We start from the raw sequence: 56,074 nt of genomic DNA, 5'->3' as shown, positions 1-56,074 counted from the left end.
ATTGCCTGGTTCACAATATTGAGAAACTGGCGAATTACGGACAGTTAGCGGCATGATAGCTGGGCTATGGTACGGCTAGAATTAGTCCTGAGACAGCCGGATGGGCAGCATTGGGGGCTGATTATTACTATTTCTTGGGTGTTACTGGCGAATGAGCGAACTTGTGCCAGCTAACCGCAGGTGATGAAAAAACAACAAAGCGGCTGTGGATCAGGCTCTGTTAAGGGTTTTTCTACAGGCTCGTTATACGGTATTTATACAATGAGATTAGTTCCAGTAGATAAATTCGATGATGAAGCTTGTGAAAATATGATGGCTGCATCAAACGAAGATCTCGTGCCATATATAGATGATTTGCTTGAATGCTTGCAGGATTTAAATTGGCCTATAGCCGGACCTGTTTCTGAACGTTTGTCTACGCTGGGTGTGGAGCTAGTTAAGCCAGTATTAGATGTCCTAAATAGTGATGACGATGTATGGAAATACTGGATAGTTTCGCACTTCCTGTATCAGGTGGAAAAAGAAGTTTTTCAGTTGTGTCGCTTTAAGCTAAATAGTATAAAGCTACACCCGACAAAAGGGGAAGTCGAGGAAGAAGTACATGATGTTGTGTGTGAGCTGCTCCTTGCAAGAAAAACAGCATAACAAAAAGCTGCACCTGACATTTTTTTCTACGCTCAATTGTGTATGTCGCGTAGCTCCATTTCACACAATTGCTCTCCGCAAAAACTGCAGGTGAGCTTGGCGTTATGAAATTGGGTAGTTCATGATTCGAGGTATTAAGTTTTATTTTCCTTTTTTGGCTCCGGCGCTGGTGGCAATGGCGTTCGCCGCATATGTGTCCTTCTTGGATAACACGGAGTGTGCATTTTTGCTTGGTATTGATGCGTCGCTTCTTGGTCTGCTTATATTCTGTTTCGTGCTGCCAGGTACTTTCGCCATCGGCTCACTGTACTTTCTCTATTTTAGTATCAAGAGCAGAGGGCGCGATTTTTATCCACCCTCTGACATTCCATGGTCCGGCATATTTAGGAAATGCAGCGGAAGGCGGGCGAAAATACCGAAGCTAATGGGCTACCTTCTCCCAATAGCCGGTGCTTGGATGATCTGGCTTGGCATATCATCTTTTATCGAAATCGCTGATGGACGTACACTTTCCGAAATGAGCGCTGCTATTGGTTCAGCATGTGAGCATTCATAACCATGCCAGTCACGGCGACGGCTTTTCCATTGCGGCTTCGCCTCCTCTCCAAAGCCGCGCGTGCTGAGCGGCGTTAAGAGGATATATGGATCCACGAATTCCCGTTGCAACTGACAACATCTATAAGTTTCTAGCAACTTTCGGGTTGGTGGTAATGGTCGTTAGTCTCACGCTCATGTGCATAAATAGCCGAACTGCAAACCAGGTTATTTTCGACAGTGCGCAAGCATATTTCGACCTTAAAGGTAGCGAGGACCCGCTAGCTAAGGAGCGAGAAGAGCTGCTGGATAAACAAGTCCAGATAGCTGTGAACAATCGAGAGCATGCCAAGTGGATACTAGCAGCAATTTTTGCGATTGGTTTTTACTCATCTTGCTTCGGATTCTATCGCTGGTACCGAAATGTGCAGCCGGTACATGATGAAATCCTCGAGTTACAGAAACGGAAGCTAGAGTTGGAGATTCGTTCTCTTAACAAGTCACAGCAGCGGACGGCTTTCAGCCGCCGCAGTGTTTAGCGTTAAATCAGTAGTGATACCGGAGCTGGGCGATAAGCACAGCGTCATCCGTGATTTTGTAAACTATTCGGTGTTCTTCGTTTATCCGGCGAGACCAGTACCCGGCAAGGCTGTGTTTGAGGGGCTCTGGTTTGCCAACACCTTCGAACGGCTCTCGCGTGGTTTCTTTGATCAGCTTGTTGATTCGGTTAAGAATCTTTTTGTCGGTTTTCTGCCAGTACAGATAGTCTTCCCAAGCGTTCTCGGAGAAGATGAGTTTCATCCAAGAAGTTCCTTCTCTTGACCACCGCCTTGCTCCAGCTCGTCAACGGATTCCAGCAAGCGCCGTGCGTTTTTTGGTGCGCGCAGAAGATACGCAGTTTCTTGCAGCGCCTCGTAGTCATCTAGGGAGATCATTACCACGGACTGCGACTTGCTCCGGGTGATGATCACGGGGGAATGGTCTTCACAGACCTGATCCATGGTTTTTGCTAAATTGGATCTAGCGGCTGTGTAGCTAATGGCATCCATAAGGTTGTTTCCTGTACAGGATATTAAACATGGTCAGGATACCGTACATCAAAGGATTTAACAATCGGCTGCACAGCGACCGATTTTTTGCCGCTTCGCGGCTCCAAACCGGCGCGTGAGCCGGGCGTTAGATTTTTCACGGGTATGCTGAATGAAGCATTGGACAGAGCCCAACGGGATATTCCTGATTCAAATTCCAACAGAGTGTCAATACCTCAACCCTGTTGTGGAAGGCGAAGAGGAAAAGTCCCCATACAGCTTTCAGCCCTATGAAAACGCTAACGGGTGTTTTCAGATTAGCTGTTATCCACTAGAGGAAATAGCACCTAAACTTGCAGGTGAGTATCCGAATGGTGTGCCCGAGTTTAGATGGCGACCTTCCAGGATGGATGATTCAGAGTTCTGTGTTCACATGTTTTATGGGGCTTCAGCAGATCAGGCTTTGATCGGTAAATATATCCATGATGCAAGTCTTGATAACGATGAACAGATAAATGAAGAACTCCGCTTAGTTCATAAAATTTTAAAATCTGTGGTTATTGTCCCTCCCGGAGACCGAAAGCTAGCCTCTGATATGGAAAAGTTTGATCGATTCCAAGGAGCGTTGGCTGCATCGTACGACCTTCTGGATAACGCGATAGAATCAGATTCCTTTGTCGAAGTGATTGCCGTTTCCGCCAATCAGATTGATGCATTTCTAAGGTTGAGCATAGTCATCGCCATTCAACTGAAGAATCAGACGGACGAGGTCCCAACAAAATATCTTTTTCAAGCAGAAGATGAACGAGGCTTGATGGAGCGAAAAATATATGATGATGCTCTTGAATATAATGTCATTAAAGACAATGATCACAAAGATCTGAATTTGTTGTATAAATTAAGAGATCGCGTGATACACAGGTATATCATATCTAACATAAAGACCCGCGACTTACCTGGGATTGCGCTCAGATATGTTGAGGCATGTGAGAAAGTGCGTTTAATACTACGAGATCTTGAGAATAAGCAAAAGGATTGTCAGTATGGCGTTTACGGAAAAAAATTCATGAAATTTTCCGGGCCTGATGATGAGGCAATAAAACGGTTATTTGCTGATGTTAACGATAAGCACCTTGTTCGTAAATTCGCGAGGAAGGTCACGAATGATTGAATCTAACAAATGCAGGCAAGGGACGCTCCTGGCGTTATACGTACAGAGAATCGGTCACTTTCGAAATATTGATCAAAAAGGTATCCCCTCGGGGCCAGTACACCGTTTGGTGAAATAAAGGAAATAAAATAAAATCAAAGGAAGGAATCATCATGCCAAAATCTATGAGTACCTTGGTATCGTCTTGTTCTTCTATAGCAATGAACACGAGCCCATTCATATCCATGGTAAGTTCAATGGACGAGAATCCAAGGCCGAGATCCATTTCTTTTCTGGGTGAATTCATAAGGTAACGCTTAAGGATAAGGGACCAGGTTTAGAGCCCAAAAAATGAAAGGAATTCGAAGAATTTGTTAAAGCAAACGCTTCTGAGATCGTAGATAAGTGGGTGGATTATTTTGTAAAGAAAAAGCACATTGCTCCCAAGACGATCACTCAAAAGGTACGAAATGTCAGAACTATTGGTTGAATCCGCCAAGCATAAAATTGGTCACATACTGGAAATAGAATTTAATGATGGCCATGTTGTTTGTGTCGATTTTGCTCCATTTATATTCTCAAATGGGCATCCTGATTATGAACCGTATAAATCGGTAGAAAATTTTCTTGATTTTGAGATAGTAGATGGGAATTTAAATTGGGATGATTACACGATGATTTTTCCAGTAGAAGACCTTTATAATAATCGGCTTATTAAACGTTGATTAAAACTAAGATCGCTGGAAAGTATAACCAGTAGCGTCAGTCGGACCGGTTTGTCGTGCTGCGCCCGCCAAACCGGCCGCTGCACATGGCGTTGAGGCTGTAGAAAAACCCCAAACTGACCCGGTTTTGATAGGATTGAGAAAATAAGACAAGGAGCTGTCGGCATGCCCCGCTTCAAACACTACAACTACGACCAAGATTCGATGGTCGTCATCAACTACCAGGAACAGCTTCAGCCCGGCACCTTCGAACACGCCGTTCATTACCTGATTGAACACAAGCTGGATCTGTCGGTGTTTCACCCGAAGTATCGCAACGACGACACAGGCCGCACGGCTTACGATCCGGCCATTCTCCTGAAGATCATTCTGTTTGCTTACTCCAAGGGCATCACCTCCAGCCGCGAGATGCAGTGGTGCTGCGAGACCAACATCCTCTTCAAAGCCCTCTCCTGCGACACGGTTCCGCACTTTACCACGCTGGCAAAGTTCGTCAGCAGTCACTCGGATGAGATTGAAGCACTGTTCGAGCAAGTACTGCTGGTGTGTCACGAGGAGGGTTTGCTGGGTAATGAACTCTTCGCGATCGATGGCTGCAAAATGTCCTCAAACGCGGCCAAGGAATGGTCCGGCACGTTTAAGGAACTCGGCGAGAGGCGAGAGAAGTTGCGACGACTGATTCGCCACCACCTCAAGGCCCATTACGAGCGGGACGAGGCGGAAACGGAAGCCGAGCTGGACCGTGACATCCGGCGAGCGAAAACCATACTCTCCCTGGATCAGGCCGCAAAGAAAGTAGACCGATTCCTAAAGACGAGCAGCCCAAGGATGGGCCAAGGGAAACGGCGCAAGGAAGTGAAGAGCAACATCACCGATAACGAAAGTGCCAAGATGACCACCAGCAAGGGCACGACCCAGGGCTATAACGGCGTGGCTGCAGTGGACAAGAAACACCAGATCATCATCGACGCCCAGGCCTTTGGCGAAGGTCAGGAGCACCATACCCTGCAGCCGGTGCTGGAGAGCGTAGAAGCCCGCTTCAAGAAACTGGGTATTGCAGACAACATCTACCAGCAAGGCACCATCGTTACCGCCGATACCGGCTTCGCCAACGAAGCCAGCATGAAGTACCTGCACGAACGGCAGATCAATGGCTACGTGCCGGACAACCGATTCCGAAGCCGGGACCCGAAGTTCCAGAACCAGAAAGCCAAGTACGGCAAGCGCCGCCAAGTGTCGTTCACAATCGAGCACAAGCGCCAGCCCAACTACACCGACTGGATGAAACACCGGGTGGACAGCCCGAAGGGCAAAGAGATCTACAGCCACCGCATGTCAGTGGTAGAACCAGTGTTCGGCAACATCGGCACGAATAAGGGGCTCAATCGCTTCAGTTTGCGGAGCAAGAAGAAGGTACAGAGTCAGTGGCAGCTGTACTGCCTGGTACATAATATTGAGAAGCTGGCGAATTACGGACGGATGGCTGCGTGAACGGGTGTCGGCAATGCGTCCTGAAATGCCCCCTGGGCACAAGGCTAAGAGCACCTGAACACTGAAATAGCGGGATTGAGGTCTATAAAGGACAATCAATCCGGAAACTGGAAGTTGCTGGGCAAACTGACCGGCTGAAAAAAACGAGATCGTAGGCGGTGGAATGCTCGCTCATTTGTGAGTTTTTCTACAGCCTCGTTATATGTCTTTAGACAGAGAAGTCCAATGAGCAAATCTATTCGCGATAAGGCAAACGAAGCTGCACGTAAAGCTCGTGCAAAAGCTTCAGAATGGATCGAAGATGCGAAACCTTTAATCGATGAGGCCGCACCTATTCTTGAAAAAGGGATGGATTTCGCCAAATCCGCATCACAAAAGGTAACCACATCAACAAAAGTGGGTGGAACAGTTGGTGGTGCTCTGGGGCTGATTGTGGCTGGCACCGGGGGCATGGGAATAGCTGCCATGGGTGGCGCGATCGGTGTCCCTGTAGCGCTTGTAACTGCTCTTGTTGGTGCGGGAGTAGGCAGTCGCGTAGGTTCGGAACGCGAAAAGGCAGAGCTAATCCGGAAGCTCGAGATAATAGCTGATGAAAGAAGCGCAGATGGCCTGGCTATAGATGAGCATGAAGATTTTGTAGAAAGAATAGTTGGTAAAGATGCACATTTTTCAGCGCTTCATGGAGCCATCGATAGCGCCAACAATACTCTATGTATACGCTCGGGGTGGATTTCGAGCTCGGTAATAAACGACAGCCTATGCATGCGATTTAAAGAGGCAATGGAGCGCGGAGTAACAATTTATATCGAATCCGGGTGGAGAAAATCTGGCGAATCAAAAGCCATCGAAACGTCATTTACAGTTGAGGCTAAAAATAAGTTGAGTGAACTCATCATTTTTTCGCATAACGCGCATGAAAAAGACCCCAAATCAGTTGTAGGCAGGTTCATGGTGGGTGACGTACCTACACATATTAAGGAAGTTGTTGTTGACAGCGACTACTATATTTCGGGTAGCAACAATTGGCTGTCTAATGGGCTGCATTCAAACAAAGAAGCGAGCCACATTATTCGTTTACCTCAAATCGCTCGCGAAATTAGAGACGAAACTATTCTTTCTGTTAGGACGCATTTAAGCGAGATTCATTCATCCGACATATAACCAATGTGGGCAATGCGCTCTGGACATCCCTAAAAAGAGGCTGATTTTCTCTTAGGTCAAGTTTTGGTCTATCCGCCGGAATGTTCGCTTTGCGACCAAACCGAAAACTTATGAACAAAAAGACAGAGAGCGTTACTTTTAACTTACTCCAGATTATTGGCAGTCGCAGTGATCCGAGTGTGTAGAGGCCACCGAAGGTAAACTCGTGACGGACAGAAAAACAAAGACCTAGTGGCCCAGTGTGACCCTAACGCGCCCATGCTAGGGGCGCTGCCTATGCCGGTTGGCCTGGAAAATGTCGTTGTGAGTGATCAGGTGGGTATTCGGGAGGCAGTAATCGTTTTCGCGAAAAACTGTCAGATAGGGTCGATGCGGTTCAACTGATCCTGTTTGGTGGCCGAGCCTATGGCGATGTTCATGATGAAAGCGATGCGGATGCAGCGGTTGTTTTGGCCGGGCTGCCGATGAATTTTGCGTAAACAAAACTGGCGATGGCGGGGTTGGAGTTTGATGGACCCACTGAAACCGGTGGTTTGATTTAGGCCCTATCAATCTGGGGCAGTGAATGGGCGAACCCGAATGACTATTCCAGCCCCGCTTTACTTCAGAGCGTTGTCCGAGATGGCCGTGTACCTTGGCGTTCCTGATGGTTGCGCCGAAAACCTCTCGTCTATATATCGACCCAATAAATCAACTAAATTAGGAAGGTTTGAAGATAACAACACGCTCGCAAAGAAGCTATTGTCTAGACAATGCCTTCTTGAGTTCGGTGCCCAGAAACTTTTATACCTTGTGCAGGGCAGGGGTCACAATTTCAGTAATGATGGAAAGCGGTTTAAAACCTTGGGCACATCCGAGGCACCATTTGGGCACAACCAAATAAAAAGGCCCTACGCTTTCACGTAAGGCCTTGAAAAATATGGCGCGCCCGACAGGATTCGAACCTGTGACCCCTGCCTTCGGAGGGCAGTACTCTATCCAGCTGAGCTACGGGCGCATTCGAGTGTGACGGCGAAGCGTCAATTTCGAGTGCGCAATCTTACGTGTGCTGGCTTATTCTGTCCAGTCCAAGCTTGCTGATGGCGACTGCCTCTGTCACGGAAAGAGAGGTGCAGGCGTTATGTTCACCAGCCCGCCTTCATTACTGAAGGATACCTCGCCATCCTGGATGCTTATCTGGAAGTTCATGTTGCGCTCTACCAGCCCGGCGAGGGCCTCCGTGGACTCCGTAGGCAGTTCGATAATTGTGAGGTTGTTGAAGCGGCTCAGCTTGTTCTGGTGCTTCTCCATCCATATCGGTACGGCACGGGAGCCATAGGCGTAAAGGATGACCTGGCGCGCGCGGTTGCAGGCTTTGCGCAGGCGACTTTCGTCGGGCAGGCCCAGTTCAATCCACAGCTCAATCTCGTCACTCAGGCTTTTTTTCCATAGCTCGGGTTCGTCATCAGTGCTCAGGCCTTTGGTGAACTCAAGCCCCTCGCAAGCGTTCAATGCAAAGGCCAGCATGCGGATCATCATGCGCTCGTCATTTTCCGACGGGTGTTGGGCTATCGTTAGCTGGTGATCTGCATAATAATGCCTGTCCATGTCGGCAATATTGAGCGTGGCTTTAAAAATCGTTGCTTTGAGCGCCATGGAAATCCTGCATTGGTATCAATATGTTGGTTTGCGCTAGTGTAATGCAATTCTCTGAAAGGTGAGCATGACAGTATGTCGATGTTGCGCGGTTTTCTGATACTTGTTCTGTTTTTTCTGCTTGGTGAGGCTCTGCGGCTGGTATTCCTGGTGCCCGTCAGCGGTGGTGTGCTCGGCATGATCCTGATGACGTTTACGCTGATGCTGCGGGGCAGGGTAAGTGACGCTTTGGCTTCGTCGAGCCAGGCGCTGATCTCCATACTGGTGCTGCTGATTATGCCGGGAGTGGTCGGGGTGTTTTTTATGGCTTCGCAGTTCTCCGGGCAGTGGCTCGCGGTTGCGGCCGCTTTGTTGCTGGGTACCTTTTTGAGTGTTTTGAGTACGCTTTTGTTAATGAAAGGCGTGATGCGCCTTTCTGCCCGGGAGCAGGGACATGACTGAGCTTATGGAGCGCTTTGTTGCTGTGCCGGACGCTTTGTCTGCCAGCCCGCTATTTGCAGTAGGCCTCACCTTGAGTGCTTTTTTCGCCGGTAGCTGGCTGTTTGCCCGCATAGGCAAGCCCTTGTGGATGCCGCCAGTGGTGTTGTCGGCAGTCATCCTGGCAGCAGTGATTGCAGTTTTATCAGTCGATTACCCTAGTTACCAGGACGGCTCCAAGTGGATAACCCTGTTGCTCGGGCCCGCAACAGTCGCTCTGGGTATACCCCTGTATCAGCAGATTCACCATATACGGGCCTTGTGGATTCCGATTGTTGTCACACTGCCTATAGCGGCGACGCTGGCGGCGGTTTACGCCGTGGTGATCGCCTGGGCAATGGGTGCCACGCCGGAGGTACTGGCTTCGTTGGCACCGAAATCTGTAACCGCTCCGATCGCTATTGGTATTACAGAGCAGTTGGGTGGATCTGTGCCTTTGCTGATGGGCGGGCTTTTGATAACCGGTGTTGTTGCGACATTGTTTGTTGATCTGCTGGCCAGGTGGCTGCCGGTTGAAGATGAGCGCATTCTCGGATTTGCGCTTGGCCTGAACGGGCATGCGATTGGTACGGCCAGAGCATTTGAAATCAGCCATACAGCTGGCGCTTTTGCCTCTCTGGGTATGGGGCTGACCGGGGTTTTCACCGCACTTATGCTGCCCCTGGTATTTCGTCTTTAACCGCTCCGGTGCCTCTCTGTGAAAGTCATCATTCAGTTCATGAATAGCGGCAAGTTGTAATTTCGATTGCTGTAAGTAGTTTCCGCGACTAGTTTCTAGGGTAGACGTCCGGGGCGCCCGAGCCTTGGTGTGCCGTAAAAACTCATAAAATAGTGACGGAAAACGCAATGAAAAAACTACTTGCAGCTTTAGTCGGTACCATGGCGCTGGCCACGGCTCCTGTTGCTCTTTCTGCCGAGGCGACGAAAGAGTTGAAGATGGCGTACGATGCCGATCCGGTCACCCTCGATATTCATGAACAACTCTCCGGTGGCATTCTGCAGTTGTCCCACATGACGTTTGATCCTCTGGTGCGCTGGACAAAAGATCTTGGCTTTGAGGCCCGTCTGGCAGAAAGCTGGGAGCGTGTTGATGACAAAACCATGCGTTTCAAGCTCCGTGAAGGCGTGAAGTTTCATTCCGGCAACGAGCTTACGACCAAAGATGTTAAGTTTACCTATGACCGCCTGAAAGAAAGCCAGGATTTCAAAGCTATCTTCAAGCCGTTCAGTGGCATCAATATTATTGATGATTACACCTTCGAGCTGGTGACCAGCGAACCCTTCCCGTTGCTTCTCAATACCGCGACCTACATCTTCCCGATGGACAGCAAGTTCTATTCTGGCGAAACAGCCGATGGGAAAAAGAAAGATGCCATTCTCAAACATGGCAACTCATTCGCTTCCGACAACCTGTCTGGCACTGGCCCTTACGTGGTCACCTCACGCCAGCAGGGCGTGCGTATGGAGTTTGAGCGCTTCGCGGATTACTGGGATGAAGAGTCCCCGGGTAACGTGAAGAAAATCGTGATGACTCCGATCAAGGAGAACAACACCCGGGTATCGGCGCTGCTGTCTGGTGGTGTGGACTTTATCGCCCCGGTACCACCGACAGACCTCGATCGCATCAAGCGCGACAAGGATTCGGACCTGGTTACCATGAGTGGTACGCGGATTATTCTGTTCCACATGAACCAGGAGCGGGTTGAAGCCTTCAAAAATCCGAAGGTTCGCCAGGCCGTTGCCTATGCTATCAACCAGGAAGGCATCGCTTCCAAAATCATGAAGGGCTTTGCAACGCCGGCTGCCCAGCTATCACCAGCTGGCTACCAGGGCCATAACGAATCCCTGAAACCACGTTATGACGTGGAGAAAGCCAGGCAACTGATGAAAGAGGCTGGTTATGAGGATGGCTTCACCATCACTATGATGGCGCCCAATAACCGCTATGTGAATGATGACAAGATTGCCCAGGCAGCGGCTGCCATGCTTGCCCGTATCAATATCAAGGTGGACCTGAAAACCCTGCCGAAAGCCCAGTACTGGCCGGAGTATGATGACCGCTCTGCCGATATGATGCTGATCGGCTGGCACGCGGATACAGAAGATTCTGCCAACTTCTATGAGTTCCTGACCTTCTGCACCGACGCAGACAGTGGCGCTGGCCAGTACAACGCAGGCAATTACTGCAATCCGGAAATCGATGCGCTGGTTGAGACGGCCAATGTTGAGACTGATCTGGATAAGCGCGCGGCCATGCTGCAGGACGTTGAGAAGCGTCTGTATGACGATGCGGCTTTTGTTCCCCTGCACTGGCAGGATCTGGCATGGGCCAGCAAGAAGAATGTGAAGATTGAGCCGATTCTGAACGTGATGAACTTTCCGTACCTGGGTGACCTGGTTGTAGAGTAACAGGCTCCGTCGGCAGGCCGGCTTCGGGGGTTCCGTCGCCGGCCTTTTGTTTGCAGCTTTATCCGGACATTTTGCATGTTAGCGTTTTTGGTTCAGCGAATATCCCAGGCACTGCTGGTTATGTTCGTGATCAGTGTGATCGCGTTTGCCATCCAGGATGGTCTTGGAGATCCACTTCAGGAAATGGTGGGTATGTCCGTTTCCCAGGAGGAGCGGGAAGCCTTGCGTGAGGAGCTGGGGCTGAATGATTCCATAGTGGTGCAGTATCTGCGTTTTGCAGGTAAAGCCATTCAGGGAGACCTGGGTAACTCCTATTTTTACGGCAAGCCCACTCTTGAAGTGATTTCCGAGCATTTGCCGGCGACCCTGGAACTGGTGATCGGTGCCAGCCTGATCATAATGCTGTTGTCGGTGCCCATTGGTGTCTATGCCGCCATTCGGCCTCAGGCTTTGCTCGCAAAATTCTTTATGGGCGTGAGTACCGTCGGGATATCCATTCCGGTCTTCCTCACGGCCATTGTTCTTATCCAGATATATTCCATTGGCATAACCGTTGAGTGGTTTCCTGCGGATACCGGCTGGGGGCAGTGGCTGAACGGAGCCTTGAGCACTGAGGGCGGCCTGCCATCCTATGGCCGGGGCGATGATCTGACGCATCTTTTCGGCACCTGGTACTCCGGCTTTTTCTCCGAGAGTGGTCTGCTGCATCTGATACTGCCCTGTGTGTCCCTGGCGTCCATCATGCTGCCGCTGTTCATTCGGCTGATCCGTGCGGAAATGATGGAAGTGTTGCAGAGCGACTATATTCGCTATGCCCGTGCTAAAGGCCTCAGTGCAATGCGCATCAACTTTCTGCATGCCCTCAAGAACACCATGCTGCCGGTTATCACCGTAGGTGGTGTGCAGATTGGCGTTATGGTGGCTTATACGATTCTCACAGAAACCGTTTTCCAGTGGCCCGGCGTCGGCCTGATGTTTCTGGAAGCTATCACCCGCAGTGATATTCCCCTGATCGTTGCCTACCTGATGGTTGTAGGTCTGATCTTTGTGGTTACGAACACACTGGTGGATCTGGTTTACGGGCTGGTGAACCCTACGGTCAAACTGACAGGTAAGAAAGCATGACAACGGCGACTCTTTCACGCTGGAATCGCTTTCGCGAGTCCTTCCTCTGGTACAGCTTCAAGCGCGACGAGGTAGCGATTGTCAGCTTTCTCGTGCTGATTCTCATGGTGTTGGCTGCAGTTTTCGCGCCTCTGTTTGCCCCAACAGATCCTTACGATCTGGCGCAGATCGATATCATGAACTCGGAACTGCCTCCGGTGGGCATGCAAGGTGCAGATTCTGCCTTTCCTCTGGGCACAGACGCCCAGGGCAGGGACATGCTGTCCACTATTCTTTACGGCACCCGGGTATCCCTGCTGATTGGTTTTGGTGCTGTGGTACTGCAGGCGGCGCTGGGTATTCTGTTCGGGTTGCTGGCGGGGTATCTGGGTGGTCGGGTAGATTCCATATTGATGCGTATCGCCGATGTTCAGCTCTCTTTCTCGACCCTGATGGTCGCCATTATTGTTGGCGCGGTTTTCAAAGCCAGTTTTGGCAACCTGATGTTTGGTGAGATCGCTATTTACATGCTGATTTTCATCATCGGTATCGCGGAATGGCCACAGATTGCCCGCACGGTGCGAGCGTCTGTGCTGGCGGAGAAAAAGAAGGAGTATGTTGATGCGGCCAAGGTGATGGGTTTTCGTACTAACCGCATCATGTTCCGGCATATTCTGCCCAACACCCTCTCTCCGATTTTTGTTATTGCCACTGTGCAGATCGCCAACGCAATTATTTCCGAGGCCGCCCTGTCATTTCTGGGGCTTGGGATGCCGGAGACTCAGCCGTCTCTGGGCTCTTTGATCAAATCCGGCTTTGATTACATTCAGAGCGGTTCCTGGTGGATTACCCTGATTCCCGGCTTGGTGCTGGTCGTGCTCGTACTGGTCATCAATTTGTTGGGTGACTGGCTGCGTGATGTCATGAACCCACGGCTGTACAAGGGCTAACGAACCATGAATAGCAACACACCACTGCTGGAAGTAAAAGACCTGGATGTTCGGTTTGCAGTTCGCGGCGGCGATCTCACGGCTTTGCGCGGTATCAGCTTCAGCCTTGATAAGGGGGAGCGGCTGGGCCTGGTTGGGGAGTCTGGTGCGGGTAAATCTGTAGCGGCCTTCTCTATCCTCAACCTGATTGCCCGCCCGGGTTATATCGCCGGCGGGCAGATACTGTTCGACGGCAGGGATCTGGCGGCAATGAGTGAACGGGAGCTGCGCAAGATCCGCGGTAATCGTATTGCCATGATTTTCCAGGATCCCATGATGACCCTCAATCCGGTGCTGAGCATTGGCACCCAGATGGTGGAGGCCATCAAGGCCCACCGTCGGATCAGTACAAAAGCGGCACGGGAAATTGCTCTGAGCAAACTGCGCAAGGTACAGATCCCTTCGCCGGAAAAACGGCTCGATCAGTATCCCCATGAATTGTCTGGCGGAATGCGCCAGCGTGTAATCATAGCCATTGCCCTGTTGCTGGATCCGGAAATCATCGTTGCCGATGAGCCCACCACAGCATTGGATGTGACCATACAGGCGGAAATCATGGCGTTGCTGCTGGATCTGTGCGAGCAGGAAAATGTAGCGCTGATGCTGATAACCCACGATCTGGGTGTGGTTTCCCAGGTAACCCAGCGCATGCTGGTGATGTATTCCGGCCGCATAATCGAGCAGGGGCCAACCCGGGAGGTTATTAATGATGCCCAGCACCCATACACTCAGGGGCTGATCAATGCGTTGCCCCAGATGGGCGAGCCAGGTGCACGGCTGTTTCAGATTCCCGGTTCCATGCCGTCCCTCAAGAATGTACCGACGGGCTGCCCGTTTCACCCACGCTGTAATTTCGCAACCGATCAGTGTCGGCAAACCATGCCTGAGTATGTGCGCTCCGGGAACGTGGATGTAGCGTGTTACGAGGTGAGCAATCTGATTGAACAGGAGAAAAAAATGCAGGAGGCCGGATCATGACCTCCCCACTGGTGGAAATTCGTGGCCTGGAAAAGCGGTTTGACCTGACTGGCGGCCTGCTGGAGCAGATCACCTTTCAAAACGGCCGATTCCGGCGCAGGCAGGAGGCCGTTCATGCCATCAATGGTGTTGATCTCCAGGTGCACAAAGGAGAGGCCTTGTGCGTGGTTGGCGAATCCGGCTGTGGCAAATCCACGGTCGCCCGCACGGTTATGGGTTTGTTATCGCCCAGCGCGGGAGAGGTACATTACGACGGCAGGCGCATTGATAATCTCAAAGGCCGGGATGTGCTGCCGTATCGTCGGAAAATGCAGATGATATTCCAGAATCCTTATGCGTCTCTTAATCCGCGCATGACGATTCAGCAGACTCTGGAAGAGCCGATCCATTTTCATCACCCGGAGCTTGCGCGCGATGAAGTGCGCAGCAAAGTGCAGGAGGTGATGCAGTCTGTGGGAATAGATCCGGACTGGGGCAGCCGGTTTGGTCATGAATTCTCTGGCGGCCAGCGCCAGCGTATTGCCATAGCCCGTGCGCTGGCAGTGGATCCTGAATTTATTGTAGCGGACGAACCCATTTCTGCATTGGATGTCTCCATCCAGGCTCAGGTTCTGAATCTGCTGATGGACGCCCAGGAAACCCGCAACCTGACCTATCTGTTTATTACCCATGATCTGGCGGTGGTTGAACATTTCGGCACCCGGGTCGCCGTGATGTATCTCGGACGGGTATGTGAGTTGTCAGATACCAAAACACTGTTTGCCGAGCCACGCCACCCCTATACCCAGGCCCTGCTGTCGGCGATCCCCAGGCTTGAAGACGACAGGCCCAGCCACATTCGTCTGCAGGGTGAAGTACCAACACCGGTCAATCTGCCATCTGGCTGCGTATTCCATGGTCGTTGCCCTTATGCCAACGAACGCTGTCGTCAGGAAATACCCCGGCTGATTGCCACTGATGGTGGTGCCCAGGTGGCCTGCCATGCGGTGGAGGAAGCGCGGTTGTAGGAGGGCGGTGCCCATGCGCTATGATGCGCCCGGTGGGTAGTCTTTGATCAACTGTCACTCTTTATCTGTCATTCGCTGGGGAGCCCATGGAAATACGCTGGCTGGAAGATTTTATGGCTTTGGCGCGTACGCGCCATTTTTCGCGGGCTGCCGAACTGCAGCACGTAAGCCAGCCTACATTCAGTCGTCGCATCAAGCTGCTCGAAGAAGCCATGGGCGCAACTCTGATCAACCGGCAGACTCTGCCTCTATCGCTGACGCCTGCCGGTGAGTGTTTTTTTGAATTGTGCCAGCGGGTAACCCGGGATGTCCGGGATGTGCGCAGCCAGATTGCCGATATGGAAGCAGAGGTGTCTGCGCGCATCAGTGTGGGCTCAACCCAGGGGCTTTTCTCTCATTTTTATCAACGCTGGGCCAGCGAGGCGGGTGTCGAAGATCGTCTGCAGCTTAACCTCAAAGCCACCAGCTGGGTTGGGGAGCAGTTTCTGGATGCTCTGGATAGTGGCGAATGTGATCTGGTGTTGTGCTATTGGCACCAGGACCTGCCCTGGCGTGACCGGCTGGTCCGGGGAGACTACGAATCCATTGTTCTTGCCCGGGAGTCGCTGGTGCCTGTGAGTGTGGTGGGGAGTAATGGTAAGCCCCGGTTTCCTCTGCCGGGCATGGCCGGGCAGACAGTGCCGCTGATTGCTTATCACTCACGGGGTTTTTTACAGTCTGCTATTGAGGCGCATCTGGGGCGCAGCAGGGATTCAGTGAACCTCCTGCCCCTGAACGAAAACACTCAGTCGGCAAGCATCAAAGCGCTGGTAAAACAGGGCTTTGGCATGGGTTGGCTGCCCAGTCGTATGACGGAAAAGAGCGAGCACTTCGGCAGTCTTACCCGGGCCGGCGACGAGCGCTGGGATGTTCCGCTGGAAATTCGTCTGATCCGCCGGCATGAGCCACGCTCAGATGACCTTTTGACCCTTTGGAAAAAACTGGAAAATCAACATGCCTGATACCGATCTGCTAACTCTTCAGATTGATCACGTGAATATTCTGCAGGTCCGCTATGAGCAGGTTCTGGCAGATCACGGATATGACAGCCTGCTTATCAGCTCAGGTGCAGCCCCCATGCGCTACGGTGATGATCAGTCCTGGCATTTTCATGGCTATGGGCCGTTTCTGCACTGGACAGGACTCACCGGCTTTGAGCACGCATGGCTGCTGATCCGGAAGGGCCGGAAGCCGCTTCTGTCACTGCATCAGCCTGTTGATTTCTGGCATGCAAGTCTTGAACTGGGTCAGGAGCCCTGGCTGTCAGAGTTTGAACTTCGCTTCAGTGAGCACCGCTGTGCACCGGAACTGGACAAGGTGGGGCGTCTGGCAGTGACAGGTGACCCTTCGCTGCTTGCGGAGGTGCCCGGAGAGCATAATTCCGGCGCGCTTTGTGCTGCGCTTGATGAAACACGGATACACAAGACCGCCTATGAAATTGCTTGCCTTGCTGAAGCAAACAAGCTGGCAATGGCAGGCCACCGCGCTGCACGCGATGCCTTTCTGGCCGGCGCCAGTGAATTTGAAATCAACCTGGCGTACCAGCTCGCAACGCAGCAGCGTGAGGCTGACGCGCCTTATCACAGCATTATCGGTGTGAATGAACATGCAGGTACATTGCACTACCAGTATTACGATGTGGTTGCGCCTGCCCAGTCCCGCAGCATGCTGATTGATGCCGGCGTGTGTTACCGGGGCTACTGCTCCGACGTCACCCGCACCACTGCGGGTCTGGGAGAAGGGCGCTTTGGTGCACTGGTGCAGGGGCTTGAGCAGTTACAGTTCCGGCTCTGCGGCATGGTGGCCCCGGGTGTTGATTACGTCGATATCCACCGTAAAACCCATCAGGGTATTGCCGCTTTACTGAGTGTCGCTGGCCTGGTCAATGACCTGAGTGAAGAGGACATGGTATCTGAAGGCGTTACACGGGCATTTTTCCCCCACGGCATCGGTCATTTTCTTGGCGTTCAGGTTCACGATGTTGCCGGTAAGCCGGTACCGCCTCCTGCAGACGCTCCCTTTCTTCGCCTGACCCGGACGCTTGAGCCGGGCATGGTGGTGACCATTGAGCCGGGGTTGTATTTTATACCCTCGTTGCTGGAACCTTTGCTGTCCGGCCCTCTCGGAGATCATCTGAACCGCCCGTTGATCGGGGAGCTTCAGGGGTGCGGCGGGATACGTATAGAGGACAACGTGGTTGTTACCGACTCGGGATATAGAAACCTGACCCGGGAGGCAGAGGCCTGAAGCTGTCCGTTGCACAGAATTAACACAGGGGGCTTGCAATTCTTGATGCTAATGACAATAATTATCACTACATTAATTGTCGTTGGTGAGATCGCATTATGTATGTATGCCTTTGCCATGGAGTCACAGACCGGGATATCCGCGAAGCTGCCGATAACGGAGTTTCTTCTATGCGCCAGCTTGGTAAAGAGCTGGGTGTAGGCACCCAGTGCGGACGCTGTGCATGTACTGCGCGCGCTATACTGCGTGAAAACCGCTCACCGGATTACCTGTCTCTGGCAAATATGCTGGCAAGCCCCGCCTGACACCCGTCGGGTTTTATTTCCTTTCCGCAATTTTGTAATGCGCCTTAAAGCGCTATCCTTACAGGGTGATGAGAGAGCTCAGAGAGCTTACTGAACCCGAACCAGCCTGTCGGTGTGCCGTTCTCCGGAAAGGGTATCAGCCGGCCAGGAATGAGGAGTGCTGCAATGAAAGGCGATAAGAAAGTCATCCAGTTTCTGAACAAAGTTCTTGCCAATGAACTGACGGCCATTAACCAGTATTTCCTGCATTCACGCATGTATAAAGACTGGGGTATCACCAAGCTCGCTGCCAAGGAATATGAAGAATCCATAGATGAGATGAAACATGCCGATCAACTGATCGAGCGTATTCTGTTTCTCGAAGGGCTGCCCAATCTGCAAGACCTGAACAAGCTGATGATCGGCGAGCACGTTGAGGAGATGATTGCCTGCGATCTGAAGATCGAGCACATTGCCCATGTCGATCTGAAAGAAGCGATTGTCTACTGTGAGTCAGTCAGCGATTACACCAGCCGTGAACTGTTCCGCAGCATTCTGGATAGTGAAGAAGAACACATTGACTGGCTGGAGACCCAGCTGGAGATGATCAATCAGATGGGTATTCAGAACTATATTCAGCTGCAATCTTCTGCTGCGGAGTAAAAACCGACAATGGACCTCTCCTGTTTTAAAGCCTACGACCTGCGAGGCAGCGTGCCTGAGCAGTTGAATCCGGTTCTTGCCGAACGTATCGGGCGTGCCTATGTGGAAATTACCGGTGCGAAAAAGGTTATTGTCGGGTACGACATTCGCCTTTCAAGCCCCGAAATCGCCGAAGCCCTGAACTCCGGCCTCATGGCTGCAGGTGCCGACGTGTTCGATATAGGGTTGTGTGGCACCGAGTACGTTTACTTTGCTACCAGCCATTACGGGATGGATGGTGGCATCATGGTTACCGCCAGCCACAACCCCAAAAATCACAATGGCATGAAAATGGTGGGGCCGGAGTCCCGCCCGATCAGCTCCGATAACGGACTGAATGATATCCGTGACCGGGTGCTTGAGCCCTTTACCGATGCGCCGGTCCGGGGGAAATATGAAACACTGGAAGTTACCAGTGCTTATATAGATCACTTGCTGGGATACATTGACGCAGCAGCTCTGAGCCCTATGAAAATTGTCGTCAACGCCGGAAATGGTGGCGCCGGGCTGGTGATTGACGAACTCGAAAAACACCTGCCTTTCGAGTTCATCAAAGTGCACCATCAGCCAGATGGTAACTTCCCCAACGGTGTGCCCAATCCGATTCTCGAAGAAAACCGGGCAGCTACCGCTGATGCTGTGATCAAACACGGTGCGGCCATGGGCATTGCCTGGGACGGCGATTACGACCGCTGTTTCTTCTTTGATGAAAATGGCCGGTTTATTGAAGGCTATTATATTGTCGGCCTGCTGGCAGATCAGTTCCTGCGTAAAACCGGCCCCGGCAAAGTTATCCACGATCCGAGACTGATCTGGAACACGCAGGATCTGGTGCAAGCGGCCGGTGGTGAAGCCATCGAAAGTAAAACCGGACACGCCTTCATCAAACAGCGTATGCGCGATGAAGATGCCGTATACGGCGGCGAAATGAGCGCGCATCACTACTTCCGGGATTTTGCCTACTGTGACAGTGGCATGATTCCCTGGTTGCTGATCGCGGAACGTCTGTGCCAGTCCGGAAAGCCCTTTTCCTCGCTTATCGACGCTCGCATCGAAGCCTACCCGGCCAGCGGCGAAATCAACCGCACCATCAATGAGCCGGCCAGGGTGATTGCGGCCATTGAGGAAAAATACGCTGCCGGTGCAAAAAGCGTCAGCTACGTAGACGGCCTCAGTGTGGAATTCGACAACTGGCGCTTCAACCTGCGCATGTCCAATACGGAGCCCGTTGTTCGCCTGAACGTGGAATCCCGCGGTGACATACCCTTGATGAAGGCGAAAACTGAAGAGTTGCTCGCAGAAATGGAGCGGTTGAATAGCCTGAAAGGATAATCTGTGCTTTTTGTATCAGGCTATTCAGTAGTAGCGGTTGGCGTAGCCGTGCGAGTTGCGAAAACTGTGCGGAGCCATGGATGGCGGAGCTCAAGCGTCACATGGATGTGCCGTAAGGAGCGTGTTTTCGCAACTCGCACGGCTACGCCAACTTACACTGGAACCTGATAAAACTCAGAGCCAGTCGTTCAGCATAATCCCAAGCCCGAACCGCTCAATCCGGTGATTGTAATCAATCAGACTCTCCCCGTGCCCATTGTAATACTGGAAGAACCCCTTGATCGTATCGCCAATAGGGAAGCTGTAACCAAATTCAACTGACGTACGGTTGTCCGAGCGCAGATTGTTCATCAGTTTCAATGAAAGCGTCCGGTCTTCAGCGAGTTTGTAAATAGCATGGTAGTTGGCATACCCCAGATAGCTCTCGATATCCGCATTATCATCCTTGCTGGTTTCCGGAATCCGGTACCAGGGCTCCACAACAAAAAGCCAGCGATCACGGGTAAAGCCGGCGCTGGCCATAATCCGGTTCCAGCTCCGGGAACGGGGCTCTGACTGGCCGTTGGACTGGTGGTTGAAGCCAATCGTCATACCGCTCAGGGTAACGGCACCCAGATTCCAGTTTGTCTGATGGCGCAGGAAAACCTCGGGTTCATAGTTGGTTTCCCTGAAGGGTGCGGATTCGTCCTGGTTATAAACCTGCCAGAATGAACGTTGCGTATAACCAAACCACAAGGTTGTGCGATCTTCCAGTAAGCCCGTCAGCAGAGGAACCTTGAAGCTGATCTGGTACTTGGCTTCCTCATTCTCCAGGCCGTAATCGTAGCCGGTGGCCCCCAGTCTTGGATTGGTTGGCGTGCTGTTCGGATCCTCTACCCAGGTAATAGGCAGGATATAAGTAGGGCGGTGGCTTATAAAACTGCCTGAAAACGAAAACAAGGCTTTCTCTGCAGTTATGTAGTTATCAACTATGTTGTTCATGATGTTGCTGTCGGGGGCTTCTTCGCCCGAGCCATCTGCAACCTGCTCCTGGGCATCGTTGTCAGGGGCCAGAGTGACGACCGCCTGCTCAACTTCGTTCACTTCCTGCTCGGTGGCCTGGTCACGGGCCGTTTTCGGGTCTTTGAGGTGGTCGTAGCAGGCCAGACGCTGCACGCCATCCTGAATCAGCGCGCAGTCTTCAGCGGATGTAATCCGGCGCTCGTCTGCTGATGTGGTTTCCTGTGCAGTCGTCAGTGCGGGCCACAGCAGAGCAAGGGTGGCGGCTGCAGAGACACTGGCGTTGAGATGATTGTGCATGGTCCTGATCTCTCTATGCTGCATTGAGGCTGAGCCACGTATTGGCAATGCCGTAAACCCAGACACCAATCAGGGTAATGGCCAGTAGTGAAAAAACGACTTTGTGCCGGCGCTGATTTGCAGCATTCGCTGCTACTATCCACCGCAGATACATCAGGCCAATGAAACTCAGGAAAACCGCAAGGCTTGCGAACGCGGGTATCAGGAGCCACGCGGGGTTGATACTATGGCCCGTATCCGTCTGGTTCGAAAACCAGCCCATGGATGCCAGCAGTACTGCCAAGGCGCTGAATTCTGTAATCAGGAGTGTTTTGCGCACAGGGTGAGGGACGGGTTTCTCCGGGTTGTTCATGAATCGGATCCTGGAAGTTCTGGAGTAGTCTGCGACATGGTAACCGGATGTCGCGAAAGAGTCTCCACGCATACGTAATGGCAATAAAAATGGTGGAAATCAATTTATGATTTTGCTATTCGGTTTTTTTGCCGGGGTTCAGTCGCTATAATGCGGCAATCAAATATTATAACGCTCAAATGCGAGGTGCATTGTGAAGATGAAGAGAGTCCTGGCTGTCGTATTGCTTGGTTTTGGCATTACTGCCGGCGCCGCTATGGCAAGTGTTGAAGATGAAATCCGTGCGCGTATTCAGCCTGTCGGCGAAGTCTGTCTGCAGGGTGACGAGTGTGGTGAAGCTGCCGCTGCAACCGAAACAGCCAGCTCAGGCCCCCGCTCAGGCAGCGAAGTTTATGGCGCTGTGTGCATGGCGTGTCATACCACTGGCGCAGCAGGTGCACCGGTTATTGGCAACTCTGAAGCCTGGGCACCTCGTATCGATAAGGGTATGGAAACATTGCTCAATCATGCACTCAACGGCTTTAACGCTATGCCAGCCAAGGGTGGCTGTGCCAGCTGCGCGGATGAGGAAATCCAGGCGGCTGTGGAACACATGGTGGCAGAGAGCCAGTAGGATCCAGGCGCTTGCTGTCAAAAACCCCGCTGAATGCGGGGTTTTTGCTTTCAGAGCCCCAGATCACCGAGAAGGGCGCTTAATGTAGCCTTGCCTTTTTTCTGGTTGGCTTCCGCATCCAGATCTCCGGTGCCCTCCCAGCGCACATCGTCTTGGGGAAGTTCGTCCAGGAACCTGCTGGGAATGGTTTCTATCTTTTCGCCATACTGTCTGCGCTGTGCAGCGTAGGTCAGGGTCAGAGTTTCTTTTGCGCGGGTAATTCCCACGTACATCAGGCGCCGCTCCTCCTCGATATTACCTTCTTCAATGCTGGAGCGGTGCGGCAGAATTTCTTCCTCCAGGCCAAGAATGAATACGTGAGGAAACTCCAGGCCCTTGGATGCGTGCAGGGTCAGCAGTTGTACCTTGTCGCTGTCGTCCTCTTCTTCCCGCTGTTCCATCATGTCGCGCAGAATCAGCTTGGTGATGGCATCTTCGATGCCCAGTTCGTCCGCAGTGCCCTTTCCGTCGTCCAGCATCCGCTGGATCGAGTCCACCAGATACCAGATGTTTTCCATGCGCTTTTCGGCCTGCTTTGGCGTTCCGGAGTTCTGGAGTAACCACTCTTCATACTCTATATCTGTGAACAGCTGTTTGATTACAGGTATCGGGTTCTCACTGTGCAGTCGTTCGCAGGTAGTATCCACCCAGTGGGCAAAGCGTCGCAGCCGGTCCAGGCCTTTTTCGGTTACATGGGTTTCTGCGCCCATATCACTCAGTGCCCGGAAGAGGCTGACATTGCGGGAGCGGGCATAGTGACTCAGCTGCTCAAGGGTGCGCGGGCCAATTTCGCGCCTCGGCACGTTAACAACCCGCAAGAAGGCGGCATCATCGTCCGGGTTGATGAGCAGACGCAGATACGACATGGCGTCCTTGATCTCGTTTTTTGAGAAAAACGACTGGCCGCCGGAGATGCGATAGGGAATCTGGTAAGCCTGCAGCTTCATCTCCAGCAGACGAGCCTGGTGATTGCCCCGGTAAAGTACGGCAAAGTCCCGGAACTCAAGCCCCTTTTTCAGCTTCTGGTCCAGGATTTCAGTGGCTACCCGCTCGGTTTCGGCGTCTTCGTTGCGGCACCGGACGATGCGGATTTCATCACCAATAGTGTGGTCACTCCACAGAGCTTTTTCGAATACGTGGGGGTTATTGGCAATGACTGTATTGGCACTGCGCAGAATGCGTGAAGTGGAGCGGTAGTTCTGTTCCAGCTTTACAATTTTGAGGCTTGGGAAGTCTTCTTTAAGCTGGGCCAGATTTTCCGGCCGTGCGCCTCTCCAGGCATAAATCGACTGGTCATCGTCACCAACAACGGTAAATGCAGAGCGCTCAGCGACCAGCATTCTTACCAGTTCATACTGGCACAGGTTGGTATCCTGGTATTCGTCCACCAGCATGTAGCGGATTTTCCTGCGCCATTTTGCAAGCACATCCGGATTACTGCGGAACAGCTGCACCGGGAGAAGAATCAGATCGTCGAAATCGACGGCGTTGTATGCCTTCAGGTACTCATTATAATGTTTGTAGACTATAGCAATGCGTTGTTCCCGCTCGTCCGCTGCTTTGCTGTATGCTTCGGGGGGGCTGCGCAAGGCATTCTTCCAGGAAGAGATAGTCATCTGGACATCGTTGAGTTCATCGCCGGCATCGGCACTCGCTTCCCGGAGCATCAGGTCCCGTAACAGGGCTTTGGCATCTTCAGCGTCAAAAATTGAGAAGCCCGGGTGGTACCCCAGATGAGTGTGTTCCTCCCGGATCATGTTCAGCCCGAGATTGTGAAAAGTGGATACAATAAGCCCGCGGGCCAGTTTTCTGTCGACAATCCGGCTTACCCGCTCTTTCATTTCGCGGGCCGCCTTATTGGTGAATGTAACGGCGGCGATATGGCGCCCCGGGATGCCAAGGTGTTCGATCAGATAGGCGATTTTCCGGGTAATTACGCTGGTCTTACCGCTGCCGGCACCGGCCAGCACCAGAAGCGGGCCATCGGTGTAGCGAACAGCCTCGTTTTGTCGCGGATTAAGTTTGTTCACAAATTCACTGCCAGAATGGATTGAAACGGAGGGGGCTCTTGGTATGACAATAGTCTACACCAGCCTGACTGTACCTTGTCGATCTATCGGCTATCCTTTTAATTTGCTCACGCACCCATGGACCCATGCTTAATGACCTTGCCATTGGAAACTGTCGGACATGACCAGCTTCGCGTCCTGGTTCTGACGCCTTGTTATCCCGACTTTCTCTGGCTGAGGGCACTGCTGACAGGCGATCCTGAAATTTACCCGGATTTGACCTGGTGTCCGGATCTGGCGGATTGTGATGACCTGATCCGCAATGCGAAATTCGACATTATTGTCTGGAATTGCGTGCTTTATGGAGAGTCAGAAACTGTTTTTTTGCAGTATCTGGCGGTTGCCAGTGGAGGCAGGCCGGTTCTGGCGTTGAGCGCTGAAACTCCGCGCGAGCGTGCGGCGGAGTTACTTTCCAGTGGTGCGGCAGACTATCTGAGTCGTCAGGAGCTTGATTGCTGGAGCTTTCGCAGGGCGGTGAAGTGCACCTGGTATCGTGAGCAGCTGGCCAATTCCACCCATAGCCAATTGAGCAGAGGCGTTGCAAGCGGCTTCATTAACCGCGACCTGTTCTTTGACAGGTTGCAGCAGGCGTTGCTCAGAGCCCAGCGGGGAAGCCAGAGGCTGGCATTGTTGCACCTGAATATCGATGATTTCCGCAGTATTAATGAGTCCTTTGGTTACCAGAAAAGTGATCAGCTGATGATTATAATCGCAGCCCAGGTCCGGCAAGGGTTGCGTCGCGTGGATTCCCTGATGCGTATTGGTGGTGACGAACTGGCGATTATTATTGAGAAAATTGAAGACTCGCTGGATATCACTCAAATCATACGGAAAATCGTCAATACCCTTGATGAGCCGGTAATGATTGACGGCCAAAGTGTCGTGGTCAGCGCCAGTCTGGGTGTGGCTACCTATCCGGAAGCCGGGGACAGCCCCGAGAATCTCATGCGCAGGGCTAACCGGGCGATGTTCGAAGCCAAGCGGGATCCGGGCACAAGCTACCGTTTTTACGATCGCCAGCTGCATATTTCAGCTGGCTACCAGCTTCGGCTGGAGGCGGACCTTCGCAATGCGCTCAGGGCTGATGAACTGGAGCTGTATTATCAGCCAAGAATTGACCTGGCCAGCAATGAAGTGCGCGGCGTTGAGTGTCTGTTGCGCTGGAACCACCCTGAGCGGGGCCTGATCGGGCCGGATGAGTTCATACCGGTCGCCGAACGCAGTGGTCTTATTGTGCCCATCGGTTACTGGGTGATCGAGCAGGCCTGTAAGCGCCTGCATGAATCTTCTGAACTCGGGTTTCCCGGGTTGGTATTTGCCGTTAACCTGTCGTTCAGGCAGTTCCATGACCGCAAAATGACGGAAACCATATTCCGCATTATCTTCAATGCCAATGTTGATACCAGCCTGCTTGAGCTGGAGCTGACAGAAAGTGCCATGATGCATGATCCTGAATACGCTCAGCGCTGCCTGCGGGAGCTCAATCAGCTGGGGATCAGTTTTGCGCTTGACGACTTCGGGACAGGTTTTTCCTCTCTGAGTAACCTCCAGCACCTGCCAATCTCGCTGGTTAAAATCGACAAGTCCTTTGTGCAGGCTCTGGGCGAGTCTGCCGATGCCGAGCACATTATCCGGGCTATTATCAGCCTGGCACACAGTCTCCAGATGAGCGTTGTAGCTGAAGGCGTTGAGACTGAGGGGCAGCTGGAGTTTCTGCGCCAGCAGCATTGCGATGAAATCCAGGGTTACTATTATGCCCGCCCCCTGCCTTGGGCTGATCTTGTTCGATTTCTGACCGAGTGGGGTCAGTCCGCTTGCCTGCAACTCTAAGCCGCTGTACCTTTGCTGCTTTATCAGAAACGCATCAGGCAGAGATTGCATGAACAGTATTTCCAGACGCATCGCTGACGAACTCGGTGTAAGAGAGCAGCAGGTCAACGCCACAGTCGCCCTGTTGGACGAAGGCTCCACCGTTCCGTTTATTGCCCGTTATCGTAAAGAGGTGACTGGCTCCCTGGATGATAGCCAGCTGCGTACCCTTGAAGAACGCCTGCGTTACCTCAGGGAGTTGGAGGACCGGCGAGGCACTATTCTCAAGAGCATTGAGGAGCAGGGCAAGCTGACCGATGAGCTGCGGGCCAGTATTCAGGATGCGGATACCAAGAACCGTCTGGAAGATCTTTACCTTCCCTATAAACCCAAACGCCGCACGAAAGCGCAGATTGCCCGGGAAGCAGGCCTCGAACCTCTGGCTGACGCCTTGTATGGCGATCCGACGCTGGAGCCGGAAACCACGGCTAAAGGTTACATCAACAAGGATGCAGGTGTTGATGACACCAAAGCTGCCCTCGACGGTGCCCGCTATATTCTGATGGAGCGTTTTGCCGAGGATGCGGAACTCTTGGGTGAGCTGCGGGACCTGATCTGGCAGCAGGGACAACTGAAGGTTACCGTAATCGAGGGCAAAGAGAACGAAGGCGCCAAGTTCCGGGATTACTTCGATCATGTGGAACCCTTGAAGAAGGTGCCCTCACATCGTGCTCTGGCAATTCTGCGTGGCCGCAACGAAGGCATTCTCGCCTATACATTGGTTGTGGGTGATGCAGATGATGATCGCCGTCAGCCGCACCCGGCTGAGCAACGTATCGCTGCTCGCTGGAACATCCGTGACAAGGGGCGTGCTGCGGATAAATGGCTTTCAGAGGTGGTGCGCTGGACCTGGCGGGTAAAGCTGTCTACGCAGATCGAGACAGATCTGGTGTCCCAGGTGCGGGAAGCGGCCGAGACTGAGGCCATCAACGTGTTTGCGGCCAACCTCAAGGATCTGTTGTTGCTGGCCCCGGCCGGACCACGCCCGACCCTGGGGCTGGACCCCGGTCTGCGTACTGGCGTGAAGGTGGCTGTTATTGACGGTACCGGCCAGGTTGCCGGGCATGGCGCCATCTTCCCTCACGCGCCGAAGAATCAGTGGGACGGCTCCATTGAAAAGCTTGCAGCCTGGTGTCGTGAGTATCGTATTGAGCTGGTTGCCATCGGCAACGGAACAGCGTCCCGGGAAACTGAGAAGCTGGTCGGCGATCTCTGCAAGCGTTATCCGGAACTCAAGCTTGCCCGGATTGTAGTGAGTGAGTCTGGCGCATCGATTTATTCGGCTTCGGAATTCGCCTCAAAAGAATTGCCCGATCTGGATGTCACCATCCGTGGAGCTGTGTCGATTGCGCGCCGCCTGCAGGACCCGCTGGCCGAACTGGTGAAGATTGAGCCCAAGTCCATTGGCGTTGGCCAGTACCAGCATGACGTATCCCAGGTGCAGCTTTCCCGCAGTCTGGACGCAGTTGTTGAGGACTGTGTTAACGGTGTTGGCGTGGACCTGAATACGGCCTCTGCGCCTCTGCTGTCAAGAGTGTCCGGCCTGAATCAGACCATAGCCCAGAACATCATTGAATTCCGCAATCAGAACGGCATGTTCCGTAACCGCAAACAGCTGTTGAAAGTGTCCCGCCTGGGTGACAGAACCTTCGAGCAGGCGGCAGGCTTTCTGCGCATTGCCAGTGGAGAGAATCCCCTGGACCGGTCATCGGTTCACCCTGAAGCCTATGGTGTGGTTGAGGCGATTGCGGCAAAGAATAACCGTAAAGTTGACAACATTATTGGCGATGCAGCGTTTCTGCGTGGCCTGAACCCCCAGGATTACGTAACCGATAAGTTTGGTGTGCCAACCATACGGGATATCCTGTCTGAGCTTGAGAAACCGGGCCGGGATCCGCGTCCTGAGTTCCGGTTTGCGAGCTTTGAGGAAGGGGTAGAAACCCTTGGCGATCTTGAGCCCGGAATGATTCTGGAAGGCTCTGTCACCAATGTCACCAATTTCGGCGCATTTGTTGATATAGGCGTTCACCAGGATGGGTTGGTACATATTTCCGCACTTTCCCATACCTTTGTGAAAGATCCCCGCGAAGTGGTCAAGGCCGGAGATATAGTGAAGGTTAAAGTCATGGAGGTGGATATCCCGCGTAAGCGAATTGCGCTGTCTATGCGTATGGATGACCAGCCGGGTGAAAAAGCAGACTCAAAGCGGTCAGGTGCCACGCGCGCAGACGGTCGCCAGAACGCTGGTAGCCGCAATGGGCAGGCAGCGGGCAAGTCTGCACCCAGAGTTCAGAACAAGGGCGCTGACTCCGGTGCTATGGCCGGAGCCCTGGCTCAGGCGTTTGCATCGGCGCGCAAGGATAAGCGTTAAGCGGTTTCAACTATTTCCACCAACCGGCGCCTGCCACAGGGCGCCGGTTGCAGCAGGAGTCAATCATGGCCGAGTCTCGCCATTCTGTGTTCCGCCAGTTCGCAGCCAGCGACTGGAACGGGTTTCTGAAAGGGGTAGAGAAAGAAGGTTTGCGTGTTGACCGTAATGGGTTCATTGCACAGACTCCTCACCCCGAGGTCCTGGGCTCGGCGCTTACGCATCCGTCCATTACAACGGACTATTCTGAGTCCCTTCTGGAACTGATAACGCCAGTGTGCAGCAGTACTCCGGCGATGCTGGAATCCCTGCGGAATACTCATCGCTTTGTTCAGCAGAACCTGGGCGATGAGGTTTTCTGGCCAGCCAGTATGCCTTGTGAGCTGGATGGTGATGCCAGTATTCCCATTGCCGATTACGGAACCTCGAATGTCGGCCGTCTCAAACACGTATACCGGCAAGGTCTGGCAGTACGTTACGGGCGAATGATGCAGAGCATTGCAGGTGCACACTATAACCTCTCGCTGCCGGACAGCTTCTGGGAAAAGTGGCAGGGTGCGCTCGGCGACCAGCAGAGCATGAAGGACTTTAAGTCCGACCAGTATTTCTGGCTGATTCGCAATTTTCGCCGCAGAAGCTGGTTGCTGATGTTGCTGTTTGGCGCTTCGCCTGCGCTGGATGCAAGTTTTGTTGCGGGCGTGCGTCACGACCTCAGCCGTTTTGATGATCGCAGCTGGTTTGGTAAACAGGCGACGTCTTTGCGCATGGGGGATCTGGGCTACCACAACAATGCCCAGTCTTCGCTTAATATCTGCTTCAACAAGCTTGGCACCTATACACAGACTCTGGATCGGGCCATTCATACCAAGTGGCCAGCCTACGAAGCGATAGGCACCCGGCGTGACGGGGAATTTATCCAGATCAACACCAGCATTCTGCAAATAGAAAACGAGTATTACAGTGCTGTGCGCCCTAAACGCACCGCCCGGAGTGGAGAAAAACCGATCCAGGCGCTCGACGCCCGGGGCGTGGAATATGTTGAGGTGCGCTGTCTGGATCTGGATCCCTTCTCTCCGGTAGGTGTTAATGAAGCCCAGGTCGATTTCCTTGATCTGTTCCTGCTTGATTGTCTGCTATCAGAATCACCGCAAATTGATGATGCCGAGTGCCGGGTACTGGACGACAGCTTCAAAGACGTTGTCGCGAAAGGCCGTGATCAGGAGCTTACTCTGTGCCGGGATGGCGAGCCTACGCTCATTGGTGAGGCTGCCCAGGCTGTGCTGCGTCAGCTTGAGCCTCTGGCTGAAATGCTGGATAGCTGGAACGGTGGGGATGTTTATCGCAAGGCTTTGCTGGCCCAGCGCGGCATATTGTCGGGGGATAATCAGGTGCCTTCAGCGCGGGTTATTGATTCGATGCGGGCTTCCGGGTTGGGGCATCGAGACTGGGCAATGGAGATGGCGCTTGGGCATCAGAACACGCTCCGGCAGGAAGGCATGGAAGCTGGCGTGCAGGCTGCATTCATGGCTGCCAGTAAAGATTCACTGGCAGAGCAGAAGCAGATAGAAGCATCAGATACCCTGGAGTTCGGTGACTTTCTTGAGCAGTATCTGCGCTCATGAAGGGTTTGCGTCACAGAAGCTGAACAATAATTTGTCACTTTCTGACCCTGGTGGTAATTTGCACAGTATCAGTTACAGGGAGAAGTGGCATGGCAAGGGACATCAAACTCGGCTGGGATGTCGAGGCATTGAATAAGGCTTATCGCCAGGGCTACATGGCAGCCTCAGTGGGTATGGATAAGACCCGCTGTCCCTATCGCGGTGAAGTCGTTGTAGCAGCCTGGGAAGCCGGTTGGGATGATGCGGGTGACACTGTCCGGGAGAGGCGTGCCACAGGTGGCGACCTGTTTTCCCGGATTGCCTGAACCCGCCTGTTTCCGCACTATTTTTGTACTACGAATTCCGTAAACAGCACGCCGGTAATAGCCTCGCCGGTATGTTGTTCTTCCAGCGCCTTGTTTATCCGGGATTTTGCTTCTTCGCGCAGAGCTTTCTGGCCATCCATCGTTGTCAGTGTTTCTGTGTCTGTCTGCTCACCAAACAGCATCACAAGCTCGTGGCGTAGCCTGGGCATGTGGGCGGTAATGGCTGTTCGTGTTTCCTGCCGGGAAGCCCGGAGGGTAACCGCTGCTTTCAGATAGGTCAGTTTGCCGTCCGGGGTTCCGACATGGGTTACAAACGCTGGCTCCATGGCAATGTAATCAGTGACACCTGATTCTGCGGCAGTTTCCTCGCTGGCGTCGGCGGTATCTTCCGCCCAGGCTGCAGAGATTGTTGAGAACAGCAGGAACAGACTGAATAAAACGAATTTTGGCTGAGGTGTCATAAGCTTGCAGTTAGTCATGGTTTAGGGTTTAGTGACAAAATCAGCAGCGTTTCCGCCGGATAAACCGAGAATAGCAGGCCCGGCGGAGTATTTGTGGAAAACCGAGGAAACTTTGTGAAAGGACGAGCAATTTTTGCACTTGTTTTTGTTGTCTGTGCCGGATTGTTGGGCGTGGCGTTTTACATGGAGCATGTGATGGGGCTGGAGCCGTGTCCTTTGTGCTGGCTTCAGCGTTTCGGCTTTATGGGCGTTGGCCTGGTAAGTTTTGTGGCTGCTTTGCACGGTCCGGGGCAGTTGGGGTTGCGCTTGTATGGTCTGTTGCTTGCGGTAACGGCAGGTGCAGGGCTTGGCATGGCGGGGCGCCAGTTGTGGCTGCAGAGCTTGCCGGCAGATCAGGTGCCCGCTTGTGGCCCTTCTGTAGACTATATGCTTGAGGTGCTTCCCCTGGGAGAAGTGCTTTCCACAGCTCTCAAAGGCACCGGAGACTGCGCAGCAGTAGTCTGGCGTTTTCTCGGGTTAAGTATTCCAGGCTGGACGGCTGTCTTTTTCGCTTTACTGGTTGTTGTGGGCCTGGGCATGCTGTTTCACCGGGGAAAACCAAAAGGCTGGATCCCTGGCTGAAACGGTTGCGACAGGCAGCGGGCTTGGGTTAACTTGAGCCTGACTTAACAAATATCAGCATCAGGGCCGGCTGGTTGGATTATAAAGTGGAGAACAGGCGTCATGTTGGAAAATTGCCGAAATGCCAGGGAGCGTTGGGGTGGCGTCAGCGAGCTTATTGACCGTTGGCTCAAGGATCGTCAGGAGCTATTGGTTCACTACTGTGATTTATCCGGAGAAAGTGACTTCTCCCAGACAGAAGCCTTGAAACAAAAGTTCGTGCGGCTTTGTGAGGTGCTTGTAGATTATGTGTCTACCGGCCACTTTGAGATATATGAGCAGCTGATCAGGGAAGCCCGGGAGTTCAATGACGGTGGTCTGGAGCTTGCGGCAAAGGTTTATCCGCGCATTGAGCAAACCACAGAGGTTGCCCTTAATTTTAATGATCAGCTGACTGAAGGGGCGCTTCCGGAGCAGGAAGTGAAGGTTCTGTTTGATGAGCTTTCCCGGTTGGGTGAAACGTTAGAGAGTCGTTTTGAGATGGAAGATTTTCTGATTGAACATCTCCACAACGTGCATGCAGGCAAGGTGGCACCAGTCTGATCCAGCGCTGACGCATACAAAAAAGCCTCAGTCGGCATTACCCGCTACTGAGGCTTTTTTGCGACTTCAGGCAGGCTGAAGTCGCGGATACGAGTCTGGCGGATTACTCGGAAGCTGCGTCTTCTTCTGCACCCGGGTTGATAGCCAGTAGTTCTACATCAAAAACCAGAGTTTCGTTCGGGCCGATCGCGCGATTACCACCCGGGCCGTAGGCCATATCAGACGGGATATAGAGCTTGTAGCGGGCGCCTTCGTTCATCAGTTGCAGGCCTTCGGTCCAGCCTGGAATAACCTGGTTCAGAGCGAAGGTCACTGGCTCGCCGCGTTCACGGGAGCTATCAAAGACCTCTCCGGATAGAAGCTCACCGGTATAGTGCACCTGAACAGTATCGGTTGTTCCCGGTTGCTCACCGTCGCCTTCTTCCAGTACTTCGAACTGAAGGCCTGATTCGGTTGTCTCAATGCCGTCGCGTTCGGCATTTTCGGCAAGGAAGGCTTTACCGGCTTCAAGGTTTTTCTGTGCCAGCTCTTCCATCTGTCGGCTCTGTTCTTCCTGCAGTGATTGCTGGTATTCCATCAACGCCTGCTGGATTTCTTCACGGCTCATGCGCTTGGTTTCTTCATCGCCGGCGTGACCATGCTGGATGCCTTGCAGAAACTGGTCCATCTGCAGATTCGGCAGGTCGTTATTCATCCGCTCTCCGAGCACCAGACCCATGCCATAGCTGACCTTCTGGTCGGTGGAGTCCAGTTTCGGATCCACAGGAGTTTCTGGTGGAGTTGAACAGCCGGCAACCATGCCAGTCATCGCCAGTGCAAGCAGCGTTTTTTTCATTACATCATCCTTTTGAGTCATTAAGGAGCGGGCATTGCCCGCATATTGTGTTTGTCTGAGCGGAAAAGGTAACGGGTTCGGAGCGGAGATTCCACTGAACATCTGTTAAGAAGCTACAGGAGCCCCTTGCTCAGCTGCGAAGACCTGACCTGGTCAGCTTCCATTGCTTCCCGTGTTCGGGCCAAGATAAAAGGGTGCACTGTATGGTGATTGCCAGTCGGTCTCAGGATCGGGTGCTCTGGCAGGTGCCCGGTTCTTGTCAGCCCTTTCTATGGCCAGTGTATTCCACGGGCCCTGTTCCGGTGGCCGATCGGCATAATGCCAGTTGCCGTCAGTATCCCGCCACTTGAAGACGATGTCCGGGCCGTCTGTCGGAATAGGAGAGGGCACCAGCCCCTCAAATGCTGGTATGTCGGGTTGCGCTTCTTCCGCAACCGGCTCTGACGCCTGATCAGGGTCATTAAGGCCGAAGAACATCAGCAGCAGCAGCAGGCCGAGAGCCGGAAATGAGAGCCGGACGAGCCATTTGATCATCATGGCTGTGTGCCTCCCTGTGGAAAGGCGATTAAAATATCGCCCAATATGCTCAGGAGCTGCCGGGTATCTGCGGTCATCCCGGATACTGGTGCTGCCGCAGCGAGATTGGGGCGGATCAGATTGTCACGTTCATGCATGTTGCTCTGTTCCGGGTTGGGCGTTGTTAAAGTCTGCCATGCCAAAGCCAGTTCGATACGCTCTGACTCCAGCTCAAGGCTGGCGAGACTTGAGCGCAAAGCGGTATATGAAGCCTGGGCCTTAGGCACAGACATACGAATCTTGCGCAAGCTGCCGGTTACACGACTCCGCCACTCTGTTACCGTAGCGTCCTCGATTCCGGTGTACGCCCTGCCGTTCAGTGCAAGCCATCCGGCGCATAAAATCCGTGTTACGCTCCAGCCTTCAGTCTGAAGAGCCAGACAGGTTTCCTGCGCCAGTGTGTCCTGCCAGAATATCAGTGCAAACCGCCAAAGCGGGTTTTCCAGCTCTAAATGTTCCGGCAACCTCATGGTTTCTAGAGGTAAATTCAGGTTGGCTTCCAAGCTGACCGGCATGAGCGCTGAACCATCCCTGACAATTTACGTTGATTATATGAAAACATGTTAACGATAACCGATCTCAGTTTACAACGGGGCGGCGTCTGGTTGCTAGATTCCGTCGCTCTGACTGTGCAATCTGGCCAGCGTGTGGCCATTGTAGGTGCCAATGGTGCCGGTAAATCCAGCCTTTTTCAGCTATTTCTGGGCCAGTTGGCTCCGGAGCAGGGCAGTGTGTCACTTCCTGGTGGTTGTCGCATTGCGCATATGGCGCAAGAAGTTGAGGCAACAGGGCGAACTGCAAGGGACTTTGTTCTCGACGGCGATCTGGATTTACGGCGCCTTGAGCGGGAACTCCGGCAGGCTGAAGACCGGGGTGATGACAATGCGATAGCTCATATACACGGCGAGCTGGACATTCACGAAGCCTGGTCTGCAGCCAGGCGCGCCGAATCTTTGCTACGCGGCCTGGGTTTCCAGAATGGCGATGCAGACCGGCCCGTGTCGGCTTTTTCCGGCGGCTGGCGCATCCGGCTGAACCTTGCCCAGGCGCTGATGCGTCCTTCGGATCTCCTGTTGCTGGATGAGCCGACCAACCACCTGGACCTGGACGCTTGTCTGTGGCTGGAGAACTGGCTGCGCCGTTACGATGGTACGCTGCTGTTTATCTCTCATGACCGGGATTTCATGGATCGGGTCGCTACTCATGTGGTTCACTTTGATCGGCGCAGGCTGGAACTGTATACCGGCAATTACTCTGCATTTGAGGCTCAGCGCAGTGAGCGCCTCGCACAGCAGCAGGCGGGTTTTGAACGTCAGCAGGCACGAATAGCTGAGATTCAGCGGTTTATTGATCGCTTCAAGGCCCAGGCCACCAAGGCCCGGCAGGCTCAGAGCCGTGTAAAATCACTGGAGCGGATGGAGAAAATTGCCCCTGCGCATATTGATTCACCATTCAGCTTCGAATTCCCGGTCTCAGACAAAGTGTCCAACCCGCTGCTTTCCATACGACATGGTCAGGCAGGGCACGGTGAAACCGTTATTCTCAATGACATCAATCTGAGCCTTCTTCCGGGAAGTCGCATTGGCTTGCTCGGGCCAAATGGCGCGGGTAAATCCACGCTGATGGATGCTTTGCTGGGCGAGGGTGAAGAAGGCGCGGTAAGTACGTTGCTGTCCGGCGAGCGGACCTGTGGCGAGAACCTGGCTGTCGGCTACTTTGCCCAGCATCAGCTGGAATCGCTGGATCTGGCTGCAAGTCCCTTTCTTCACCTGCAAAGGTTGTCGCCCAAAGCTTCGGAGCAGAGCATCCGGAATTTTCTGGGAGGCTTTGATTTTCATGGTGACGAAGCCTTGAGTCCCATTCGCTCATTTTCGGGTGGCGAAAAGGCCCGTGTTGCGCTTGCGGTTATTGCCTGGCAAAAGCCCAACCTGCTCCTTCTTGATGAGCCGACCAACCATCTTGATCTTGAAATGCGTCAGGCATTGACCATGGCGCTGCAGAATTTCGAAGGTGCCATTGTGGTGGTATCCCACGACAGGCATCTGTTGCGTAACACTGTTGATGAATTCTGGCTGGTTAATGACGGTCGCGTTCTGGAATACCAGGGTGATCTTGAAGATTATGAACGCTGGCTGGCGGATCGTCGTAAGGACGATACTGAGGCTCCTAAGCGGCAAGCTGTTGACGCAAAAAATATGGACAACAGCATTGCCGGCCCGGAATCAGAAACCGGTGTTGGTGAAAGCGCTGAGGACCGCAAGGCGCGGAAGCGGGCAGAGGCTGCTCTCCGGCAGAAGCTGAGTCCTTTCCGCAAGAAACAGGCGACACTGGAAAAGCAGATGGAATCTCTGCATGAAATTCTTGGCGAACTGGAATCGGAGCTTGCCGACCCCGGTTTGTATGGTGACGAATCCAAAAGCCGGTTAAAAGAGCTGCTGGGCAAGCAATCAAAAGCTAAATCCCAGCTGGAAGCTACCGAAGCGGAATGGCTCGACGTCAGCGAAACCGTAGAGGCGATGGAGAAAGAGTTGGCGGGCTAGCGAACCTGTCAGCCACCGGCCAGTTCGAGCACAAAGTTCTGCTTGGCCAGATAGTCCTTTTCGTTCATCAGGTCCGCAAGTGTCAGAGGCCGCTCATCAAACCAGCCCTCGGGGAATGTCAGTAAAAGGCCATTCTCTCTGGGCTGCAGTGTGAACGCCGGTGGTGGTTCCTGATTGCGGGAATGCTGAATCAGCACGGCGAGACGCACCAGTATGCAGAGGCGCCGCAGGCGCTCCAGGTCATTCGGGTCTACTCCATCAAAGATGGACATGGAAAACTTGCGCCGATGGCCTCGTACCAGAATTGCCAGCTCCATCTGGGCCTGCTGGGTAAAGCCGGCCATGTCGGTATAGCGCAGCAGGTATGCACCATGCTTGTGATACTGGCTGTGCGATATGGTCAGGCCAATTTCGTGCAGTTGGCAGGCCCACCGCAGAACCTCCTCATCCGGAACCGTATTCAGGCCCCAGTGGTCTGCAATCTGTTCCCAGGCTGCAATCGCAGTTGCTTCGACGGCAGCTCCCTGGTTTCGGTCCAGCAGGTGTCGCTCCTGAAGGGCCGAGATACTCCGTTCCCGTACATCTTCGTGTTGGATTCGACCGGCAATTCCATACAGCAGCCCTTCCCGGAGCGCGCCATCAGCGAATGTCATATCCTGGATGTCCAGGGACCGGAAAGCGCCCAGAAGGATCGCAAAGCCAGCGGGGAAAATATTCTGACGATCCGGGCGCATGCCGAGTTCGCTGAGTTTTTCCACGTTCCCCATATCCACCAGCCGCAGGCGCAGCTCCTCCATGGCGGGCAGGGTGATTTTGCCGTCGGTTATCTTGAGGGTTGCCAGTACGTTGCTGATGGCTTTAATGGACCCTGACGCGCCCACTGTGCTCTGCCAGCCTACCGAGCGGAAATGCCTGCGGATGCTGAGAAGCTCCTGCTCGGCGTGGGTAATGGCTTTGTCCATCTGTTTGCGGTTGATGCGGCCATCTGAAAAATACTGGTTCCGGAAAGATACGCAGCCCATGTGCAGGCTTTCCAGCTCCTGTGGCTCAAACCGCTCGCCGATAATCAGTTCCGTGCTGCCACCGCCTATGTCGATCACAAGACGCCGCCCTGCATCATCAGAAAGCGTGTGCGCGACGCCCAGGTAGATCAGTCGGGCCTCCTCCCGCCCGGCAATGATTTCCACCGGATAGCCCAGAACTTCTTCCGCCCGCGCTATAAACTGGTTGGCGTTGCGTGCCACCCTGAGGGCATTGGTGCCCACGATCTGAACGCACTCCGGTGGAGTTCCGTTAAGGCGCTGGGCAAACCTGCGCAGACAATCAAGGCCGCGTTGCTGTGCTTCTTCTGTCAGGCAGTTCTCTGAATCGAGGCCATCGCCAAGCTGGACCTTTTCGCCCATTTTTTCGACGGTACGGATTTCGCCATGTACCAGCCGGGCTACGACCATGTGAAAACTGTTTGATCCCATATCGATGGCTGCCAGCATATCTGGAGGAGCAGAAATATTTTCGGCAGAAGGGGAGGCCGTCACGGTGATCATAATCCTGTGGTGTGAACTTGTGCGTACTATAAGCGATAATCCCGGGATCTGTCAGTAAATGCCCGGGTTTGCCTGCAGCCGAAATGCGGAGGAATTATCCGGGGTCAGAAGCGTGCCGGGACAAGCTGGTGGATCTACTGCTTCACATCCGCCGGATCAATCGCGTAAAGTAGGCGCTAATTGATGGGGGTGAAGGGTTGTCTCCCGAATAACGGGAACCTTCAGCAACAGCCAACTGCAAGCGGATACAGGCGCCGGCGCCGCCGTCGGAGACCGTATCTGCTGCATGAATCAGGAAAATGAAATGAGTGGAAATATCGTAAATGTAACGGATGCATCTTTTGATCAGGACGTGCTTCAGTCTGACGTTCCCGTACTGGTGGATTACTGGGCAGAGTGGTGTGGTCCCTGCAAAATGATTGCACCTGTACTGGAAGAAATTGCTGACGAATACGATGGCAAGCTGAAAGTCTGCAAACTTAACATCGACGAAAATGAGCAGACTCCACCCAAGTTCAATATCCGTGGTATTCCGACGCTGATGCTGTTCAAAAATGGCAACGTCGACGCTACCAAAGTAGGCGCACTGTCCAAGTCCCAGCTCGCGGCATTCCTCGACAGCAATCTCTGATTGTTTTTCTGAGTGCCTGAACACCGCCCCGGACCAGGCTCCTGGGCGGTTTTTTATTGTCTCGTATCAGGCAGAAAACAGCCTCACTTTGTGCTTGAGACACGCCATGAACGACGCAGCTCCAAAACAGGAAGGTTCGCAAAAAGCATGTGCCCTGCTGCTCGCTGGCGGAAAGGGAACCCGCATGAATGGCAGAGACAAAGGCCTCATGCACTGGCATGAACGCCCAATGGCGTACTGGGTAGCCAGGGCCCTGAGGGCCGTTGTCACCCCTGTACTTATAAGCGCTAACCGCTCTCTGAACGAATACCGAATGCTCGGCGATGTACTGGAAGACCCCTTCGGTTACAAAGCCCAGGGCCCTCTTGCAGGTTTGCTGGCGGGCATGACAGAAGCAGAAAAGCGCGGTTTTGACGCAGTGCTCGTCTGCCCCTGCGATACTCCCGGGGTGCAGCCGGAAGTATTCCAGAGACTTCTTGCCGCCTGGCGGGAACAGCCGGGCAGGCCCGTGATCGCCCGGTGCGATGGCAGGGATCATCCCTTGCATGGCGTATACCCGGTCAGACTTGCGGGGCTTTTGGAGGCTCAGTTACGGGATGACAATCGCAGGGTAATGGTATTTGCAAACGCTGCTGGCGCAAAAGCACTGGATTGCCCTGGTGCTGAAGCGGTTTTCAAAAACAGAAACCGACCAGAAGACCTGATGAGCTAAGGTTTGCGGAGGCCTGAACTACTTCTGCCAGGCCTCTCCCCGAATAATATCCGAAGCCTTCTGCTCTACCCAATGCTCTCCGCTATCAGAAAGCTCCTTCTTCCAGAACGGCGCAGACGTCTTCAAAGCATCCATGATGAATTCGCAGGCTGCAAACGCATCCCTACGGTGACCGCTGCAAACCCCCACAAAAACAATCTGGTCCTGTAGCAATAACTTGCCAATCCGGTGAATGACCCGCGCTTTGCGAACATCCCAGCGCCGCGAAGCCTCCTCTACAAGCCCCGAAATGACCTGTTCCGTCATTCCCGAATAATGCTCCAGAAACAATCCCGATACGCCCTGCATGTCACCGTTGTCGCGTACCAGCCCGGTAAATGTAGCAATAGCGCCTGTACCCGTGCCACTGTCTCGCAGGGCGGCGTACTCGGCACCCGAATCAAAATCCTCTGTCTGGATACTGATCATCCTAACCTCCGGTTACCGGCGGGAAAAACGCCACTTCATCCCCGGCTTTCACGGATGTTCCGGGTTTTGCCATGGCCTGATTGATTGCAATCATTACCGGCTGGCTACCCTGCAACTGGGCCCATGGGCCACCGCGACTGGCCAGAGAGGCAAGCAGGTCGCCAGCGGTCTGGTTCTTTTCTGCCGGTAGCTGCAGTTGTTCTGTGCCCAGCTCTTCCCGGAGACGGGCAAAAAAACGGACGGTCAGGGTCTGGTCGGTCATATCAGCTCAGCAACTCAGTGAATGGAAAGTAGGTTAGCAGGTCACCCTCAGTAACCGTGGTCTGCTCCGGGACAACCGCCAGACCACCGGCCCAGCAGGCAGAGCTCAGTACGCCAGAGCTCTGGTTCGGGTAGGCGCTGACCCTGCTTTGGCCATTGACAGATTCCGTACGTGCGCGGACAAACTCCCTGCGCACTGAGGGCGAGGATACGTTAAAGGCGGCAGGCAGCTGCTGACCCGAAGGGTGAATCTGCAGGCGGCCCTGACAGCTGCGTATGTAGGGCATACCCACGATCAGGAATGTGACCAGCACCGCAGCCGGGTTGCCGGGCAGGCCCAGTACGGGCGTGCCGTTGATCGACCCGAACGCGAGAGGTTTTCCGGGTTTGATCGCCAGACGCCAGAGCGACAGCTCGCCGGAATCTTCCAGAACAGCGCGCACGTGGTCTTCCTCGCCAACAGAAACCCCACCACTGGTGATGATCAGATCTGCCTGTGCTGCGGCGCCTTCCAGGGCTTCCCGGGTAACAGACCGGGTATCTTTCAAGGTTTCGCACAATACGACCTTGCAGCCAGCCTCTGCCAGCAGGCCAAGCAAGGTAAAGCGGTTCGTATTGTAGATTTGCCCTGGTTCCAGCGGTGTTCCCGGATCCACCAGTTCGTCGCCCGTGGACAGGATCGCGACTCGCAATCTTTTCATGACTGCGACGTCCGCTATACCCATGGAGGCAAGAAGCCCCATCTCCTGAGGCCGGATCCGGGTACCTTTTTTCAGGGCCACATCGCCCTCAGTGAGATCCTGGCCGCGCTGGCGGATATTCTGATCGGCCTTTACCTCTGAATTAATCTCTATGCCACTACCTGTAACCTCAACCCGCTCCTGCATTACGACTGTGTCGGCACCGGCCGGAATCTCTGAGCCGGTAAAAATACGGGCGGCGGTGCCGGGCTTTAGCGGAGCGGGGGCAGAGCCGGCCGGGATCCGGTCTGATACGGGCAGTACCTGGCCTGGAGTAAAGTCCCCGGCGCGCAGGGCGTAGCCGTCCACGGCACTGTTGTCGGCCGGAGGCACGTCCGCGGGAACCCTGTAGTCCTGAGCCAGTACCCGGCCCAGGCTTTCCGCAATTGGTACGAGCAGGGATTCTGTCATCACCGGAGCTTTAGCCAGCAAGTGGGCAATGGCCTCTTCAACCGGTGTCAGATTGGCTGCCATGGTTTTCTCTCCATGTTCTGAATTAGTGGGCAGTGAAATTAGCGGGTAGCGCGTTTGCCGATAACCTGCTGAAGGCGTTCAACAGCACGTTCCGGCTTCCGGCTGACCAGAGCTGAAAAGTTGCAGGGGCCGTGGCGGCTGTCGAGTTGGGTGTTCAATATGCCGTTCCAGCCCGTCCGGCATGCTCCGGTGGAGCCTGGCAGGCAGAAAATTGCAGTATGGTTGGCAAGGCCGCCAAAGGCTCTGGACTGGATAGTAGACGTGCCGATCTCTGAAGCGGAAATACGTCGAAATTCTTCCCCGAAGCCTTCGATGGTCTTGTCCAATAGTGGCGCAACAGCTTCCGGCGTGCTGTCGCGCTCATGAAAGCCTGTGCCTCCAGTTATGATAACCACATGGACATCCGGTTCCGCAATCCAGCATGACATCGCCGCACGAACGAGATAAACGTCGTCCGGCAGGATGCGCCGCGAAATCAGCCGGTGCCCGGCCTCTACAACACTGTCTTCAAGAAACTGGCCGGAGGAGTCTTCATCCTCTCCACGGCTGTCGGATATGGTAAGAATCGCGATGTTGAGGGGCTTAAGCTCGCTGGTACGTTCACTACTCATGGGACGGTGCTCCGGGAAATACAGTAAATATGTTGCCCGTAAGTATCCCCATCAGCGGCAGGGATTGGAAGGGAGTAACCCATCAGGGGGAGGCTTCTGGTCGCGCGCGCAGGCTTTTGAGCAGGAAAATGGCGTTTATTTGCCTCTCATGCTTGACATCGGCGGGTAAGGTAGCAGATTATCGCTCTTGCCCTGCGAACGGTTGTTCCCACTCTACTGGCTTCTAGCACTTTGATTCCGGATTATATCTTTACCCCGGTTGTTTCATCAGCCAGCATCTGTTTTACAACTAGTTAAATGATTTGTTCCTGGGCACCCCTGTCATCCCAACTTCCGTTTAATTCCATTCTTGAAAATCTAATAACCTATGAACCTTACCGAACTCAAGCAGAACTCCATGCCCGAATTGCTCGAAATTGCGCAAGAGATGGGCCTCGAAAACCTGGCGCGCTCGCGTAAACAGGATGTTATCTTCACCATATTGAAGAAGCATGCGAAAAGCGGCGAAGACATTTATGGCGATGGCGTACTGGAAATTCTGCAGGACGGTTTCGGCTTCCTCCGCTCTGCCGACGCCTCATACCTGGCCGGGCCAGACGATATTTACGTCTCCCCCAGCCAGATCCGCCGCTTTAATCTTCGCACCGGCGATACCGTTGCCGGCAAAATTCGCCCACCGAAAGACGGTGAGCGTTATTTTGCATTGTTGAAAGTTTCTGAAATCAACTTCGACAAGCCAGACAATGCCCGTAACAAGATCCTGTTTGAAAATCTGACGCCACTGTTTCCTGACGAGCGCATGCAACTGGAAGCTGGTAACGGAAGCACCGAGGATCTTTCGTCGCGGGTACTGGACCTTGTTGCTCCAATCGGAAAAGGCCAGCGCGGACTGATTGTCTCGCCACCCAAGGCTGGTAAGACCCTGCTGATGCAGAGTATTGCCCAGTCGATCACGCGCAACTATCCAGAGTGCCATGTCATGGTGCTTCTGATTGATGAGCGTCCGGAAGAAGTTACCGAAATGCAGCGCACTGTGCGCGGCGAAGTGATTGCGTCAACCTTCGATGAGCCACCTGCGCGTCATGTTCAGGTAGCGGAAATGGTTATCGAGAAAGCCAAGCGTCTGGTTGAGCACAAGAAAGATGTGATCATCCTGCTGGACTCCATCACCCGTCTGGCTCGTGCCTATAACACGGTAATTCCTTCCTCTGGCAAGGTTTTGACCGGTGGTGTTGACGCCCACGCTCTCGAGAAACCCAAGCGTTTCTTCGGTGCAGCCCGTAACGTTGAAGAAGGCGGCAGTCTCACAATTCTTGCAACAGCTCTGGTGAACACTGGATCCAAGATGGACGAAGTGATCTACGAGGAGTTCAAGGGCACAGGTAACATGGAAATTCATCTGGATCGCAAGATCGCAGAGAAACGTGTTTATCCGGCAATCAATATCCGTAGCTCCGGCACGCGTCGTGAAGACCTTCTGATGAGCGAAGCGGATATCCAGCGAGTGTGGATTCTGCGTAAATTGCTGCACTCCATGGACGACGATACCGCAGCTATCGAATTCTTGCTGGACAAGCTGAAAGACACCAAGACCAACGACGAGTTCTTCCAGTCGATGAAGCGTCGCTAAGATTGGTGCGTTAGTGCCTCGGTCGTATCGGCCAGGTGCTGCATTCGCGCTTTTGCCTTTGGGGCTGGCAGTACCGGGGAGGGTGTCTCCGGTACTGCCGGTCAGGTTTTGGGCGCGTACCTCTATTGGATTACAGTTAAGTTTTGGCGGGTTTTGGTCTTGAGTTAACTGATAATTCCGTGAACGCGGTGAGGGCCGGCTTTCCCAGACTGTGTCTTGCCATGGATGGCAAGACCAAGCCCCCAGGGATGGGTTTACGGCGTGTCTGGGAAAGCCGGCCCTCATTGCGTTCTGGCACCGGGCGAGAGGTCCGGGAGGCGATGAAATTCGAATTTGAAACCAGCCGTTTTCGGAGCCAACGATGAAATACAACGATCTGCGGGATTTCATTGATCAGTTGGAGAAACTGGGCGAGCTGAAGCGCATCCCGGTTGAAGTAGATCCCCATCTGGAAATGACCGAAATCTGTGACCGCACACTGCGGGCAGGCGGTCCTGCATTGTTGTTTGAAAACCCCAAGGGCTACGACATGCCCGTGCTTGCCAACCTCTTTGGCACCACGAGAAGAGTGGCTCTGGGTATGGGGCAAGAGAGTGTTACCGCGCTTCGGGACATTGGCAAATTGCTGGCCTATCTGAAGGAGCCGGATCCCCCCAAGGGCTTCAGGGACGCGATCGAAAAACTGCCATTGCTTCGGCAGGTAATGCGTATGAGCCCGAAAGTGCTCAGGTCTGCGCCCTGCCAGGAAGTTGTCATCGAAAAAGACAAGGTCGATCTTTACCAGATTCCGGTGCAGCACTGCTGGCCCGGGGATGCCGGGCCTTTGGTGACCTGGCCCCTGGTGATTACCCGTGGACCCCACAAAGAGCGTCAGAATCTCGGGATATACCGGCAACAGGTTATCGGCCGTAACCGTCTGATCATGCGCTGGTTGAGCCATCGCGGCGGTGCGCTGGATTTTCAGGAGTTTCAAAAGGCCAATCCGGGCAAGCCTTATCCGGTCGCTGTGGCTCTGGGTGCAGATCCGGCCACAATTCTTGGTGCCGTAACGCCAGTGCCCGATTCGCTGTCCGAGTATGCATTTGCGGGCCTGCTCCGGGGCAGTCGTACCGAGCTGGTGCAGTGTGGCCTCAGTGACCTGCAGGTGCCTGCCAGCGCGGAAATTGTACTTGAAGGCTTTATCTATCCCGACGACAGGGCGCCTGAAGGTCCGTTTGGGGATCACACAGGTTACTACAACGAAGTGGATGAATTCCCCGTCTTCACTGTCGAGCGTATTACCCACCGGAAAAACCCGATTTATCACAGCACCTATACCGGCAGGCCGCCCGATGAGCCAGCTATTCTGGGCGTGGCGCTGAATGAAGTATTTATTCCGATTCTGCAGAAGCAATTTCCAGAGATTGTGGATTTCTATTTGCCCCCGGAAGGCTGCTCTTACCGTCTTGCAGTTGTGACTATGAAAAAGCAGTATCCCGGCCATGCCAAGCGGGTGATGATGGGCGTATGGTCTTTTCTGCGCCAGTTCATGTACACCAAGTTTGTTATTGTCACTGATGACGATGTGAATGCCCGGAACTGGGAAGATGTAATCTGGGCCATCACGACGCGGATGGACCCCGCCCGAGATACTTTGCTGGTCGAGAACACGCCCATTGATTATCTGGATTTCGCCTCGCCAGTGTCGGGGCTGGGCTCCAAAATGGGAATGGATGCCACCAATAAATGGCCGGGCGAAACCGATCGGGAATGGGGCGAACCTATTGCCATGTCCGACGCGGTCAAACAGCGCGTAGACGAACTCTGGGACAGCCTGGGTATTGAAACTTCTCCGGCCCGCCCCGATTGATATGGACAACCGGCAGTTGCCGAGCTGGCAAGTAGGCATTGAGCCTTCCGGGATTCGCTATACAGCAGGCGCTGCCGCAGATTTGCTGAGTGCTGCAGCCAGTGTAGGTATTGCCGTTCCCTTTGCGTGCAAAAACGGTGTATGCGAACTATGCGAGGCCCGATTGCTCAGCGGCTCCGCTTTGAATACCCGAAACCAACAGACGATCCCCATCGGAGCGCGGCTGATGATGTGCAGAACAGCCGCGCTCGACCATCTTGAACTGGAGATAAGTGCCGTTATGGCAGCAGGAAAGAACCCGCCCCGAAAGTTTCAGGCAAATGTCGTGGATGTGCGTGCTATCAGCCACGATGTGTATCGGGTAGAGCTTCAGCTGCCGCGGAGGCGTGAACTGTCTTTTCATGCGGGCCAGTATCTGGCGGTCAACCTGCCGGATGCTGAACCCTGCTATTTTTCGATCGCCAGCAGCCCGTCTGAGCCGCATATTGAGCTGCATATTCAGGCGTCTCCGGATTGGGTGTCTGCGCAGAAGGTGATTGACGCTCTGACTTCCGGAGAAACCGTCAATATCGAGTTACCCTATGGCAAGGCCTGTCTTGCCTGTATGCCGGAGAAGCCTTTGCTGCTGATTGCGGCGGGTACCGGTTTTGCGCAGATGAAAAGTCTGGTGGATTACCTGCGCGGAACATCCTGTTCCCAGACGGTAAAGCTGTTCTGGGGGGTTCGCCGGCAAGAGGATATGTACCTCCGGTCCATGGCCAGCCAGTGGGAGCAGGACTGGCCAGAGTTTACCTTCCAGCCGGTAGTCGGTGATGACGAGGACAATGACTGGAGCGGACATCATGATCAGCTCGTACGTGCGGTGCTGGATTCCGGCGCCGACTGGAATAACGTAGAAGTACACGTAAGTGGCTCACCTGCGATGGTTTACACGCTAATGGATGCCCTGCTTGAAGCCGGGTTGCCAGCTGACAGATTCTTTTCCGACGTGCTGGAATACGCACCCCGGAACTAAAACGTTAAAAGGCATCAGAACTTTCATTCTGATGCCTTTTATGGGTTTTTACTGTCGCTTTTCTGCCGGGTGATCGACGCAGGATCAGGGGCCATCAGGCCTTGGGCATCGGTAACTCGGGAAGCCCGTTATCTTTTGCCAGGCCTTGCATCACCAGCTTAACGCTTACCTCTTCATCGCCCATGTGTGCGCTCAGGCGGCTTAGCTCTGCGAGAGCTTCACGGCTGCGGCGTAATCTGAGGCTGGTCTCGAAATACTCCCGGGCTTTACCCCAGAGTTCATTGCGTAAGCTCAGCCGGCCCAGGGCCAGTAGTAGTTCGGCGTTGTTCGGACGGTCTTTCAGCCACTGCTCGGCGGCAAGTAGCTGTTCGTCCGGTTTGTTCCCCTCTATCCGGCCATAGAGATTGACCAGATCGTCGCTCCAGTGATTGTGCAGAACCTTGCGCAGCAGGGTCTCGGTTTGCCCTTCTTCACCAAGATCCGCCAGCAGGCGCGCATAGTCTGCGATGGTCTTCTCATCACGGCGCAGAAAGCCTGGCAGTTCATCCCACAAGCGGGTGAGTGGCTCCAGAGAAGCATCCGGAGTGTCTTTTTGCTGCCGCCTACAGTCCTCGGCGGCCCGTTCGAGCAGGTTGTGCCATACCTGACGCTCCAGTTCACCCAGCTCGGATTCCGGAAGCACGCTACGCTTGCGCAGTTCTGGCAGTAATTTTGATAGTTCGCGCCAGTCTTCCAGGCGAAGGTAAGTGGTTTTTAGCAGCTTGAGAACAAAAGGGTGGTGCGGAGACTGCTTGCGCAGACGTACCAATGTTGCCAGAGCCTGCTCCAGGCGATTGCCGGCAAGCTGAAGCTGAGCCTGGGTAATGCCCACTGCCATATCTGAGCCAGGGGTGCTTTCAAATGCCTTGCGCAGCATCTCGTCAACGGCTTCGTGGTCGCCGCATTCGAAGGCTGCCTGTGCCGCAGCCAGATAGTTGATAAGTGGTGTGTCTGCATTGCTGGCAGCCGATGTCAGCATCTTGCGTGCCCTCGGCCAGTTGCCTTCTGCCAGTGCCAGCAGGCCCTGAGTGGTCCGGCGACGCGCACGCCGCCCTTTACCGCGGGAAACCCAGCTGGCTACCAGTCCGGTGCCTTGTCGCATGCGGCGTAAAAGGCCTATGGACAGTACAATCAGAGTGATCACAACAATGAGCAGCGCAAGACCTACCCAGAAGTTGGTTTCTATCAGGTAGTTGCCCAGGCTGATACGGATGTAACCCAGGTCATACTGCAGGCCGAGCGAAAGCCCGGTGCCGATTAGCAGGGCAAACAGAACGATCAGAAGCAGGCGAATCATGAATCATCGCCTCCGTTATCTGCCTGGTCTTTTTCATCGCCCTTGTTGAGCCGGCCTGCAAGTCGTTGCTTGAGCAGGTCCAGGGATTTGCTGATGTCAGGAAGATCGGGTGCAACGTTACGTGTCGACAGCTCTTCAAGTGTATTGCTCAGCGCGCTTACCCGTGGGTTGCTTGCGTCGTACCAGTCACTGACAGCCGCTTTAGCCTTGGCCAGCGAGCGTTCATACAATGGCTGGTTACCCCTCAGAACAGCCATCTCTGCTTCTTCGAGCATCAGTTGCATATTCAGGCGGGCGTAGGCGCTCTGGTCCGGTGACAGCAGCGGCTTGACCGATTCATCCAGACGGCGAACCACTACAACCTGCATCAGCGTAGATTTGAATTTCTGCCAGGCTTTGACCAGCATGCCGGGCTCTCCGCCTGCTTCAGGGTTGTCTTCTGCCTGTGAGCTGGAGAGGAACCCCGGCGCCTGTTCGCTGATAAGCGCCTGATCAGTCAGTTGGTGAACGCTGTCTATAGCCGCTTCAAGGGTCAGGTAAAGCCCTGTCCTGTCAACACTGGAGATACCTTTGAGTGTCAGGATTTCCCGGGCAAGTTGCTGGCGTACCGGGTATACACCAATGTCGTCAGATTCTGTCAGTACTTCGTCTGCTGCTTCGAGTGCGGAAAGGGCTCCGCGAATGTCTTTTTCGATCATCAGCCGCTGGTTGGCAATGCGCAGGAGATACTCGGCTTCTGCGAGTAGCCAGTCCGTGCGGGTGCGGTTCCCGGCTTCGAGCAGTTCGCGGGCATTGTGGTCAATCTGTCGCTGTTGGGTAGCGATCAACTCCCGCTGAGAGCTCAGCTTGTCTTCCAGGGATTGCAGGCGCTGGCTTTGCTGGTTACCACTGGAGCCATAAAGACTTTCAAGCTGCGAGGTATTTTGCTGCAGGTTGTTCAGTGTCTGCAGTGTGGCCTGCTGACTGTTCCACTGCTGCCAGTTCCAGAGGGCCAACACGGCAACACTGATCAGTGCAATTATGGAGATAACCCAGACCGGCCAGACTTTTGGGCGTGAGGGTTGCTCTTTAGCTATCGGGGCTGGTAATTGTTTCGTTGTCTCAGTCACGGGCGTCCTTACTTGGCTTTTCCGGAGCCACCTTCCCGGCCGGCCAGTTGTTCTGCGACGGCGGCCACGATGTCATTGTCGGCAAGGCTTCCTGGTATACACGGAGCGTTGAATCCCGCCGCACGAGCCTGATCAGCGATACGCCGGGCAGGCACAATAACGGGACTATCATATAGATTATGGCTGCAATTCGCGGATAGTGCGATGAGATTGTTCAGGGTTTCTCCGGAGAGGGCAATAACAGCATCCGGCGTGGACTGAATCAGGGCACTGTGAACCTGTGCTGTTGTGTAGTCAGGGCAGTACCTGCGGTACAGAGGCATCATGGTTACTCGTGCGCCGCGTGCTTCCAGTGTTTTCCGTATCAGTTCCCGCCCTTGCTCTCCCCGTGCCACCAATACCCGCTCGTTATCCAGGCGTGCCAGAGATGGCAGTTTCAGCAAGGCTTCACTTGTCCAGCCTTCATCTGGCCTGCGCGGTTTCAGTCCATGTTCTGCAAGGGTTTTTGCAGTGCCTGCCCCGACGCCATACCAGTTCAGACCGATGGGGAGCTGAGGCCACCAGGTGTCTAGCGCTTCCAGTAAAAGACGAGCTGCATAGGGGCTGACAGCAATAACATGGGAGAACTCATCGAGGCCCAGAATGGTGGCGCGCCTTTCCGGAGTCTCTGGCAGCGGTTCCCGTTCTATCATTGGGAGAACCAGCGTTTCGGCGCCGGCAGCCTGAAACTGCCGGGCCAGACGTGACGCTTCCGGTTCTGGCCGGCAAATCAGAATGCGCCGGCCAGCCAGGGAGGCAGGGTCAGAGGGGGGTGTGGCCATATATTTCAGCCAGTACTTTGTCTGCGCCCAAGGCCAGAAGGTCTTCTGCCAGTTCCCTGCCCAGACGCTCACCTTCAGCTCGGGGTGCCCGGCCTTCAACACGGAAAATCCGGGTGCCATCAACGGCGCCAACCAGCCCTCGCAACCAAAGAGTATCGTCGTCCTCCAGCAGGGCATAGGCCGCAATGGGCACCTGACAGCCACCTTCAAGACGACGGTTCAGGGCGCGTTCTGCTTTGACCCGGTCAGCTGTGTCGGCGTGGTTCAGAGGTTCCAGCATGGCGAGCAGTTCGTTGTCATCGAGCCGGCATTCAATGCCGAGAGCGCCCTGGCCAACAGCTGGCAGAGACACGGTATCAGGCATGGAGTAACGGATTCGGTCGTCAAATCCCAGACGCTTGAGGCCAGAGCTCGCCAGCACGATCGCATCGTAATCACCGGCGTCGAGTTTGGCGAGGCGGGTGTTTACATTGCCGCGCAGAACCCTGATTTCCAGATCCGGCCGGTAAGATCTGAGCTGTGATTCCCGGCGCAGGCTGGCGGTTCCGACTACAGCCCCCTGGGGAAGAGCGTCCACATTATCGTAATGGTTGCTGACGAATGCATCTGTCGGGTCTTCCCGCTCACAGATGGCAACCAGGCCCAGCCCTTCGGGAAAGGCCATGGGGACATCTTTCATGGAGTGCACGGCAAGATCCGCCCGGCCGTCGAGCATGGCTTCTTCCAGCTCTTTTACAAACAGACCTTTACCGCCGATTTTGGCGAGAGGGACGTCGAGGATCTTGTCTCCCTGGGTTTTGATTTTGACCAGCTCCACAACCACGTTTTCATGGAGTCGTTCCAGTTCGGCCTTGATGAATTCTGCCTGCCATAGAGCCAGAGCGCTGCTGCGGGTTGCGACACGAAGGGTTCGTTTGGACATGATGCTCACTGTCAGTTCTGAAAATGTTCGCCAAGATTACCTTGTGGCGCCATAAAAGTCCCGTGGGGCCGCTTTACAAAGGGGACTGGCCAGGTTGCTGCCCTTGCAGCCACTGACGTACGCAGCTGGCATGCCGGCGACTTACATGGAGTTCTCCCAGGCCGTCCCGGAGCAGTACCAGGTTATGACCCTCCGGCGTGCGCTTCAAGGCCTGGATAAAGCGCACTCCCACCAGCGTGTTGCGATGAATCCGGAGCAGATGGTTCGGGTAGGCATTTTCCAGATCTTTCAGTGTGTAGTCGGAAACGGTTTCGCCACGGGTGTGATGGATAGTCACGTATTTCTGATCGGCCTGACAATAGTGGATCCCGGCTATATCTATGAGCTCGGTACCCCTGTGAGTACGAACCGGCATTTGCGCTTCAGGCGGTTGCGGAGGGATCGCGGTATTGGCTGAGCTCATGCCTGACAGTGCCCGTAACTGCACGCGATTCACCCTGCCGGCCCGCGCCAGAGCTTCTTCAAGCGCGCTTTTGCGAACGGGCTTCAACAGATAGGCTGCGGCCTGAACGTCGAAGGCCTGGATGGCATAGCTGTCGTAGGCAGTACAGAAAATAATCGCCGGAGGGTTTTGGAGCTGGCTCAGGCGTGTGGCAACCTCCATACCATCAATGCCTGGCATGCGTATGTCGAGCAGGAGTATGTCCGGCTGCAGTTCGGCAACCCGGGCAAGGGTTGCATCGCCATCTCCGGCTTCACCGCAAACCTGGTATTCCGGCAGGCTCTCAACCAGGCGCCTGAGACGCTCCCGGGCCAGAGGTTCATCGTCTGCAATCAGGATCTTCTGCTTTTTCATGGTTTCTGTGAGGTTTTTGGTAGCCTCAGGGTGACGGTGTAAACGTCATCCTGATGGCTGTGTTTAAGAACAGCAGACTCGCCAAATAATACCTGTAGCCGGGCCTGTATGTTGCTCAGTGCCATACGGTTGCCATTATGCTGGCTCTCACCCGTGCATTCCGGTTTCGGATTCTGCACCAGCAGGTACACAAAGTTGCCCCGGGTTTCAGCCTCTATGCGCACCATACCTCCCTCCGGGCGCGGCTGGATTCCGTGATATACCGCGTTTTCGACCAGTGGCTGGAGAGTCAGCGGAGGTATGGACTGGCTCTCCAGCCCCTCGGCAATATGCCATTCCAGCTTCAGTCGCGGACCAAGGCGCAGGGCCTCAATGGCAAGGTAACGCTGGCACAGATCCAGTTCCTTTGATAAGGGTATGAGCTGGTCGCCAGTACGCAGGCTTGCACGGAACAGTTCTGACAGATCCAGAACGGCTTCTTCGGCCTGGTCAGGGTCTGAGGCAATGAGACTGGCGATAGTATTCATGCTGTTAAACAGAAAGTGTGGCTGTATGCGTGCCTGCAGCGCAGCAAGGTGTGCCTGCATTTCTGCTTCCCGTTGCTGCTGCCACTGGTGTTGTAAATAAAAATAGCGCAGTACCATCAGGACAATCAGCAACGCCAGCAGCAGTTTTTTCGCAATTGCATGCCAGCCAGTGATGCCTGGCTGCGGGTGCAGGACATTGTCGGCAAACAGGCTGAATGCGAGTACGTCCAGCAGCACGATGGTTGCGATCGCCAGGGTGGCACGAGGCACTGACATTCTGGCCAGGTGTTGGCGAAGCAGGCAGATCAGTGCAGCGCTTGTGAGCGTGGTCCACTGCACGAACACCGAGAGGAGTGCAAAATAGTTCCAGTCAATCCAGCCGTCGCTGGCCTGGACAATAGCCAGCACCAGTACCAGCAGTTCGCTGGTAATAAGTAGCATGAATACTGATCGCACCCGGCATAAATCCGGCACGAAGAAATCCTGCGTGATGATCGCCTTGCTCCCTTGTAGGGGAGTCTCTTTTGTTCGGGTCAGAATGCTATACTCTCGCCACGTTCAATGTACCCAGTTCCCGCAAGATAATGCCGGGCCGCCAGCAGGAAAGATAGACCATGACGGATCAGAAAAACCCTGACCAGACCACAACCTCCGAAAAACCCTGGGGCGGACGCTTCAGCGAACCCACAGACGCGTTTGTGGAACGCTTTACTGCATCCGTAGGGTTTGATCAACGCCTGTATCATCACGATATCACCGGCTCCATTGCCCACGCGACCATGCTTGCAGAAGTTGGCGTTCTGACAGAAGACGAGCGCGACCGCATTATTGATGGCCTGAACGGAGTCAAGGAAGATATTGAAGCGGGGCGGTTTGAGTGGTCTGTGAGCCTCGAAGACGTCCACATGAACATAGAAGCCCAGTTGACCAACCGTATCGGGATTACGGGCAAGAAGCTGCACACTGGCCGTAGCCGTAACGATCAGGTGGCCACGGATATCCGGCTGTACCTGCGCGATGAAATTGATGTGATCGCCGAGGAGCTCCGGCGCCTGCAAGCCGGTCTTCTGGATCTGGCCGAACGCGAAGCCGATACCATCATGCCCGGTTTTACCCACCTTCAGACGGCGCAGCCAGTTACCTTCGGGCATCACCTTCTGGCCTGGTATGAAATGCTGGTTCGTGACGCTGAGCGTTTGCAGGACTGTCGCAAACGGGTGAACGTTATGCCGCTGGGTGCAGCAGCCCTGGCCGGCACCACCTATCCGATCGATCGGGCCATGACTGCCCGGCTGCTGGGATTTGAGCGGCCTTCAGAAAACTCCCTGGACTCAGTCAGTGACCGGGATTTTGCCATCGAATTCTGCAGTTTCGCGGCGTTGCTGATGACCCACCTGTCCCGTTTCAGCGAGGAGCTGGTGTTGTGGACTTCGGCACAGTTCGACTTTATTGACCTGCCGGATCGTTTCTGTACCGGCTCTTCAATAATGCCTCAGAAAAAGAACCCTGATGTGCCTGAGCTTGTCCGGGGTAAAACCGGCCGTGTGACAGGGCACCTGATGTGCCTGCTCACGCTGATGAAAAGTCAGCCACTGGCGTATAACAAGGACAACCAGGAAGACAAGGAGCCCTTGTTCGATACGGTTGATACCATCAAGGGGTGTCTGAAAGCCTACGCTGACATGGTTCCCGCTATTCGCGCCAAGGCAGATAATATGCGGGTAGCGGCCAAACGCGGATTCTCCACAGCAACGGATCTGGCGGATTATCTGGTCAAGAAAGGTATGCCGTTCCGGGACGCCCATGAAGTTGTGGGTAAGGCCGTTGCATTCGGTGTGGCTGAAGATCGAGATCTTTCTGATATGACACTGGAAGAGCTTAAGCAGTTTTCAGATACCATCGGCGACGATGTGTTTGACGTGCTGACGCTTGAAGGTTCGGTTCAGGCCCGTGACCACCTTGGCGGCACTGCGCCCGCTCAGGTGCGTGCAGCTGTTGGCCGCGCGCGCAAGCTGCAGGGCTGAGTCTTTTGTCCCGCGATTCCCGCGATCCCGGGGCATCCCTGATTGCTCATGCCCCTCCGATTGTCCTGGATTTTGACGAGGGCATTGACCGTAAAACCCTGCGCCGCCTGCGGGACAGGTTTCTTACGGTTAATCGCGAGCGCTGGCAGCGTGCGCACTCTTCGCTTACCTACAGGCAGCGGGTAGTTCTGGAAGTTTTGCCGTTGGTGTTCCATACCAATCACCCGGCGTTGCCCGGTTATCTGGATTCAGGTTGTCCTTATGGCCTGAACCACTACCAGCCTGATTCAGCGACCACGAACGCAGCACGACGTCTGGCCCGTACCTTCAGTATCCGTGATGAAGGGCGGCGTCGGGCTGATCTTGAAGCGCTGTTCCTGATGGGCAGCCCTGGTTCCTTGGGGCATTCTGTTGCCAGTGATCTGGATGTCTGGCTATGTCATCGCGATGACCTGCAGGAGGCGGGTATCCAGTGTCTGGAACGCAAGGCTGCGAAGCTGACCGAATGGGCGGCTTCTTTCGGTATCGAGTTGCATGTGTTTGTGTTTTCTGCGGCCGACTGGCGTCAGGGAAGGCCGCGTGCGGAAGTGAGCGGTGAAAACTGCGGCAGCGCCCAGCACTACCTGTTACTGGATGAGTTCTATCGCACAGGGATCCATCTGGGCGGATGTTATCCGTTGTGGTGGCTTATTCCTTCAGAGCAGGAAGACCGTTATCAGGAGTGTGTAAACAGGCTGGTGGATTGCCGTTTTATCCGGGGCGACGAATACGTTGATTTTGGCGCTGTGCCGGCTGTACCTGCCAGCGAATTTCTTGGCGCGGGAGTGTGGCAGCTTTATAAGGGAATTGATGCTCCATGGAAGTCTATCCTGAAGCTGCTGCTTATCGAATGTTACGCCCAGACGCAGGAGCAGCCGGTCCTGGCGCGTACGTTCAAGCAGGCGGTATTCAATGGCGTCACTGATGTGGACGTTCTGGACCCGTATGTAATGCTGTACAGGCGGCTGGAACAATGGCTGAGGGGGGCTGAGGCCTGGGAACGGCTGGATCTGGTGCGTCGCAGTTTGTATGTCAAAGCGGGACTGCCTCTGACCCGCACCGGGGCGGCAGGCGAACAGGGGGTAGAGCCATGGAGAGCCAGGTTGCTGAGAGAGCTTGTGGCGGGCTGGGGTTGGCAGGAGAAACAGGTGGCGGCGCTGGATAACCGGCAGAGCTGGCGGGCAGAAGAGGTGTCTTCTCTGCGTCGGGTTGTGGTCTCGGAACTAACCCACAGTTATCGCCTGCTATCCAGAATGGCTCGTGATCACAGTGAAAAGTCTGCGATCAGCTCGCATGACATTAATCTGCTCGGGCGCAAGCTCTACGCAGCGTTTCAGCGCAAGGCCGGTAAAATTGAGTTAATTAATCCCGGGCTTGCGCCTTCTCTGGAAGAGGAGAATCTGGCGTTTCATCATCAGTCAGAGCAAGGTGGCGTGGGGAGCGGCTGGTTACTGTACCGCGATCTGGAAGATCCTGCGGACGCCTTCTGGCAGTCCGTTATACGGCGATCCGGAAACCTGACCGAACTGGTTGTCTGGTGTTATTGCAATGGCTTGCTGACCCGCTCAACCCGCCTCAATGTCCGTTCCGGGCAGGGTGTTGCATCCATCAGTGAGCTGCGGGAGATGCTGGAAGCGCTTTCTGATTTCGTGCCCTTTCCTGTAGCGCCTGCCGGACGGGACGCGCTCGCTCGTGGTGTTTACCCCTTGCGCAACCTTCTTCTGGTCAATGTAGGTGTTGATCCACAGGCTCACCTTACAGAACGAGGGTTGCATAAACTCAGTGCCCGGCATGATTCGCTGGGCTTCAGCGGCGGGCGGGAGAATCTGGTTGTTACCATCGATCAGGTTACGCTGAACAGCTGGCACGAACTCAGCCTTCAGCACTACGCTTCCGGTGATACTCTGATTCAATGCCTGAAAAATGTATTGGCATCGGTTGCTCTCGACCCTCGTGTGATTCCTGATATCAAAGTGCACAGCCACAAACGCGGCCATGGAAGCGCTATTGCGCGGCGGGTTCAGGAACTCTTTGCCGACGTGTTGCGCCAGTTCTTTGCCGGTGGTGCTGGCCCGCATCCTTTGCGTTACGTTATTGAGATGGATCGCCGGTATTTTCTGCTGGAGTTCAGTGGTACCGAGCCGGGATTTATTGCCGTTGAAAGCCGGGATGCGCTTATGGAGTGCCTGGCTCAGCCCCGGGATATCTATCTTCCCATCATTTTTGATCGCCAGGCTCTTCTGGACGAGCCGGGGCTGAGAGCTGCATGTCAGGTCAGTGAGCCGGACAGCATCCAGGTGTTCTATGCTCTTCGTGGCGGGCAGGTGCAGATATGGGTGATCGACGAGCGCGGTTCCCTGTTTGGCTGGACCCAGCCGGTTACCAGCCGCCGGCACCTTCTGGTGCCGCTGTTACGT

At 54.2% G+C, this 56,074-nt stretch carries 58 protein-coding genes and 1 tRNA gene (2 of these 59 cut by a window edge); 37 read left to right on the top strand and 22 right to left on the bottom strand.

Annotated features, from left to right (window positions below; translation table 11 throughout):
* The 4 genes from CPA50_RS16890 to CPA50_RS16875 form a co-directional block, all read left to right on the top strand.
* Window positions 1–56, top strand: the end of a protein-coding gene (locus tag CPA50_RS16890) for a transposase (protein WP_096783700.1). The gene continues 1,516 nt to the left of window position 1, outside the view; only the last 56 of its 1,572 coding nucleotides appear in the window; the start codon falls outside the window, past its left edge; it ends in the stop codon at window positions 54–56.
* 127 nt (window positions 57–183) lie between these two features.
* Window positions 184–645, top strand: coding sequence for a DUF5071 domain-containing protein (locus tag CPA50_RS16885; RefSeq protein WP_096783699.1), 462 nt, complete (start codon window positions 184–186; stop codon window positions 643–645).
* Between the two features lie 121 nt (window positions 646–766).
* The gene (locus tag CPA50_RS16880) at window positions 767–1,201 is read left to right on the top strand and encodes a hypothetical protein (protein ID WP_096783698.1); all 435 of its coding nucleotides are present in this window, start codon (window positions 767–769) and stop codon (window positions 1,199–1,201) included.
* Window positions 1,202–1,286: 85 nt separating this feature from the next.
* The gene (locus tag CPA50_RS16875) at window positions 1,287–1,718 is read left to right on the top strand and encodes a hypothetical protein (protein ID WP_096783697.1); all 432 of its coding nucleotides are present in this window, start codon (window positions 1,287–1,289) and stop codon (window positions 1,716–1,718) included.
* Between the two features lie 7 nt (window positions 1,719–1,725).
* On the opposite strand, the gene CPA50_RS16870 is transcribed toward CPA50_RS16875, so the two are convergent.
* Window positions 1,726–1,980 (bottom strand): Txe/YoeB family addiction module toxin, encoded by a 255-nt coding sequence (locus CPA50_RS16870; RefSeq protein WP_096783696.1) that lies wholly within the window; start codon window positions 1,978–1,980, stop codon window positions 1,726–1,728.
* Window positions 1,977–2,228 (bottom strand): type II toxin-antitoxin system Phd/YefM family antitoxin, encoded by a 252-nt coding sequence (locus tag CPA50_RS16865; RefSeq protein ID WP_096783695.1) that lies wholly within the window; start codon window positions 2,226–2,228, stop codon window positions 1,977–1,979. Before CPA50_RS16865 ends, CPA50_RS16870 begins: the two co-directional genes overlap by 4 nt.
* Before the next feature lie 151 nt (window positions 2,229–2,379).
* Here CPA50_RS16865 and CPA50_RS16860 point away from each other — a divergent pair, with 151 nt between their 5' ends.
* From CPA50_RS16860 to CPA50_RS19960, 6 genes are all read left to right on the top strand, one after another.
* Entirely contained in the window at window positions 2,380–3,378 is a 999-nt protein-coding gene (locus tag CPA50_RS16860) for a hypothetical protein (protein ID WP_096783694.1), read from the top strand.
* Window positions 3,379–3,562: 184 nt separating this feature from the next.
* Window positions 3,563–3,658 (top strand): DUF4160 domain-containing protein, encoded by a 96-nt coding sequence (locus CPA50_RS19965; protein ID WP_202971778.1) that lies wholly within the window; start codon window positions 3,563–3,565, stop codon window positions 3,656–3,658.
* A 169-nt stretch (window positions 3,659–3,827) separates the two neighbouring features.
* On the top strand, window positions 3,828–4,082 hold the full coding sequence (locus CPA50_RS16850; protein ID WP_096783693.1) for a DUF2442 domain-containing protein: 255 nt from the start codon (window positions 3,828–3,830) through the stop codon (window positions 4,080–4,082).
* 165 nt (window positions 4,083–4,247) lie between these two features.
* A complete protein-coding gene (locus CPA50_RS16845; RefSeq protein ID WP_096783692.1) occupies window positions 4,248–5,573 on the top strand; it encodes a transposase in 1,326 nt (441 codons plus the stop codon).
* Between the two features lie 225 nt (window positions 5,574–5,798).
* Window positions 5,799–6,734 carry a phospholipase D-like domain-containing protein gene (locus CPA50_RS16840; protein ID WP_096783691.1) on the top strand — a complete coding sequence of 312 codons (936 nt, stop codon included), beginning with the start codon at window positions 5,799–5,801 and terminating at the stop codon, window positions 6,732–6,734.
* A 353-nt stretch (window positions 6,735–7,087) separates the two neighbouring features.
* On the top strand, window positions 7,088–7,213 hold the full coding sequence (locus tag CPA50_RS19960; RefSeq protein WP_143750765.1) for a nucleotidyltransferase domain-containing protein: 126 nt from the start codon (window positions 7,088–7,090) through the stop codon (window positions 7,211–7,213).
* A 441-nt stretch (window positions 7,214–7,654) separates the two neighbouring features.
* On the opposite strand, the gene CPA50_RS16830 is transcribed toward CPA50_RS19960, so the two are convergent.
* Window positions 7,655–7,731 (bottom strand) — tRNA-Arg (locus CPA50_RS16830).
* 98 nt (window positions 7,732–7,829) lie between these two features.
* A complete protein-coding gene (locus CPA50_RS16825) occupies window positions 7,830–8,369 on the bottom strand; it encodes a YaeQ family protein (RefSeq protein WP_096783690.1) in 540 nt (179 codons plus the stop codon).
* Window positions 8,370–8,444: 75 nt separating this feature from the next.
* On the opposite strand from CPA50_RS16825, the gene CPA50_RS16820 reads away from it, so the two are divergent.
* The 12 genes from CPA50_RS16820 to CPA50_RS16765 all read left to right on the top strand — a co-directional run bounded on the left by CPA50_RS16820 (window position 8,445) and on the right by CPA50_RS16765 (window position 19,937).
* Window positions 8,445–8,810, top strand: coding sequence for a CidA/LrgA family protein (locus CPA50_RS16820; RefSeq protein ID WP_096783689.1), 366 nt, complete (start codon window positions 8,445–8,447; stop codon window positions 8,808–8,810).
* The gene (locus CPA50_RS16815) at window positions 8,803–9,525 is read left to right on the top strand and encodes an LrgB family protein (RefSeq protein ID WP_096783688.1); all 723 of its coding nucleotides are present in this window, start codon (window positions 8,803–8,805) and stop codon (window positions 9,523–9,525) included. Before CPA50_RS16820 ends, CPA50_RS16815 begins: the two co-directional genes overlap by 8 nt.
* Before the next feature lie 167 nt (window positions 9,526–9,692).
* A complete protein-coding gene (locus tag CPA50_RS16810; protein ID WP_096783687.1) occupies window positions 9,693–11,255 on the top strand; it encodes an ABC transporter substrate-binding protein in 1,563 nt (520 codons plus the stop codon).
* Window positions 11,256–11,330: 75 nt separating this feature from the next.
* Window positions 11,331–12,380 carry an ABC transporter permease gene (locus tag CPA50_RS16805; protein WP_096783686.1) on the top strand — a complete coding sequence of 350 codons (1,050 nt, stop codon included), beginning with the start codon at window positions 11,331–11,333 and terminating at the stop codon, window positions 12,378–12,380.
* Complete coding sequence (locus tag CPA50_RS16800) at window positions 12,377–13,309, top strand: ABC transporter permease (protein ID WP_096783685.1); 933 nt, start codon at window positions 12,377–12,379, stop codon at window positions 13,307–13,309. Before CPA50_RS16805 ends, CPA50_RS16800 begins: the two co-directional genes overlap by 4 nt.
* Window positions 13,310–13,315: 6 nt before the next feature.
* The gene (locus CPA50_RS16795) at window positions 13,316–14,326 is read left to right on the top strand and encodes an ABC transporter ATP-binding protein (protein ID WP_096783684.1); all 1,011 of its coding nucleotides are present in this window, start codon (window positions 13,316–13,318) and stop codon (window positions 14,324–14,326) included.
* Window positions 14,323–15,333: an ABC transporter ATP-binding protein gene (locus tag CPA50_RS16790; protein WP_096783683.1), complete on the top strand. Its 1,011-nt coding sequence runs from the start codon at window positions 14,323–14,325 to the stop codon at window positions 15,331–15,333. The genes CPA50_RS16795 and CPA50_RS16790 overlap by 4 nt, the downstream gene beginning before the upstream one ends.
* 86 nt (window positions 15,334–15,419) lie before the next feature.
* Window positions 15,420–16,334 carry a LysR family transcriptional regulator gene (locus tag CPA50_RS16785; RefSeq protein WP_096783682.1) on the top strand — a complete coding sequence of 305 codons (915 nt, stop codon included), beginning with the start codon at window positions 15,420–15,422 and terminating at the stop codon, window positions 16,332–16,334.
* Window positions 16,327–17,619: a Xaa-Pro dipeptidase gene (gene pepQ / locus CPA50_RS16780; RefSeq protein ID WP_096783681.1), complete on the top strand. Its 1,293-nt coding sequence runs from the start codon at window positions 16,327–16,329 to the stop codon at window positions 17,617–17,619. Before CPA50_RS16785 ends, pepQ begins: the two co-directional genes overlap by 8 nt.
* 98 nt (window positions 17,620–17,717) lie before the next feature.
* The gene (locus tag CPA50_RS16775) at window positions 17,718–17,924 is read left to right on the top strand and encodes a bacterioferritin-associated ferredoxin (protein ID WP_096783680.1); all 207 of its coding nucleotides are present in this window, start codon (window positions 17,718–17,720) and stop codon (window positions 17,922–17,924) included.
* A gap of 165 nt (window positions 17,925–18,089) precedes the next feature.
* Window positions 18,090–18,566, top strand: coding sequence for a bacterioferritin (gene bfr / locus CPA50_RS16770; protein ID WP_096783679.1), 477 nt, complete (start codon window positions 18,090–18,092; stop codon window positions 18,564–18,566).
* Window positions 18,567–18,575: 9 nt separating this feature from the next.
* A complete protein-coding gene (locus tag CPA50_RS16765) occupies window positions 18,576–19,937 on the top strand; it encodes a phosphomannomutase (protein ID WP_096783678.1) in 1,362 nt (453 codons plus the stop codon).
* A gap of 174 nt (window positions 19,938–20,111) precedes the next feature.
* Here the strand turns inward: CPA50_RS16765 and CPA50_RS16760 are convergent, their stop codons facing one another.
* Entirely contained in the window at window positions 20,112–21,236 is a 1,125-nt protein-coding gene (locus tag CPA50_RS16760; protein WP_096783677.1) for a phospholipase A, read from the bottom strand.
* A gap of 13 nt (window positions 21,237–21,249) precedes the next feature.
* On the bottom strand, window positions 21,250–21,588 hold the full coding sequence (locus CPA50_RS16755) for a hypothetical protein (RefSeq protein ID WP_096783676.1): 339 nt from the start codon (window positions 21,586–21,588) through the stop codon (window positions 21,250–21,252).
* 199 nt (window positions 21,589–21,787) lie between these two features.
* On the opposite strand from CPA50_RS16755, the gene CPA50_RS16750 reads away from it, so the two are divergent.
* Window positions 21,788–22,201 (top strand): c-type cytochrome, encoded by a 414-nt coding sequence (locus CPA50_RS16750; RefSeq protein WP_096783675.1) that lies wholly within the window; start codon window positions 21,788–21,790, stop codon window positions 22,199–22,201.
* Window positions 22,202–22,251: 50 nt separating this feature from the next.
* Here CPA50_RS16750 and rep read toward each other — a convergent pair whose 3' ends face one another.
* On the bottom strand, window positions 22,252–24,270 hold the full coding sequence (rep, locus tag CPA50_RS16745) for a DNA helicase Rep (protein WP_096783674.1): 2,019 nt from the start codon (window positions 24,268–24,270) through the stop codon (window positions 22,252–22,254).
* Window positions 24,271–24,402: 132 nt separating this feature from the next.
* On the opposite strand from rep, the gene CPA50_RS16740 reads away from it, so the two are divergent.
* From CPA50_RS16740 to rmf, 4 genes are all read left to right on the top strand, one after another.
* Window positions 24,403–26,139, top strand: coding sequence for a putative bifunctional diguanylate cyclase/phosphodiesterase (locus tag CPA50_RS16740; RefSeq protein WP_096783673.1), 1,737 nt, complete (start codon window positions 24,403–24,405; stop codon window positions 26,137–26,139).
* Between the two features lie 49 nt (window positions 26,140–26,188).
* Complete coding sequence (locus CPA50_RS16735) at window positions 26,189–28,549, top strand: Tex family protein (protein WP_096783672.1); 2,361 nt, start codon at window positions 26,189–26,191, stop codon at window positions 28,547–28,549.
* Between the two features lie 65 nt (window positions 28,550–28,614).
* Window positions 28,615–30,168, top strand: coding sequence for a glutamate--cysteine ligase (gene gshA, locus CPA50_RS16730; protein ID WP_096783671.1), 1,554 nt, complete (start codon window positions 28,615–28,617; stop codon window positions 30,166–30,168).
* Window positions 30,169–30,257: 89 nt separating this feature from the next.
* Window positions 30,258–30,473: a ribosome modulation factor gene (gene rmf / locus CPA50_RS16725; RefSeq protein WP_096783670.1), complete on the top strand. Its 216-nt coding sequence runs from the start codon at window positions 30,258–30,260 to the stop codon at window positions 30,471–30,473.
* A 17-nt stretch (window positions 30,474–30,490) separates the two neighbouring features.
* Here rmf and fliL read toward each other — a convergent pair whose 3' ends face one another.
* On the bottom strand, window positions 30,491–30,952 hold the full coding sequence (fliL, locus tag CPA50_RS16720; protein WP_179397255.1) for a flagellar basal body-associated protein FliL: 462 nt from the start codon (window positions 30,950–30,952) through the stop codon (window positions 30,491–30,493).
* A 96-nt stretch (window positions 30,953–31,048) separates the two neighbouring features.
* Between fliL and CPA50_RS16715 the strand changes: the two genes are divergently transcribed.
* Window positions 31,049–31,555, top strand: coding sequence for a disulfide bond formation protein B (locus CPA50_RS16715; RefSeq protein WP_096783803.1), 507 nt, complete (start codon window positions 31,049–31,051; stop codon window positions 31,553–31,555).
* Between the two features lie 102 nt (window positions 31,556–31,657).
* Window positions 31,658–32,137: a sigma D regulator gene (rsd, locus tag CPA50_RS16710; RefSeq protein ID WP_096783669.1), complete on the top strand. Its 480-nt coding sequence runs from the start codon at window positions 31,658–31,660 to the stop codon at window positions 32,135–32,137.
* 103 nt (window positions 32,138–32,240) lie between these two features.
* Here rsd and CPA50_RS16705 read toward each other — a convergent pair whose 3' ends face one another.
* The 3 genes from CPA50_RS16705 to CPA50_RS16695 form a co-directional block, all read right to left on the bottom strand.
* Entirely contained in the window at window positions 32,241–32,972 is a 732-nt protein-coding gene (locus CPA50_RS16705) for an FKBP-type peptidyl-prolyl cis-trans isomerase (RefSeq protein ID WP_096783668.1), read from the bottom strand.
* A gap of 153 nt (window positions 32,973–33,125) precedes the next feature.
* Window positions 33,126–33,509: a DUF4124 domain-containing protein gene (locus CPA50_RS16700; protein WP_096783667.1), complete on the bottom strand. Its 384-nt coding sequence runs from the start codon at window positions 33,507–33,509 to the stop codon at window positions 33,126–33,128.
* Window positions 33,506–34,063 carry a DUF2390 domain-containing protein gene (locus tag CPA50_RS16695; protein ID WP_096783666.1) on the bottom strand — a complete coding sequence of 186 codons (558 nt, stop codon included), beginning with the start codon at window positions 34,061–34,063 and terminating at the stop codon, window positions 33,506–33,508. Before CPA50_RS16695 ends, CPA50_RS16700 begins: the two co-directional genes overlap by 4 nt.
* A gap of 45 nt (window positions 34,064–34,108) precedes the next feature.
* Between CPA50_RS16695 and CPA50_RS16690 the strand changes: the two genes are divergently transcribed.
* The gene (locus tag CPA50_RS16690; protein ID WP_179397254.1) at window positions 34,109–36,088 is read left to right on the top strand and encodes an ATP-binding cassette domain-containing protein; all 1,980 of its coding nucleotides are present in this window, start codon (window positions 34,109–34,111) and stop codon (window positions 36,086–36,088) included.
* Between the two features lie 8 nt (window positions 36,089–36,096).
* Here the strand turns inward: CPA50_RS16690 and ppx are convergent, their stop codons facing one another.
* A complete protein-coding gene (ppx, locus tag CPA50_RS16685) occupies window positions 36,097–37,632 on the bottom strand; it encodes an exopolyphosphatase (protein WP_413772168.1) in 1,536 nt (511 codons plus the stop codon).
* A gap of 304 nt (window positions 37,633–37,936) precedes the next feature.
* Here ppx and trxA point away from each other — a divergent pair, with 304 nt between their 5' ends.
* Both trxA and mobA read left to right on the top strand, forming a co-directional pair.
* Window positions 37,937–38,263 (top strand): thioredoxin TrxA, encoded by a 327-nt coding sequence (gene trxA / locus CPA50_RS16680; RefSeq protein ID WP_096783801.1) that lies wholly within the window; start codon window positions 37,937–37,939, stop codon window positions 38,261–38,263.
* Window positions 38,264–38,369: 106 nt separating this feature from the next.
* Window positions 38,370–38,975, top strand: a complete 606-nt coding sequence (gene mobA / locus CPA50_RS16675) for a molybdenum cofactor guanylyltransferase MobA (RefSeq protein WP_096783664.1) — start codon at window positions 38,370–38,372, stop codon at window positions 38,973–38,975.
* Between the two features lie 18 nt (window positions 38,976–38,993).
* On the opposite strand, the gene CPA50_RS16670 is transcribed toward mobA, so the two are convergent.
* From CPA50_RS16670 to moaB, 4 genes are read right to left on the bottom strand one after another with little or no spacing between them, the layout of a single operon-like run.
* The gene (locus CPA50_RS16670) at window positions 38,994–39,443 is read right to left on the bottom strand and encodes a molybdenum cofactor biosynthesis protein MoaE (RefSeq protein ID WP_096783663.1); all 450 of its coding nucleotides are present in this window, start codon (window positions 39,441–39,443) and stop codon (window positions 38,994–38,996) included.
* Window position 39,444: 1 nt separating this feature from the next.
* The gene (moaD, locus tag CPA50_RS16665; protein ID WP_096783662.1) at window positions 39,445–39,705 is read right to left on the bottom strand and encodes a molybdopterin converting factor subunit 1; all 261 of its coding nucleotides are present in this window, start codon (window positions 39,703–39,705) and stop codon (window positions 39,445–39,447) included.
* 1 nt (window position 39,706) lies between these two features.
* Window positions 39,707–40,918 (bottom strand): gephyrin-like molybdotransferase Glp, encoded by a 1,212-nt coding sequence (gene glp / locus CPA50_RS16660; protein WP_096783661.1) that lies wholly within the window; start codon window positions 40,916–40,918, stop codon window positions 39,707–39,709.
* Window positions 40,919–40,956: 38 nt separating this feature from the next.
* On the bottom strand, window positions 40,957–41,529 hold the full coding sequence (gene moaB, locus CPA50_RS16655; protein WP_096783660.1) for a molybdenum cofactor biosynthesis protein B: 573 nt from the start codon (window positions 41,527–41,529) through the stop codon (window positions 40,957–40,959).
* 367 nt (window positions 41,530–41,896) lie between these two features.
* Between moaB and rho the strand changes: the two genes are divergently transcribed.
* The 3 genes from rho to CPA50_RS16640 all read left to right on the top strand — a co-directional run bounded on the left by rho (window position 41,897) and on the right by CPA50_RS16640 (window position 46,023).
* Complete coding sequence (rho, locus tag CPA50_RS16650; RefSeq protein WP_096783659.1) at window positions 41,897–43,159, top strand: transcription termination factor Rho; 1,263 nt, start codon at window positions 41,897–41,899, stop codon at window positions 43,157–43,159.
* Window positions 43,160–43,520: 361 nt separating this feature from the next.
* Window positions 43,521–45,008: a 4-hydroxy-3-polyprenylbenzoate decarboxylase gene (gene ubiD, locus CPA50_RS16645; protein ID WP_096783658.1), complete on the top strand. Its 1,488-nt coding sequence runs from the start codon at window positions 43,521–43,523 to the stop codon at window positions 45,006–45,008.
* A 1-nt stretch (window position 45,009) separates the two neighbouring features.
* Complete coding sequence (locus tag CPA50_RS16640) at window positions 45,010–46,023, top strand: FAD-binding oxidoreductase (RefSeq protein ID WP_096783657.1); 1,014 nt, start codon at window positions 45,010–45,012, stop codon at window positions 46,021–46,023.
* 94 nt (window positions 46,024–46,117) lie between these two features.
* Here the strand turns inward: CPA50_RS16640 and CPA50_RS16635 are convergent, their stop codons facing one another.
* From CPA50_RS16635 to CPA50_RS16610, 6 genes are all read right to left on the bottom strand, one after another.
* Window positions 46,118–47,359 (bottom strand): heme biosynthesis HemY N-terminal domain-containing protein, encoded by a 1,242-nt coding sequence (locus CPA50_RS16635; protein WP_096783656.1) that lies wholly within the window; start codon window positions 47,357–47,359, stop codon window positions 46,118–46,120.
* Window positions 47,356–48,468: a uroporphyrinogen-III C-methyltransferase gene (locus CPA50_RS16630; protein ID WP_096783655.1), complete on the bottom strand. Its 1,113-nt coding sequence runs from the start codon at window positions 48,466–48,468 to the stop codon at window positions 47,356–47,358. Before CPA50_RS16630 ends, CPA50_RS16635 begins: the two co-directional genes overlap by 4 nt.
* Before the next feature lie 8 nt (window positions 48,469–48,476).
* Window positions 48,477–49,289 (bottom strand): uroporphyrinogen-III synthase, encoded by an 813-nt coding sequence (locus CPA50_RS16625; protein ID WP_096783654.1) that lies wholly within the window; start codon window positions 49,287–49,289, stop codon window positions 48,477–48,479.
* Window positions 49,270–50,211, bottom strand: a complete 942-nt coding sequence (hemC, locus tag CPA50_RS16620) for a hydroxymethylbilane synthase (RefSeq protein WP_096783653.1) — start codon at window positions 50,209–50,211, stop codon at window positions 49,270–49,272. Before hemC ends, CPA50_RS16625 begins: the two co-directional genes overlap by 20 nt.
* Window positions 50,212–50,284: 73 nt before the next feature.
* Window positions 50,285–51,067: a LytR/AlgR family response regulator transcription factor gene (locus CPA50_RS16615; protein WP_096783652.1), complete on the bottom strand. Its 783-nt coding sequence runs from the start codon at window positions 51,065–51,067 to the stop codon at window positions 50,285–50,287.
* Window positions 51,064–52,035, bottom strand: a complete 972-nt coding sequence (locus CPA50_RS16610) for a sensor histidine kinase (RefSeq protein ID WP_413772175.1) — start codon at window positions 52,033–52,035, stop codon at window positions 51,064–51,066. The genes CPA50_RS16615 and CPA50_RS16610 overlap by 4 nt, the downstream gene beginning before the upstream one ends.
* 173 nt (window positions 52,036–52,208) lie before the next feature.
* Between CPA50_RS16610 and argH the strand changes: the two genes are divergently transcribed.
* A complete protein-coding gene (gene argH, locus CPA50_RS16605) occupies window positions 52,209–53,618 on the top strand; it encodes an argininosuccinate lyase (protein ID WP_096783650.1) in 1,410 nt (469 codons plus the stop codon).
* A gap of 5 nt (window positions 53,619–53,623) precedes the next feature.
* Window positions 53,624–56,074 carry the 5' portion of a class I adenylate cyclase gene (locus CPA50_RS16600; protein ID WP_227519700.1) on the top strand. The gene runs 453 nt beyond the window's last position, so only the first 2,451 of its 2,904 coding nucleotides appear in the window; its start codon is at window positions 53,624–53,626; its stop codon lies beyond the right edge, outside the window.

Origin of the sequence: Marinobacter sp. ANT_B65 (assembly GCF_002407605.1) — a bacterium.
Classification (GTDB): domain Bacteria; phylum Pseudomonadota; class Gammaproteobacteria; order Pseudomonadales; family Oleiphilaceae; genus Marinobacter.
Note: the sequence above shows the minus strand (reverse complement) of the source record. Positions and strands in the feature narration are given on the sequence as shown.

Bases quoted from the DNA above. Each gene is read 5' to 3' on its own strand.
- rsd (WP_096783669.1), top strand. From the start codon at position 31,658: ATGTTGGAAAATTGCCGAAATGCCAGGGAGCGTTGGGGTGGCGTCAGC.
- CPA50_RS16800 (WP_096783685.1), top strand. From the start codon at position 12,377: ATGACAACGGCGACTCTTTCACGCTGGAATCGCTTTCGCGAGTCCTTC.
- CPA50_RS16740 (WP_096783673.1), top strand. From the start codon at position 24,403: ATGACCTTGCCATTGGAAACTGTCGGACATGACCAGCTTCGCGTCCTG.
- CPA50_RS16815 (WP_096783688.1), top strand. From the start codon at position 8,803: ATGACTGAGCTTATGGAGCGCTTTGTTGCTGTGCCGGACGCTTTGTCT.
- CPA50_RS16870 (WP_096783696.1), bottom strand. From the start codon at position 1,980: ATGAAACTCATCTTCTCCGAGAACGCTTGGGAAGACTATCTGTACTGG.
- CPA50_RS16810 (WP_096783687.1), top strand. From the start codon at position 9,693: ATGAAAAAACTACTTGCAGCTTTAGTCGGTACCATGGCGCTGGCCACG.
- CPA50_RS16820 (WP_096783689.1), top strand. From the start codon at position 8,445: ATGTCGATGTTGCGCGGTTTTCTGATACTTGTTCTGTTTTTTCTGCTT.
- CPA50_RS16765 (WP_096783678.1), top strand. From the start codon at position 18,576: ATGGACCTCTCCTGTTTTAAAGCCTACGACCTGCGAGGCAGCGTGCCT.
- CPA50_RS16775 (WP_096783680.1), top strand. From the start codon at position 17,718: ATGTATGTATGCCTTTGCCATGGAGTCACAGACCGGGATATCCGCGAA.
- CPA50_RS16735 (WP_096783672.1), top strand. From the start codon at position 26,189: ATGAACAGTATTTCCAGACGCATCGCTGACGAACTCGGTGTAAGAGAG.
- fliL (WP_179397255.1), bottom strand. From the start codon at position 30,952: ATGACTAACTGCAAGCTTATGACACCTCAGCCAAAATTCGTTTTATTC.
- CPA50_RS16755 (WP_096783676.1), bottom strand. From the start codon at position 21,588: ATGAACAACCCGGAGAAACCCGTCCCTCACCCTGTGCGCAAAACACTC.
- CPA50_RS16805 (WP_096783686.1), top strand. From the start codon at position 11,331: ATGTTAGCGTTTTTGGTTCAGCGAATATCCCAGGCACTGCTGGTTATG.
- CPA50_RS16695 (WP_096783666.1), bottom strand. From the start codon at position 34,063: ATGCCGGTCAGCTTGGAAGCCAACCTGAATTTACCTCTAGAAACCATG.
- bfr (WP_096783679.1), top strand. From the start codon at position 18,090: ATGAAAGGCGATAAGAAAGTCATCCAGTTTCTGAACAAAGTTCTTGCC.
- CPA50_RS16640 (WP_096783657.1), top strand. From the start codon at position 45,010: ATGGACAACCGGCAGTTGCCGAGCTGGCAAGTAGGCATTGAGCCTTCC.
- CPA50_RS16845 (WP_096783692.1), top strand. From the start codon at position 4,248: ATGCCCCGCTTCAAACACTACAACTACGACCAAGATTCGATGGTCGTC.
- gshA (WP_096783671.1), top strand. From the start codon at position 28,615: ATGGCCGAGTCTCGCCATTCTGTGTTCCGCCAGTTCGCAGCCAGCGAC.
- glp (WP_096783661.1), bottom strand. From the start codon at position 40,918: ATGGCAGCCAATCTGACACCGGTTGAAGAGGCCATTGCCCACTTGCTG.
- CPA50_RS16700 (WP_096783667.1), bottom strand. From the start codon at position 33,509: ATGATGATCAAATGGCTCGTCCGGCTCTCATTTCCGGCTCTCGGCCTG.
- rmf (WP_096783670.1), top strand. From the start codon at position 30,258: ATGGCAAGGGACATCAAACTCGGCTGGGATGTCGAGGCATTGAATAAG.
- CPA50_RS16760 (WP_096783677.1), bottom strand. From the start codon at position 21,236: ATGCACAATCATCTCAACGCCAGTGTCTCTGCAGCCGCCACCCTTGCT.
- ppx (WP_413772168.1), bottom strand. From the start codon at position 37,632: ATGATCACCGTGACGGCCTCCCCTTCTGCCGAAAATATTTCTGCTCCT.
- CPA50_RS16705 (WP_096783668.1), bottom strand. From the start codon at position 32,972: ATGAAAAAAACGCTGCTTGCACTGGCGATGACTGGCATGGTTGCCGGC.
- ubiD (WP_096783658.1), top strand. From the start codon at position 43,521: ATGAAATACAACGATCTGCGGGATTTCATTGATCAGTTGGAGAAACTG.
- CPA50_RS16610 (WP_413772175.1), bottom strand. From the start codon at position 52,035: ATGCTACTTATTACCAGCGAACTGCTGGTACTGGTGCTGGCTATTGTC.
- CPA50_RS16785 (WP_096783682.1), top strand. From the start codon at position 15,420: ATGGAAATACGCTGGCTGGAAGATTTTATGGCTTTGGCGCGTACGCGC.
- CPA50_RS16750 (WP_096783675.1), top strand. From the start codon at position 21,788: ATGAAGAGAGTCCTGGCTGTCGTATTGCTTGGTTTTGGCATTACTGCC.
- CPA50_RS16865 (WP_096783695.1), bottom strand. From the start codon at position 2,228: ATGGATGCCATTAGCTACACAGCCGCTAGATCCAATTTAGCAAAAACC.
- moaD (WP_096783662.1), bottom strand. From the start codon at position 39,705: ATGACCGACCAGACCCTGACCGTCCGTTTTTTTGCCCGTCTCCGGGAA.
- argH (WP_096783650.1), top strand. From the start codon at position 52,209: ATGACGGATCAGAAAAACCCTGACCAGACCACAACCTCCGAAAAACCC.
- CPA50_RS16635 (WP_096783656.1), bottom strand. From the start codon at position 47,359: ATGATTCGCCTGCTTCTGATCGTTCTGTTTGCCCTGCTAATCGGCACC.
- CPA50_RS16880 (WP_096783698.1), top strand. From the start codon at position 767: ATGATTCGAGGTATTAAGTTTTATTTTCCTTTTTTGGCTCCGGCGCTG.
- CPA50_RS16875 (WP_096783697.1), top strand. From the start codon at position 1,287: ATGGATCCACGAATTCCCGTTGCAACTGACAACATCTATAAGTTTCTA.
- CPA50_RS16885 (WP_096783699.1), top strand. From the start codon at position 184: ATGAAAAAACAACAAAGCGGCTGTGGATCAGGCTCTGTTAAGGGTTTT.
- trxA (WP_096783801.1), top strand. From the start codon at position 37,937: ATGAGTGGAAATATCGTAAATGTAACGGATGCATCTTTTGATCAGGAC.
- CPA50_RS16840 (WP_096783691.1), top strand. From the start codon at position 5,799: ATGAGCAAATCTATTCGCGATAAGGCAAACGAAGCTGCACGTAAAGCT.
- mobA (WP_096783664.1), top strand. From the start codon at position 38,370: ATGAACGACGCAGCTCCAAAACAGGAAGGTTCGCAAAAAGCATGTGCC.
- CPA50_RS16670 (WP_096783663.1), bottom strand. From the start codon at position 39,443: ATGATCAGTATCCAGACAGAGGATTTTGATTCGGGTGCCGAGTACGCC.
- CPA50_RS16825 (WP_096783690.1), bottom strand. From the start codon at position 8,369: ATGGCGCTCAAAGCAACGATTTTTAAAGCCACGCTCAATATTGCCGAC.
- pepQ (WP_096783681.1), top strand. From the start codon at position 16,327: ATGCCTGATACCGATCTGCTAACTCTTCAGATTGATCACGTGAATATT.
- hemC (WP_096783653.1), bottom strand. From the start codon at position 50,211: ATGTCCAAACGAACCCTTCGTGTCGCAACCCGCAGCAGCGCTCTGGCT.
- rho (WP_096783659.1), top strand. From the start codon at position 41,897: ATGAACCTTACCGAACTCAAGCAGAACTCCATGCCCGAATTGCTCGAA.
- CPA50_RS16625 (WP_096783654.1), bottom strand. From the start codon at position 49,289: ATGGCCACACCCCCCTCTGACCCTGCCTCCCTGGCTGGCCGGCGCATT.
- CPA50_RS16860 (WP_096783694.1), top strand. From the start codon at position 2,380: ATGAAGCATTGGACAGAGCCCAACGGGATATTCCTGATTCAAATTCCA.
- CPA50_RS16615 (WP_096783652.1), bottom strand. From the start codon at position 51,067: ATGAAAAAGCAGAAGATCCTGATTGCAGACGATGAACCTCTGGCCCGG.
- CPA50_RS16690 (WP_179397254.1), top strand. From the start codon at position 34,109: ATGTTAACGATAACCGATCTCAGTTTACAACGGGGCGGCGTCTGGTTG.
- CPA50_RS16790 (WP_096783683.1), top strand. From the start codon at position 14,323: ATGACCTCCCCACTGGTGGAAATTCGTGGCCTGGAAAAGCGGTTTGAC.
- CPA50_RS16850 (WP_096783693.1), top strand. From the start codon at position 3,828: ATGTCAGAACTATTGGTTGAATCCGCCAAGCATAAAATTGGTCACATA.
- moaB (WP_096783660.1), bottom strand. From the start codon at position 41,529: ATGAGTAGTGAACGTACCAGCGAGCTTAAGCCCCTCAACATCGCGATT.
- CPA50_RS16795 (WP_096783684.1), top strand. From the start codon at position 13,316: ATGAATAGCAACACACCACTGCTGGAAGTAAAAGACCTGGATGTTCGG.